Below are 44,984 nucleotides of genomic sequence, written 5' to 3' on the forward strand. Positions count from 1 at the left end.
CCCTGCCACGCGGCCGGGCGCCTCGGGTAAGGTGTCCAAAGACGTCCGGTAGCCACGACCTCCGCCCATGCGCCCCGCCCTCTTCCTGCTGCTGCTTGCCGTCGCCCGTCCGTCCTGGGCGGAGGACCCCGCGTCCACGAAGAAGGCAGCGGACGCCGCGCCTGCCGCGAAGAAGCCGGCCAAGGCCATCCACCTGGAAGCCATCAAGGTCGAAGGGCGCATCCAGAAGCCGGAAGCCTTCTATTTCCTCGACCGCTCCAAGCCGAGCTTCGACGACCTGAACCGCACGGAGAGCTTCGTGCCCAAGGTGGTCCAGAGCGTGCAGCAGGACCCGTTCTAGTCACATGGCCCTTCAAACCCGCCCCAAGCTGCTGCGCGTCGGCGTCATCCAGGACGGGCGCATCGTCGAAGAGCACCACCTGCTCCACGACTCCGTCACCATTGGCGACGACGCCCGCAACACCATCGTCCTGCCTCCGTCCGAGGCGCGCCCGCCGCGCTTCAAGGTGCTGGAGAACCGCGGCCAGCAGTTCCACCTCATCATCGACGAGCACATGCAGGGCCGCGTCAACCTGGGCTCGTCGGACGTGGACTTCGACGCGCTGCGCGCCCAGGGACTGGCGACGCGCCGCGCGGACGACACCTTCGACCTGCCGCTCCAGGAGAGCGCTCGCGGCAAGGTGGAGCTGCCGGACGCCACCCTCTTCTTCCACTTCGTCCCCGCGCCCGCGAAGGACGCCAAGGCCACGCTGCCCCCGGAGCTGAAGGCCAGCCCGTGGCGCACGGTGGACCGCCTCTTCTTCGGCATCCTCCTGTCGATGCTGGTGCTCTACGTGCTCAGCGTCGCGCTCATCGTCGCCCAGCCGGCGCCGGTGGAGGCGGAGGTGGAGCTGGACCAGCTGGAAGACCGCTTCGTGCGCGCCATCATCCCGCAGCAGCCTCCGAAGCAGGAGGAGCCGCAGGAGAAGGGCCCCACCGAGGAGAAGAAGCCGGACGAGGAGAAGGCCGCTCCGAAGAAGACGCCTGCCCAGGCCTCGACGTCCGCTCCCGTCAACAGCGCGGAGCACCGGCAGCAGCTGGAAGCGAAGGTCGCGAGCACCGGCATCCTCAAGCTGCTGGGCGGCAAGGGCCCCGGCGGCGGGGACGCCATCGCGGACGTGCTCGGGAGCGCCGGCAGCGGCACCAACGTGGCGGAGGCGCTCGCGGGCGCGCAGTCCGGCGGCGCGCTCGCGGTGGGCGCTGGCGGGGGCAACGGCATCGCCAACCCGCAGGGCGACACCGGCGGCAAGGTGGCGGGCATTGGCGCCACGCAGACGTCCGGCGCGGGCGCCGTGAACACCGGACAGAAGCAGGCCGTCAAGGTGCCCCAGGTCGCGGACGCGGTGCCGGAAGTGGACAGCTCCGAGGTCAGCCCCAAGGACCTGGCGCGCTTCATCCAGCGCATGAAGGCGTCCATCCAGCGCTGCTACGAGAAGGAACTCAAGCGCGACCCCACCCTCAAGGGCAGGGTGATGGTCCGCTTCAACCTCAAGCCGGACGGCCGCGCCGGCAACGTGGAGGTGGATGAATCCACCCTGCGCTCCGAGGGTGTCAGCAGTTGCATCATCACCACCATCCGCGGCTGGAAGTTCCCTTTCCAACCGAGTGACGACGTCCCCGTCAGCTACCCGTTCATCTTCTCGCCAGGGGAATAGGCTCGACCTCCCGGACCTTCCGGAGGCACCGGACTCGCGGGGAGCACATGGAGAAGCTGGCCGTCATCGCCACATCCCCCCTCTTCGAGATGCTGGCCCCCGCCGAGCTCGCGCGGCTGGCGGAGCTGGCACGGCTCTACCGGTATTCGCACGGGGAGGTGGTGTTCGAGGAGGGCGACCTGGGCGACAGCCTCTTCGTCATCGTGCGCGGCCAGGTGGAGGTGGTGCGCCGCGGCACGGACCACGGCGTGAAGCGCCTCACCGTGCTGGGCCCGCCGGAGTTCTTCGGGGAGATGGGCCTCATCGACAAGGACCACCGCTCCGCCACCGTGCGCGCCCTGGGCGAGGTGGAGCTGCTCCAGCTCACCGCGCAGGATTTGCGGACCTTCCGGTTGGCTCACGCGGACGGCTTCACCTTCATCGTCGTGAACATCGCGCGCAGCCTGTCCGCCCGCCTGCGGGAGGCCAACGCCCGCCTGGTCCCCCAGGACTGAAAACCGGAGTCCGAAAACCGGACGCGTGGACGATGGGGCATTGCGTTGACACCCCACCCCCTCGCTCCTACGCTCGAACCCAGAAGCTTGAAGGGGCCGGAAGGACTCGTGAAGCGCATGCGCATCCTGGGAATGCTCGCCGTGGTCGGAGGACTCGTCACCTCCGGGATGGCGCACGCGCAGGCGCCCGCGCCGCTGCCGCGCCCCGCCGCCCCGCCCGCGCTGGACAAGGCCAGTGACGTGCCGGACAGCCAGAAGCTGGAGCGCAGCACGCAGGCCCTGGGCGGCATGCGCGAGGCGCTCCGCCAGGTGCTGGAGAAGGTGGAGGAGGCGCGGCGCACCAAGGACGTGGTGAAGCTCAACTGCGCCAACGAGAAGCTGACGCAGATAAAAGGCCTCCTGCGCATCTCCGAGCAGGCCGACGTGGCCCTCCAGGAGGCCGTTAGCAAGAGCGAGGCGGCCCCCGGCGAGCACGAGTTCACCAAGGTGATGATCGCCCAGCAGAAGGTGGGCCAGCTGCGCTCGGAGGCCGAGGAGTGCATCGGCCAGCTCGCCTTCCGCACCGACGAGAACCTCTTCGTGGAGGTGGAGGAGCCCGACAACCTGCCCGGTGGAGACCCCACGCGTCCCCCGCCGCCGCCGGACCTCGTCGTGCGCCCTCCGCCCGCGAGCCCCGTGGACTGAGTGCCTGCTTCCTCCCACCTTCCCCGGTCCCGGCCCTGGACCGTTTGTTCCGATGGGGGAACCTGCGTGCTATGCCCGCCGTCCCACCGTCCGGAGCGCCGCTGACACCATGAAGCAGCCTGTTGGGACATTCCGTCTGGCCCTCGGGGCCCTGGCGCTCGCGGCGCTCCTGCCGCTGACGGCGTCGGCGCAGGCCTTCACGGGGGGACGGCCTCCGGGTGGCAACGGCCTCAAGGTGGGCAATGGGCGGCTGCACCCGACGCTGGACCTGGAGACGCGGCTGGACAGCGGCGTGGGCTACTTCCGCGAGGCGGGCACGGGTCCCCTGTCGCCGGACCTGTCCGGAGAGCTGGCGCTGCACATCCGCCCCGGGCTGCTGCTGGACGTGCCGTCCCCGAAGCTGGCCATCGCGCTGCGCGGCAACCTGGACTACGTGGCCTACACGGGCCTCATCACCGCGGGCTCCGGCGCGGCGTCGCACCTGGAGGGCGCGGCGGACCTGGCGCTGCTCTTCAACCAGGAGAGCACGCTGTCCGTGGAGGTCGGCGACGCGCTGACGCGCTCGGACCGCACGCGCACGGTGGCGCTGGGCGCGGGCGTGCTCAGCCTCTTCAACGAGGCGCACGTCAAGGCGCAGTGGAAGCCCGGTGGCGGCGCGCTGGAAGTGACGCCGGCCGTGGCGTACGCGATGGAGTTCTTCGAGCCCCTGGGCGGCATGGCCCCCGTGGGCTGCACCGAGACGGCGTGTGATCCGCTCGCCGCCAGCCAGTTCAACTACGGCAACCTGCGGCTGGGCGCGGAGGGCCGCTGGCGCTTCCTGCCCAAGACGGCGGTGGTGGTGGACACGGGCCTGGAGTACCGGGGCTACTTCAACGACACCACCACGCCCAGCGCGACGCTGCTGCACGCCATGGCGGGCGTCTCCGGCCTGGTGTCCCCGCGCATCACCCTGACGGCGAAGGCGGGCTGGAGCCAGAACCTGGGCGCGGGCGGTGGCGGCACCGTGGTGGCGCAGCTGGAGGGCACGTACCTGTGGGGCCCGTCGCTCACCGTGAAGGGCGGCTACCTGCGCGCCTTCGAACCGGTGGCCGCCTACGGCACCTTCCGCGACGACCGCGTCTACGCGGAAGGGCGCTCCGTGATGGGCAGCCGGCTCGCGCTGCACGCGACGGGCGCGCTGGACTTCCTCTCCTTCGCGGGCGGCCGCGGCGACACGCTGGTGACGCTGGACCTGGGTCCCGAGTATCAGATCCGCCCGTGGCTCGTGGGCGCGGTGGGCTACATGCTGAGCACCCGCTCCTCGTCGCTGGACGCCGCCGGCCTCAACTACACCCGCCACGAAGGCTACGCGCGGGTGTCCGTCTCCTACTGAGGCCCGCGCCCATGCGTTCCTCGCGGCTCACCGTCCTCCTCCCGGCCCTCCTCGCGCTCCTCTGCGCGTGCCACGCGGACACGCGTCCGCCGCCCCCTGCACCCACGCCCGCCGCGTCCACGGAGGCCGCGGCGACATCCGGCGGCAACCTGGGCCCCGGGGACGTGGTGGAGGTGCGCGTCTTCCAGGAGCCCGAGCACTCCGGCACCTGGCGCGTGTCGCCGGAAGGCACCATCGACTACCCGCTGTGCGGCAAGGTGGAGCTGTCCGGCCGCACCGCCAGCGCCGCGGCGGACACGCTGCGCGACTGCCTGGCGCGCTACCTGCGCCACCCGCAGGTGTCCGTGCTGGTGCGGGAGTACAACTCGCAGAAGATCTTCGTCTTCGGGGAGGTGCAGAAGCCCGGCACCTTCCCCGTCACCGGGGAGATGTCCATCATCCAGGCGATTACGCTGGCCGGTGGCTTCACCAAGCTCGCGGCGAAGAACAACACGCTCGTCACGCGGGTCATCGACGGACAGGAGCGCAAGATTCGCGTGCCCGTGGAGGACATCGGCGTGGGCCGGGAGCGCAACTTCCTGCTCCAGGCCGGCGACATCGTCTTCGTGCCGGAGAGCTTCTTCTAGAGCGTGTCCGCAAACTAGAGCCAGAGGCGAATTGAGGCGATGAGCACCATCGCCAGGTAGTTGGCGGCGCGCTTCTCGTAGCGCGTCGCCACGCGCCGGTTCTGCTTCAAGCGATTGAAGAGGCACTCGACTCGGCAACGCTTGCGGTAGGCCGCCTTGCGGAAGGTGCGAAGACGGGGCTGGTCTGAGCGAGTGGGGATGACAGCCTGCACGCGGTGCGCTCGGCACCAGTTGCGCAGGCTGTTGTAGCTGTAGCCCCTGTCTCCGACGAGTGCATCCGGCAGACGGCGTGGAGCGCCTGGGGAATGTGCCCGAGGGACTGCTCCGCCCGCCATGAGCGCGGGGAAGGCTTGCGTCTCGTGCCGCTGGCCAGCCGTCAGTGCAAAGACAAGGGGGCGGCCCGCGCCTTCCGCCCGGACATGGAGCTTGGTCGAGAAGCCTCCCTGGCTCCTCCCAAGCGCTTCGGCTTCCCCCCTTTTACCGGCGTGCCGCGCGCGCCGGCCGCATGCTGGTGGGCACGCACGACGCTGGCGTCCACATAGTGCAGCGTCCAATCCAGTTGCCCGTCCTCGTGCGCTTCGGCTTGGAGCTGGCGCAGGATTCGCGCCCAGATACCTGCCTCTTGCCACCGGTAGAATCTGCTGCTGAGCGTCTTCCAACTGCCGAAACGCTCCCGAGGCACCTCTCGCCACGGCACGCCCGTGCGCAGCACCCAGCAGATGCCATCCAACACCAAGCGGTGGTCCTTATTGGGACGTCCGATGGCAGGCCGCTGTGGTGGCAGCAGGCCGGCCAGTCTCTCCCATTGCGCGTCGGTCAACTCTCCCCGGCTCATGCATTCTCAACGCCGGGCGCCCTCGACCTATTTTGCGGACACGCTCTAGTCGCGCGGCGTCCAGCCGATTTCGTCCAGGAAGCGCTTCGCCTGGGTCATCAGCTGGGGCGCCAGGTTCGCGCCGCTCGCCAGCACGTCGCCCTTGAGCACGTCGAAGGGCCGCCCGTCGATGTGCACGATGACGCCCCCAGCCTCCGCCACCAGCAGGCCGCCCGCGGCGATGTCCCAGGGCTTGAGGCCGAACTCGAAGTAGCCGTCGAAGCGGCCGGCCGCGACGTACGCCAGGTCCAGCGCCGCGCTGCCGGTGCGGCGCATGCCCTGCGCCAGCAGGATGAGCTGGGAGAAGAGGCCCACGGGCAGGTCCGGGCGCTCGCGCACGTCGTAGGGGAAGCCCGTGCACAGGAGCGCCCGCTCCAGCGTGTCCGTGGGGCTGGCCTTCAGGGGCACGCCGTTGAGCGTGGCGCCCTGCCCCTTCGCGGCGGAGAAGAGCTCGTCGCGCATGGGGTCGTAGACGGCGCCCGCCACGGTGCCCTCCGGCCCCTCCACCGCCACGCTGACGCAGAAGTGCGGCACCTGGTGCGAGTAGTTGGTCGTGCCATCCAGCGGATCCACGATCCACCGGAACGTGTCGGTGCCCTGCGTGGCCCCGCTCTCCTCCGCGAGGATGGCGTGGCGCGGGTGGCGCTGGCGCAGGAAGTCCAGCAGCGCGGCCTCCGAGGCGCGGTCCGCGTCCGTCACCAGGTCGATGCCGCCCTTGAACTCGATGGTGCGGTGCTGAGGGAAGCGCTCACGGAGGATGCGGCCGGCCATGCGCGCGCCCTCCTCCGCGGTGCGGCGCAGCGCGGCGGGCGTGTCCGAGTCGTGGGCCATGGATGCGGGTTCCTCGTGTGAAGTCAGGAGGCGGGCTCGGCGAGCAGCTGCTCGATCTCCGTCTGGAACTGCTGGAGGAACTCCTCGGCGAAGCCCTCGTGCACGTGCCGGATGACGCCCTTGCGGTCAATCAGGAAGGTGGTGGGCATCAGCCGCACCTTCAGCAGGCGCTCGGACACCAGCGCGTTGGCATCCAGGAGGATGGGCACCTCCACCTTCGTCTCCTCCAGGAAGGTCGGAATGGCGCGCACGTCCTCGTCCACGTTGAGGGCGTAGGCCTTGAAGCCGCGCGTGCCGTATTCCTTCTGCAGCTGCGCGTACATGGGCAGCGCGTCCTTGCAGGGCTCGCACCACGTGGCCCAGACGTCCAGGAGGACGACCTGTCCCCGGTCGCTCTTCAGGTCATACGGCGTGTTGTCCGGGTAGTGCTTCACCTGGAAGGACAGCGGCTGGCCCTGGGCCCGGCCCGACTCCAGGGCGGAGCTGCTGGAGCGAGGACCGTCACCGGTCCGGTCCGTGAGCGGGGGCAGTGACGAAGGCGACGACGAGGCACAGCCCATGGCGAGCGCCAGGGCGCCCAGCGAGAGCAGGAACGGACGGCGCATGGCTCAGGTCCCCTTCCCCGCCCGGGCCTTCAGGGCGGCGAGCAGCTTCTCGATGAAGCCTCCGAAGGCGCCGTTGCTCATGACGAGCAGCACGTCGCCGGCCTTCGCCTCGGAAGCGACGCGGTCCACCAGCGTCTGCACGTCGGTGGCGCCGTCCGCGGCGATGCCCTGGCCCTTGAGCGCTTCGATGAGCTTGGGGACGTTGAGCTCCTCGCCCTCGGGCACCTTGTCGTGGCGCTCGGGCACCTTGAGGCTGGCGCGCGCGGCGCCGGGGAAAGCGTGCGCGTAGTCCTCCTGATGGATGTTGCGGCGGCTGGTGTTGGAGCGCGGCTCGAAGATGGCCCACAGGCGCCGGTCCGGGTAGCGGTGGCGGATGGCGGCGATGGTCTCGCGCACGGCCGTGGGGTGGTGCGCGAAGTCGTCCACCACGAGCACGCCTTCAATCTCCGCGCGCACCTCCTGCCGGCGCTTCACGCCCTGGAAGGTGGACAGGCCCTGCTGGATTTCAGCGAAGCTGAGGCCCAGGCCACGCGCGGCGGCGATGACCGCGAGCGCGTTCTCCACGTTGTGCGCGCCGGACATCGGCAGCGTCACGGTGCCCAGGTCCTGGCCCTTCTCCAGGACGTTGAAGCGGGCGCCCTCCGGGCCAAAGGAGAGGTTCTTCGGCGTGTAGTCCGCGTCCGCGCCCTCCTTCGCCACGTAGGTGATGACGGGCGCGGTGCCTCCGCGCGCGATGCGCACGGCGTTGGGGTACGCGGCGCAGACGACCAACTGGCCGTCCTTGGGCACCAGGCGCACGAACTTCTCGAACGTGGCCTCGTAGTGGGGCAGGTCGCGGAAGATGTCCGCGTGGTCGAACTCCACGCTCGTCACGATGGCGGTGCGCGGGCGGTAGTGGAGGAACTTGGAGCCCTTGTCCCAGTAGGCGGTGTCGTACTCGTCGCCTTCGACAACGAAGTGCGGGCCCTTCCCCACGCGGTAGTTGCCCGCGTAGTTCTGGGTGACGCCGCCCACGAGGAAGGACGGGTCCTTGCCCGCGGACACCAGCACGTGGGCCATGAGCGAGGACGTGGTCGTCTTGCCGTGCGTGCCGGCCACGACGACGGAGTGCGAGTGGTCCAGGAAGAGCGAGCCCAGCGCCGCGGGGAAGGACATCTGCTTGAGGCCCCGCTCGCGCACGGCGGTGGCCTCCGGGTTCACCCGGCGGATGACGTTGCCGATGATGACCAGGTCCGGCTTGGCCGCGTCCAGGTTGGCGGGCGAGTACGGGCTGCTGGCGGGGATGCCCCAGGTGCGGAGCATGTCGCTCATGGGCGGGTAGACGTTCTCGTCGCTGCCGGTGACGTCGTAGCCGGCGGCCTTGAGCATGCCGGCGAAGGAGCCCATGCCGGTGCCGGCCACGCCCACCAGGTGGATGCGGCGCACGGACTTCGGGTCGAGGGTGTCGAGGACGTTGCCGTTGTCGTCAGCCATGCTGCGGTTTCCTCAGGGGAGGACGTGGAGGTCGAGCGCCTCCACGACGAGCTCGTGGAAGGCGGGGCGGAAGTCGCGGATGCGCAGGTCCTGACGGCCCTGGGCCACGCGGTTGGTGATGAGCGCGACAACGAGCGACCGCCTCAGGTCCACCCAGAGGCTGGTGCCGGTGAAGCCCAGGTGGCCCACCGCGCCCGGGGGCGTGTCGCCAATGAAGCGGCCCGCGCTGGAGTGGCCCTTCGAAGGCGAGTCGAAGCCCATGGAGCGCGTGCTGCCCGCCACGAGCGGATCCGTGGCGAGCGCGCGGTGCCACAAAGGGCCCGGAGCAATCGCGGCATGCGTGCCCGCGGCGCCCTCCAGCACGGCCTGACCGAAGCGCGCCACGTCCACGGCGGTGCCGAAGAGGCCCGCGTGTCCCGCGACGCCATCCAGCACCCAGGCGTTGTCGTCGTCCACCTCACCGGGCCGGGAAGGCTGGGACGGCACGTCCTTCCACAGCGACTCCTGGCCGGGCGCGGGCTCGCGGGGGCGCATGGCGCCGGTGCGCGCGGTGGCACCGTCGGCGGGGAAGTCGGTGAGGCGGTGGAAGCGGGCCTTCAGGTCCAGGGGCTCCGCGATGTGGCGGAGGAAAAGCACGTCCAGCGGGGCGCCACCGGCGCGGGCCAGGATGTCGCCCAGGAGGATGAAGCCCACGTCGCTGTACGCGGTCTTCGTGCGCACGGGCGCATCCAGCGGCGTGGCGGCGGCGGCGTGCAGCACCTCCGCGTGCACCTGCGCGCGCAAGGTCGCGGGGCAGGCCGCGTCGAGCAGCTCCGGGTGGGCCTTGAGGGCGTCCGCGAAGAACGGGACGAAGGGAGGCAGGCCGGAGCGGTGGTAGAGCAGATCCGCGACGGTGACACCCGCGTCGCCCGCGGGCGAGCCGGGGAAGTAGCGGGACACGAGCGTGTCCGGGCCCACCTTGCCCTCGGTCCACAGGCGCAGGAAGAGCGCGGTGGTGGAGAGGACCTTGGTGAGGGACGCGAGGTCGAAGCGCGTGTCGCCCGTCACGTTGCCGGCGACGCCGCCGAAGACCTGCATGCCCTTGCGGAGCACCACGGCCTGGGCGGCGGGGAAGATGCCCAGCTCCACGCCGTCATCCAGCACGGCCTGGAGGTTGGCGATGGGGTGCTGGCTCATCCGGGGCTCACCGCGCCTTCGAGGAAGGTGAGGCGCGCGGAGTCCGCGTCCAGGCGCACGTGGGTGCCCAGGGCCACGGGGTAGTTGATGGCGCCATGGCCGATGGGGAAGCCCGCGGCGCAGGGCAGCTTCGCGTCCCGGGCCAGCTCACGGAGCACGTCCGCGCTGGAGTAGTTCGCGTCCTTCTCCTCGCAGGCGGTGAAGTCACCCAGCACGATGCCGCGCACACGGGAGAAGACGCCGGCCAGCCGCAGGTGGGTCCACATGCGGTCGAGGCGGTAGGGGCGCTCGGTGACGTCCTCCAGCAGGAGCACGGCGCCGTCGAGCGGCGGCATGTACGGCGTGCCCAGGAGCCGGGAGAACACGGACAGGTTGCCGCCCACGAGGGTGCCCTCGGCGGTGCCGGAGACGTAGGTGGCGTTGCCGGTGAGGGGCGGCGGGGCCTCGGAGGATTCGAGGAGGCGGAAGAGGTAGTCGTGGACCTGGGTGGACTGGCGGCCCAGCTGCGTGAGGACGGGCGCGTGGAAGGAGACGCGGCCCAGGGCCTGGAGCGCGCAGTGGATGGAGGTCAGGTCGGAGAAGCCGGTGAAGGCGACGGGACCGGCCTTGTCGAGCGGCAGCTCCGGCAGGAGGCGCGAGCTGCCATAGCCGCCCCGGGCGCAGAAGATGGCGCGGGTGGCGCGGTCGAGGAACGCCTGCGACAGCTCCTCCTGGCGGCGGGCGTCATCCCCCGCGAGGTAGCGGTGCGACGCGCCGATGTCGGGGCGGACCACCGGGCTGTAGCGCTCGGAAAGGATGCGCAGGCCCGCCTCGAAGGGGGCCTGTTCGAAGGGGCCCGCGGGGGCGGCGACCTGCACTGTGTCGCGGGGACGGAGCGGAAGGGGCTTGAGCCAACGCACGCAGCGCTTCATAGCACCCGGTACTGAGGCCACACGGTGTTTCAGGGAGGCCGTGGCCCGAAGCGTTGAGTACCGCAGGACGGAGGAACGAGGCCCCGTGGAGCGCTCGTCCGCCTGCCCGTCGCTGGATGGGAGCGGCCCAACTGGTCCGACAGTCGGACCAGCTCGGGACTGGCCACCGCCCTACCCCTCCGCGCTTCGTTCGAGGACCGCCGCGAAGAACCCATCCGTGCCGTGTCGGTGGGGCGTGACGAAGAGGAACCCGTCGCGGAGACACGCGTCTGGAAGCCAACCGGCGCCCGGGGTGACGACTCGGAAGTCCGGACGGGAGCGGAGGAAGTCCGCGACCACGTCCTGGTTCTCCGCGCGGTTGACGGTGCACGTCGCATAGACGACCCGGCCGCCCGGGCGCACCACGTCTCCGGCCCGGGCCAGGATGTCCCGCTGGACGGCGGTGTACCGGGAGAGCGAGTCCGGGGTGAGCCGGAAGCGGAGGTCCGGGCCCCGGCGCAAGGAACCCAGCTCGGAACAGGGCGCATCCGCGAGGACGCGGTCGGCGTTCAGCCCCGCCGAGGGAGGCGTCCGCAGCACCTGGACGCGGGTGAGCCCCGCGCGGGAGGCCCGCTGTTGGAGCCGGTCCAGCCGCTCCGCATCCGGGTCATAGGCGAGCAGCCGGCCTGAGTCATTCATGGCCGCCCCTAGCTGGAGCGTCTTGCCCCCTGCCCCAGCACAGAGGTCCAGCACGGTCTCCCCGGGCCGTGCCTCCACGAGGAGCCCCAGGAGCTGGCTGCCCTCGTCCTGAACCTCGAACAGGCCCTCACGAAGGGAGGCCAACCCATAGAGGTTCGGTCGGGGACCATCGACCTGAAGGGCCAGCGGGCTCCAGGAGCCGGGGCGGGTCGTGACGCCCTCGGAGGCAAGACGCGCGGCCAGGGCCTCACGGGAGATGCGGGCCGGATTCACCCGGAGCGTGATGGGGCCCGGCACGTTGAGGTGGGCGCAGAAGGCCTCCGCCTCCGGCCCCAGCTCCCGGAAGAAGTGGTCCGCCAGCCAGTCCGGCAGCGAAGCCCGGAGCGCCAGGGAGGGGGGCGCCTCCGTGCGCAGCGGGACCGGAGCCGGGAGCCCCGCCCACGACGCGGCATCCAGGGCGGGAACGCCCGCCAGGCCATGCAGGAGCGCGAACAGGAGCTGGGAAGGCGGCGCGTCCGGCGAGTCCAGCAGGAACCCCAGGCGGCGGCGCCAGAGGCCCACGTTGAAGACGGCTTCCTTCAGGGCCTGACGCCCATCGCGGGACAGGTCGCGGTGGGCCCGCAGGGTCCGGTCGAGGACGCGCTCGGCGGGGTCCCCTGAGAGGACACGGGCAAGCGCGTCGGACACGACAGGGCCCAGGCCCTCCAGTGCGGACCAGGGCTGCGAAGTAAGCCGGGAGATCGGATCGAACAGGACAGTTGACAGGGCAAGCTCGGTTCTCTAGAAGTCGCTTCCGTCACGGCAACGCACCGCCGCGACGGGACATATTCCCCGATAGCTCAGCTGGTAGAGCGGGTGACTGTTAATCACCATGTCCGTGGTTCGAGTCCACGTCGGGGAGCAAAAAAGAAGGCCCTGCCCTAACCCGGCAGGGCCTTTTTGCTTTTCCACGGACCTCGCGATGCATATCGCGGGGTCTTCGTGCTCAAGCCGCTGAATCCCAAGGGATTCTGGCTCGCGGTGCTGAAGAGGGCCCTCTCGGCTCTCCACCCCGCAGACCGAGATGCCTCTCTGGGCCTACCCAAAATTCGGTCGCAGCGTCATGGGTGCATCAAAGTTGCGTCAAAACGCGCGTCATGACGTGAGCGATACTCATGACGTGCGGCAAGATCCTCTCTACCATTCGATAGAGGTCGGAATTACGCCCGACGCAGACGCCTCAACACCTCTCTGCCTGCGTGTGGACATTCCCCTCCCGTCCTGCGACCGCAGGTAGGCTGGTGCAGCACGCGCGGGTCTACGAAAGTGTCGTTGGGAGGGCCGAGAGTCGACGCAGCGCGGCGCTCGTACCGGTGGTGGAGCCCGAAGCCTTCCCGTAGCTCTATCACCTTGGCTCCGTGCTCCGCCCCCTGCACCTCATGCGTCTCGGGCGCATCTTTCCCAAGCGCTAGGTGCGTCCAGTTCGCGTTGTAGTAGCGCTGGTACTTGAGCAGCAGGTGTCGGGCGTGGGCTTCATTCAGGACGACGACATGGTCCCGCAACACCCTGCGTATCGAACCGATGACTCTCTCCGCATAGGGATTCTGCCACAGACACCGTGCTGCACTCAGCACATCGCGAATTCCCCAAAGGAGGTGCTGCGTGCGAAGCTTCACGAACTGTACGCACAGTTCGATACGTCTAATAAGCATCACCAACCGAGGACGCCACGGTCCAAAGAAGGGCGCGCACGACGAGGACAATCGCCTTCGGCCTGAATGACTTCGAGATGATGCCTGCGTTCGTGAAGACCAGGACGATGACGCTGAAGGAAATCTCCCTTGAGTTCAAGGATCTGCAACATGGGCACGGATACACGCCGGACAAGCAAGAGCGCGCTGGGCTCGTGGAGATCGAGCAGGCCGAGTGGGTGTGCAAGGACTGGGTGTGATGAGTAAAGCAATTCAACTCAATCGAATTGAGACGATTCAGTCCGTCGAGCGCCACCTCCTAGACCTGCAGGAGAGCACAGGGGACGCGGAGCTGCGGCTTCCATCCGACATCCCAGAGCGCATCGGTGTGGATGCGTCATTACTTCAGTTGCTAATGACGTGGAGCCAAAAGCAAAAGGTGCCGAAGCTCCGCACCCTGGGGCTACTAAACAAGGACGCGGAGACTGCTCTTGACAAGATGTGCGAGAACGTCGTCGGACTTTCTGCGGTGACTTTGAGCCGAGCTATTTCGTCCTGGGACAACGTAGATATTCGATCGTTGGGCCACGCAGCGGCGGGTCGAAATGTCGACGCGATGGTCCAAGAATCTGCGAAATTCCAAAGAGGAACCTCGTTCGCTGTGCTCTGTTTCGACGGGACCTCCAAAGCGCATCCTCGAAATCTCTACTACGCGAATGGAGACGTGCTCTCGGCGAGAGACTTCAAGGCCTTGTTCACAAAACGTCTCGAGCTTGCCGAAGGGAACAGTGCTCGACGCGTGCGTATAGAGGACGTCGCTACGCGACTTGGGACGATCCTGTTTGAGACTTTCAAAAACACCCATCAGTGGGCGCGGACCACGATCGACGGCGTACCGCTCCGAAAGAGTGTGCGTGGGCTACTCATCCGGCGATACCGCCAGCATCCCGCTCAAGCAAACTCAAGCCTGGAAGAGCGTCACGAGAAGGACGCTCCGCTTGCGGGATTCTTAGCCAAATACCTCGACCCAGCAGGAAGTGGGGGGGTGCTTGAGATGTCCGTATTCGACGGTGGGCCAGGACTCGTTCGCCGCTTCCGAGGTACCAGCGACCTTACATCGCTATCGCTGGAGGACGAGCGAGCCGCCTGTCTGGAGTGCTTCGACAAGCACAAGACTTCATCGGGTATGCGGCATCGCGGAATGGGACTATGCGCAGCAATGCGTGAACTCCATCAACTTGGCGGGTTCTTGCGCCTTCGGACCGGTCGGCTGTCCCTTTTCCGGAATTTTTATGAGGAGCCTTTTGTGGAGGGTGCCCCCGCATCGTTTACCGACTGGCCAGGCTCGGAAAACGTAGCCAACGTCGCCGGGACCGTCCTGACTTTCATTCTTCCGATTCCAGAGGTGTCCCAATGAACGACATCTCGTCCATGAGCGGGATCTTTGTAACCAAGGAGTCAATACGTTCTCCGTCACGAGACGACCTCGTGGTGTACCTCGGTGTAACACCCATGCATCCCAGGGAGGTCGTAGCGCAGATAAAGTCGTTCCTGGAACGAAACCCAGGGACAGTTGGGGCAATCTGCATCGTCGCTCCAAAGTTCCGGCATGGTCGCGTCGAAGAAGTGATCGCTTGCGATGACTTCGTCCAGTTGAAAGCCAGGCTGGGCGTAGAGGGGCACCCTTGCCTTTTCGACCGTGACGGCCGGATCAATGGCATCGATGATACCCGTCTAACAAGGATGCTGAGACGAATCCTTACGAAGGTCGTGAGAGCCCGGCATGGCGTTTTGGGTGGCTCGGGAGCTGTGCACTATGCCAAGCCATCCCAAAAGCACACGGACCAATTCATCCGCACTGGGAACGTGCTCATCAACAGCGTCGAAGTGGAAATGATTGCATGGGGATGTCTACACCGCTTTTCGGAAAATACTTGCTTCGTCTACACCGACACTAGTGCGATTAATTTCGTCGCAGCATCGGTGCGCGATCTTCTCTCGGGATTCAGTCACACGCCGGCAACATTTTCCATTGACAGTTTCGGCTCATACAAGGGTCTTGAAAACTTCGCAGGCGCAAAGCATGACAGCATCTGGCTGCTCTCGGCGACAACCAGTGGAAGTCTGGCACAGAAGATCGTCGAGAAGCAGGGGGTCACATCCGAGCAAATCGTTTGCATCTTCTCGCTCGGGGCGCCGGCCGTATCGGCCGTATGTCATCTCGATTATGACGATGCGCACAACCCGGAGGGGTTTCCGCGTATCCAGTCTTACGCGCCCGACAACTGTGCCTTTTGTCGCGCTGGTTCGACAGCACTTTGGTTGACGGATGAGCAATTTCTGGTGTCCGACATCGCAGTCACCCCATATCTGCCCACACGAAAAGACCTTCCGAAGGACACTCTGGATGTACTTAATCAACTCGTTAGCCAGGACGTGTTCCGGGTTTTTTATCAACCGAATCAACACACGGAGAGATCGGACATCTTCTTGGACCTGGAGCCTCATTCCAGCCTGCTATTAAAGACTCCAAGCGCCGTACCCAGATTGGCGGCTCGGTTCAGTCGCCGCATACAGCAGTCCCTACCCGCCGCCACTGACGTGATTGTTCATCTTGATGATCCCGCATCCAAGACCCTGGCCTCGACGCTCCTGAACTACATCCAATCGCGTGGACCCACCCCTACGATGATTGCAGCCGGCACGTTGGCCAGCCCAAAGTTCAACGCGTCACCGGAGACGGTGGTCGTTGTCGCGGCGACTGTGGCATCTGGGACATCGGTAATCGATTTATCACGCACTTTGCGGCCAATTTCTTCAGTGAAATCGGTTTCATATTTTGTGCTGGTAGACAGGGGTTCCACCGAGGAGCACGCCCGCCAGACCCAGCAAAGCGTCACAACCACCGAAGACGGACATCGTTACGACTACCACGTCATTGCCCGACTCCCACTCCCGGACCCATCCGCAGCGACCGGGAACGCGTGGGACGATGAACTGGATCTGATCCAGCGGCTCTTAGACAGTTGTTCGGATGACGCCCTCATGACCACACTCGAAGCACGCCGCGACAAACTTGATGCGGCCAAGGCCCATACCCAGCGTGGACTCCGTGACCATCTGTTCTGGACATCTGAAAACGGCTCTATTCTCGCGTTGTCGCCAGGCTTCGTGTTCCTATCAGCAGACATTGATGTTTCAACCGTTTCTCAGGCGGACGTCTACAGCATTATCAGGTGCCTCCTCCACAGCCTTCGAACCAAGGGCAAGGAGGGCAAGGAGGGCAAGGAGCCACCTCTCAAGCAATATCCCCTGCATCGCAAGGTGCTCGACGTAGGTGTCTTCTACCGATTTAATGATCCAGCCCTCCAGGCAGCCATCCTCAGGGCTGCGGCTCCGGCAGAGTTGGATTACTCATACTCCGAAATGGGGAACCAAAGCACCAACGCACGCTTGCTGCTTGTCCGCATCTTCAAGGACCCAGTTGCTCCTGCTGCGGAGTTCGCATTGGCGCTAGCGGTTGGACGTCTGCGAATCAACGAGGACGACAAGAAGCAGGTCTTGGAAGAGGTCCGCGCGTTACCGACACCATTGGGCGCTGTAACGATGGCCTTCCTAGATGCATGGAAGTCACGTTGACACGCTCTTGCCGTCGCACCGAGAGAACGCGAGGACTATGATGAGGCAAGCGACGAATGGCCCCCGCATTCGTCGCAGACTACGACGGTGCTCATGGCCGTTGATCGAGGGAAGCGCAGAGCGTAGCCCTCGGTAGGCCCAGCCCATGCGTGACGGGCAGGGGCGAGCGCGCCAGAGCCCATAGATTGAGGCCATGGGCGCACCACTTTCGATGGACTTGAGGCAGCGGATACTCGACGCGTACCTGACGCGGGAGGAGTCCTGGGACGAGATCGCCAGGCGGTTCCGAGTAGGGGTCGCGACGGTTGATCGCCTCATTGGCCACTGGAAGCGAACCGGCTCTCTCTCGCCGAAACGCCCGGGCCCACGCCCCTTCTTCCGCATCCCTGATTCGCAACTGGGCAAGGTGAAGCGGTTGCTGGATGCCGCGCCCGACAGCACGACCCAAGAAATCGCGGATGCTTACGTAAAGCAAACGGGCGTGTGGGTGAGCCGCGCCACCATGGGACGTGCATTCCGCCGATTGGGTTACACGCGCAAAAAAAGTCGCTCCTCGCCTCCGAGCGGCGGCTGGCGAAGAATCGCCGGGCCCGCAGACGGTATTTGGCTACGGCCGCCCAACTGACGCCCGCGAGTCTCCACTTCATCGACGAGACTGCCGCAACCCTCTCTATGACGCGCCGGTATGGGCGTGCTCGGCGAGGGCAGCGCGCTCGAGGCTACGTGCCCCTGGGCCGTCGTCAGCAAGTCACGACGATAGGGGACCTGACGCTCCGAGGAGTGGGGCCGGTACTGACTTTCGAAGGCGCTACGAACAGCGAACGCTTCGAAACCTACGTTCGCGAGGGACTTCTGCCCATCCTCAAGCCTCATGACGTGGTGGTCATGGACAACCTCAGCGTCCATCACCGGCCAGTAGTCGAGCAACTCATTCGCAGTCGCAAGGCCAGGCTTCTCTTCCTGCCTTCCTACAGCCCAGATAATCGTGCTGGTCGAAGATGAAGACGCTCATGCGGGCCCTCGGAGCCCGCACGCATGTGGCCCTCCGCGAAGCGATGCGAGAGGCTCTGGCAACCGTGCGACCGCAGGACGCAGCGGCGTGGTTCGCCTACTGCGGCTACCCCCTCAACCACCGTGAGCACCGTTGTAGGGCAGCAGGGTGATGCGATTGAGCGCGGGGGCGGGCAAGGGGCTCGACTGGCTGCTGTGTGCCTTCAGGTATGCCTCCAGCGCGTCGCTGTCCACGGCGCCACCCAGCCGGTTCGTCCCCTCGGCGAACACCTGGAAGCCATCACCCCCACTCACGAGGTAGTTGTTCGCGGTGACGCGGTAGTTCGCCGCCGGGTCCACCGTCACGCCGTTGATCCGGATGGACGCCGGGTCGACGCGGCTTCCGACGGGCGCCGACGCGCTGAACGCATAGGTGAAGCCCGCCGACGGAAGCAACATGAGGGTGGCTCCCGACGGCCGCCACTGCCACTCCAGCAGTTGCTCGATTTGCGCGCCCGTCAGCGTCAGGGTGACCAGGCTGTTGCCGAACGGCTGCGTGGTGAAGGCCTCGCCGTAGGTGACCTCGCCCTGGGCGATGTCCGCGCGCACTCCGCCCGGATTCATGAAGGCCACCTGCGCCCCCCCCAGGTTCGCGGGCTTCGTCGCCTCCAGCTGCGAGTCCGCGATGACGTAGCCCAGGGTGGACTGGCCCACGGAGTCCGACTGTGTCCTGAGCGTCTGCGACACCCAGCCGATGACCCGGTTGGCCCTCGGCGTGACGAGCCCCTGGTACTTCGTCACCAGCTCCTTCACCGCGCCGACCTCCTGCACGTCGCGAGTGACGATGACGTTGTTCGCTCGCGCCTCCACGACGTCGCCCGTCGCCTTGCTCAACGTCAGGTCGATGTCCGTGATGAGCTGCCCCATCGACGAGGCGCTCGTGACGACCTTGCCATCGATGACGCAGTTGTAGGCCTGATGCGTGTGGCCGCTGACGATGACATCCACCGCGTCGTTGAGGCCCTTGGCCACGCCCACGATGGCACCTGAGATGAGGCCGTCCGCACCCGCGCCCTTGCATTCGTTCACAAGCGAGCCCGAGGTCGGAATTCCGCCCTGGTGCACCACCACGATGATGGCTTCGATGCCCTGCCGTCGCAGCTCCGGCACCAGCGCGTTCACCGTCTGCACTTCGTCCTTGAAGGTGAGCCCCGCCACGCCCGTGGGCGTGACGATTTCCGGCGTGTCCTCCAACGTCATGCCGATGAAGGCCACCTTCACGCCCCCGAACTCGCGCACGTCGTAGCGGGGGAACAGCGTGCGGTCCACGCCCGTGGCCACGTTGGCCGCCAGGAACTTGAACTTCGCGCCCGGGAAGCCATCCCCGTCCAGGCAGCCATCCACCGGGTGGCAGCCGCCCGACTGCATGCGCAACAGCTCCGTGCTGCCCTCGTCGAACTCGTGGTTGCCCACCGCGACCAGGTCCAGGCCAATCAGGTTCATCGCCTCGACGGTGGGCTCGTCGTGGAAGAGCCCCGACAGCAGCGGGGAGGCGCCGATGAGGTCTCCCGCCGCTACCACCACCGTGTTCGGATTGGCGGCCCGCAGGGCCGCGATGTGCCGGGCGAAGTACGTCACGCCGCCCGCGTTCACCCGCACCGGTCCACCGTCGGGGGCCACGCCCGTCAGAATCTGGGCCGCGGGCTCCTCGAGCTGCCCGTGGAAGTCATTGAACGCGAGCACCTGCACGCTCACCGTGGTGGGACCCGAGTCGGGAGTCCCCGCGTCGGGAGTCCCCGCGTCGGGTCTCCCCGCGTCGGGCGTCCCCGCGTCCGTGCCGGAATCCGGGGGCGGCACCTGGACGGAATGCTGCTCACAGCGCTTGTCCTCGCAGACCCATTCCGTGTTCGAAGCCGGCGGTCCCTTGTCTTCACGGCAGTCGGCGGCGTCCTGGCACTCGTCACCTCCGCAGCCGCCCTGGGCGAAGAGGAACATGCCGGTGACGAACGCTCCGGCGAGCAGGAAGACGCTGGGACGCGCTCCCAGAAGTGACGAGCGCGGTGTGGCTTGTGGCATCGACGGAACTCCAACGAACAGGGCGGGAGAACCTACTCGGGTTCGTGGACGATGGCGCGACTTCATGGCCGCACGGTGAAGCTCGCGCCCCGACTTCGTCTCGACACGGGTCTGCGGCTGTCTGAGCCTTCCCGGGTTTTGTGGACAGGTGGGTTACGCGGCCAACACGTCACCCAGGCCCGGTCGGGCTTTGATGGATTGAAGTCGCGAGCGAGCACGTTGGGGGCCACCGGCAAGCCGTGCTTGGAGTCCGTGGTGTGCACGAAGCGCCGGCGCCGACGGGCCCGCAGCCCGGCCTCGCGCATCAGCCGAGCCACGCGATGCCGGCCTACGTGCTGCCCCTGCGCCTTGAGCTCAGCGCCAGTCCACTCATGCTCCTCCAACCCCAGCAGGCGCGCCGTCCCATCTCAGCGGAGGGCCTTCTCCAGCTCCTCGCGACTGAAATCCCTTGAGAGGTTGTTCGGGTCCCAGAGGGCGGCCAGCTCGACGATGGCCGGCAGCAGGGCCTGGATGCGGTCCTTGAGCCTGGCGCGCACGTGCTCCTTGAACCGCTGGTTCTTCATGCGGGCCAGCTCGCGCACCTCTTCCGGGACGCGGTTGACCAGGTCGTCGAGGGGGCGCAGGCCCCGCTCGAGCGCGCTGTCGGCCTCGCTCTGGAGGTTGTCCGGCAGGGCCTTGAGCTTGCCGGCGGCGTCCTTGCGAGTGATTTCCTCGAGGTGCTGACGGAAGAGGTAGGACTCCGCGAGCTGCTCGAGGGTCTCGCTGCCCAGGGACTGGACGAAGATGCCCTTGAACTTGTCGCGGAACTTGTTGTCGAGCTCCTCGGTAAGCCTCCAGTCGGTGTCGATGGCCGAGCACACCTTGTCCTTGAAGCTGGAGGCCTCGCTTCGCTGGGCCGAGCTGGGCACGCGTGAGGCCCAGTCGGAGAGGTAGCCCTTGGCCTGGTCGAGCATGACCTTGGCCTTCCCCAGGTCGTTCTTCTCACGGTACGTGTCGACCTCCGCCCGCGTCGCGTTGAAGAGCAGCAGGACGCTGCCCTTCTCCGCCTGCACCAGGCTTTGGTAGGCCGACACCAGGTTGCGGTAGTGGCCCTGCTGCACCTGGTAGACTTCGGAGCCACCCTGCACGGCGTCCAGCAGGTTGCGGTCGATTTCGTCGGGGATGTCGACATCGAACAGCGAGGCGACGAGCTTGGCCAGGTCCACGCCCTTGCCGCCCAGGAGCTTGTCATCGAGCTTGAGGGCCACGTCGAGCGACTTCGCGGTGGCGCGCGAGACGCCCTCGCTGGTGCGCTTGAGCACGCCCGGGGCGAGCTCGTCGACGATGGACTGCGCCATCCGTGAGACCTGCTGCACCACCTGACGCTGGTCGTTCTCGAAGATGACGTCCTTGGACAGCAGGAAGGTCCACTTGTCCCACAGCTCGCCCAGCATCTTGTTGAGCAGGTCCTGGTGGACGAGCAGGTCATCATGGAGCTGGGGCGTCTGCACCGCGGCCAGGGAGCCGAAGAAGGCCATCTCGTGCTCCAGCGCCTGGTACCAGAAGAGCTGGAGGGCGGGCGAGAGCATGTTGTCCTTGGCGGCATCGCCAAAGGCGCGGCTGATGTCGGCCGTGGCCGTGGCGCAGCGCTCCTGCCACTTGCGCTGCGTCCCCAGATTGCCGGCGCTGGTGCGCTCGCTGGCGTCGAGCATGGCCGAGAGGGCTTGATCGGCCGCGTTTCCAACCTTCACGATGGCGTCGCTCAAGGCGCGCTTCACCGTGTCGGGGGCGCCCTCCGAGGCGCGGTTCAACCGTTCATTGAGTTCAGAGACGCGGCTTGAGTACCAGCCCATGGAGTGCTCCTTACAGGCTCTGCTCGCTGGTGATGCGCCAGGGGCCGCCGCTGCGGCGTTGGACCGTCCAGCGCCGATGCACGTCGACTGAGTTGAAGGTGCGGGTCTGGCCCTCGAAGAGGCCGACGTGGTCCAGTTCCAACTCGACCTCCTCGACGCGCGGCAGGCCCGGGGCCTCGTCGCCCCGGATGACGACCCGCACCTCGCCAATCCAGCGCACCCGCGCGTCGAGCACCTTGTCGAGGATGAGGCGCCGCGCGCGCACCCACTCGCTGTCGCGGCCGTTCCAGGTCCAGACCGGGTAGTAGATGGGCCGGTCGGCGTCTGGCACGGCGCGCCAGTCCGCGAAGAGGCCGTTCCAGGTCTCCTGGTCACCGCGCTTCACGGCCGAAATCATCGCGGTGAGGACCTCGCGCGGGCTCGCGTCGTCGGCCGGAGCGCCGAAGCTCTCCTGGCTGAGCGTCTCCTCTCCGGCGAAGCGCGGTCCGCCCTCGCTCGGGTCGCTGACATCGACGCAGACCACGCCGCCAACCAGCGCTGCGACGGGCTCCACCTCCAGGCCGGCGGCGGTGCGGCCCGAGCCCGCGAGCAGGCGGGGATCCGGAAGGATGCGGCCGAGCACGGCGATGTCGAGCCTCACCGACGGGGCAACGCGCTTCTGGTAGCGCTGCATGGCGGAGAAGACCTTGTTCATGGCCGGGGTGTTGGCGGGGCAGAAGACCCAGGCGCCGGACTGGTTCCAGGCCAGGTAGTTCTTGCCCATGTCGACCAGCCACTCGCGCTGCGTCAGCGTCGGCAGTGAGACCAGCTTGCCGGTCACCGCCGAGCGGTCACCCCGGAAGGGGTCGACGACGGGGAAGGCGCCGAGTGTCTCCCCTGCACGCGCCTCCAGCAGGACCTTCCACGCCGCCGCGGCCTGGAGACCGATGGCCTTCACCTGCTCCTCGCCCCGGGTGCGGAACTCAAGGGCATCCGCCGGGAGCGTGACGAGGTCTCCATCGAGACAGGCACGCACCGTCTCCCAGTCCTCGCGCATCGCCGTCGCGAAGGGGCCGGGATGATGCTCGACGAGGAAGTCGACGCGGGCCTTGTGTCCGAGGTGATTCGCGAGCTCCGCGCGCGTCCCTCGCGTGGTGCGCCAGGCGCCGAAGGTGCTGTCGAGCAGGCGCTCCCAGTCGAAGACGCGCTTCTCGAGCCATGACATCCAAGCCTCGTCGAAGCCGTCGCGACCCATGCGCTCGGGTCCTCCCGGTCCGATGATCTGCCGCGTCGTATCGGCGATGCTCCAGGTGCGTTCATGGAGCAGGGCGCCGCTGAACTCGTGCTCCTCCCAGCCCTCGCCGGGCTCGCGCCGGCGAACGATTCGCACCTGGACCTTGTCACCCTCCTTTCGCCCCTGTTTGTCCCAGGTCTGGTTCTCGGCGTACTGGCCGAGCATGAAGGGCACGGTGCGCTGCGTGGTGGCCAGGTCGGGTGGCTTGACGACGGGCTGACCGTCGATGGCGATGACCCGGTCGCCCACGCGCAGTCCCGAACCGCGGAAGCCGCTGTCCCAGGAGATCCACGACACGTGGAGATGGGGCGTCAGGGCGTCGAAGCGCGCGTCGAGCTTGAGGCCGCTGCGCAGGCCCTCTTGGAGGTATTCCTTCTCGGCGCCGCGTGGGTTCATGAAGGCGTCCCTGCCCTGAATCCCCGCCCCCTGCGGAGATGAGGCGTCATTCTCTAGCTCGCGGGCCTCGGCGCTTCAAGGAAGGGGGACGCCGGAGCACCTTCGCCCGCGTTTCGACAGACGAGCTGGTGCAGCGGCGTCTGGCCCGACTTGCGCACCGCATTCGCGTCGGCGCCCGCCTTCAACAGCGCCTCTGCGACGCCCAGGTGGTGCGTGGTCAGCGCGAGCTGGAGCGGCGTCACGACCGCGGCGTCACTCGCACCCTCCGGCCGGGCACCGCGCTCCAGGAGCAATCGCACCGTGCGCGCATGCGGCCCCATGCGGAGCGACTGTGGTAGTCAGCCCTTCACCATGTCGACTCTGGACGAACTGCGGTCCGCCTTGCGCCGCGATATCAACGTCATGCCGATGTTCCTCACGGACATGGCGCCGCACCTCCAAGACCTCCTCGCTGAATCAGAGGGGGCTTCATTGGAGGCGCTCTTCTCTCGCGCGAACCGGACCGAGGGCGCGTTGCTGGAGGCGCTGACCTGGCTGTGGGCGAGGACGCTCCGTGCTCCTGCCCCGGCGGCGCGGGTCGACATGCTCGACGTGGCGGAGGGCGAGGTGCGCCTGTTCCCGGGCGGGCTCCAGGTGGCGAATGGCGTTTTGAACCGCGGCATCCTCGTCGTGGCGGGGAACGTGGACGTGGGTGGCGAGTTTGGTGACGGAGACGTCGGCAGCGCGACGGTCGTCACCGGGTCGCTCCGTTGCCGGCTCGCCAATGTCCAGGGCGTGCTCCGGGTGGGCGGTGTGCTCGAAGCGGCCCAGCTCGTCTTCGCGAACAATGACCCGGAGCCCCTCATGGCAAGGGAAGGTCTGCGCGCGCCGTTGACGCTCCTTCAGCTCGGGCGCTCTCTCGACGTGAGGTCCGCGGACGGGCTCGTGGTGGAGGAGGAAGTCACGCCGTCACAAGTCTTGAAGTTGAGGGCATTGCTCCCGGCAGCGGTATTCCACGACATCGACCTGGAGGAAGAGGACGAGGATGTGCTCATTCCGCTGGACGAGGTGCTCGATGTGGAGGCGCTGTATGCCTCCGCGGAGGAGGGGACGCTCGTTTCTCCGCTCCGTTAGCCTCGCGGGCTCATGCGCGGACCGGCACGTCGTTCAAGGGGAGCGCGTGCCGATCCGCCTGTCATGCCGCGGGCATGGCCCGCGATTACGGGCCGTACCACCGGAAGGACACGTCGAAGATGGCCTCGGGGCTGTATCCCAGCCGTGAGCGAGGCGCGCACGGGGCCGGCTCGATACCGCCCGCGGAGGCTGTTGGCCTTCTCTGAACGGGCATGAGCATCCTGCGGGAAGATCGCGCGCTCGGGTCTTCCACGCTCATCCCACTTTGCGACGGAAGTGGAGCGCCTGCACGCCGGACTTGAACCGCTGCGTCGAGAGGAGCTCGAGATGCCGCGGACTCGACAGGCCATGAAACAACGTCGGCCCGCGGCCACTGATGACGGGATGAACGACGATGCGGTACTCGTCGATGAGCCCCAACTCCTCGAGCGAAGCCGCGAGCTTGGGCGCTCCGACGAGGACACCCCGCTCGGTCTTCGCTTTCAGCGCCGAGATCGCCTCGCGAAGGTCACCCTCCACCTTGATCGTGTTCTGCCACGGAAAGTCGCTCCGCGAGCCTGACACGACGTACTTCGCCTTCGCCTCGAGACTCTGTGCCCACTCGCGCATCGCGCGCGGTGCCTTTTCGTCGCGTGCCACCGCGGGCCAGGCTCCCTCCATCAGCTCGTAGGTGTTGCGCCCGAAGAGCATCGCCCCGCTCTGCTCCATGAGCAGTCTCCAATAGTCGTGCAGCTCGTCGTCCACGATTCCCTGGGTGTGATCGATGCACCCGTCCAAAGTCACATTGAGACCGAAGGTGAGGAGGCCCATGGCGTGGGATTCTACGAAAAGCGCGCCCAGCGCGCAGCAGCCCGATCCATCGACGCAATGCCCCATCCATCACCCTTTTGAGCTTCGCCGTCACCTTCGCGGACTTCCTGGTTGCCATGCGTTTTGCTGCAACCCAACGTTCTCATGAACCGTTGAGGCGCATGACACGGCCTCCTGACCGTGCTCCCTCGGAGACGGATGCTGGCGATGAGGGCACCGCGAGGCCCACGTTCCCGTCGCGGTTCGTGGGGCGCTGGCGCTCACAACCCGAGCACGGACATGGGGAGCCGATAGATGTCGCCTGTTCCCCGGCCGATTCCCTCGAGTGACGCGTCGCCGAAGCGCGCGCCCACGGGGCCCGTGAAGGGCCGGTTGCTGCTGAAGTAGAGCCACTGCCCGTCCGGCGAGACGCTCTGGTTGAAGTCTCGCGCCGGAGAGTTGATGCCCTCGCAGAGCGGCCGGGCCGGCTCCCAGCCCTCCGGCCCCCTGCGGCTGACGTACAGGTCGTAGCTGCCGCGGCTGTCCGCGCGATTCAGGGCGCTGAAGAGGAGGAAGCGCCCGTCGGGGGCGATCCAGGGCTCGACCTCGTGGCCTTCCGTGTTGATGGCGGCCCCGAGGTTCTCGGGCCGCTGGTGGACGCCCCCCACGACCCGGGACACCCAGAGGTCGCTTCCGCCGAGGCTCCCTGGCCTGTCCGCACCGAAGTACAGGTCTCCGTTCGCGGCCACCGAGGGGGACCACTCGTCCCGGGTCGCGTCGCTCACCGGCTCGGGGACCCGGCGGGCCTCGCTCCATTCGCCGTCCGCCTGGAGCGAGGCGGTCCAGACGTCGAACGTCGCGCGGGCCGCGGTCCCCTCCTCTCCCGGGTTGGGGCGGTTGGAGATGAAGAAGACCGCGCGGCCGTCGGGGGTGAAGTGTGGATCCGCGTCGCTCCATGCGGAAGCGAAGCGCGGCTTCACGGGAGGGGACCAGCTCCCGTCCGCGCCGAGCCGGGTCTCGTAGAGCGTGTAGCGCTCGAAGGCGTCATCCGCGCGGCCGAAGAGCACGCGCCGCGGGTCGGGCGTGAACGCGAGGAAGAAGTCCCACGCGCCCGTGGTGAAGAGGCCCGCGCCGTAGAGTTCGGGGACGCAGTGCGTGGCGGGTGCTCCGGCCCCGGAGGCGGGAGTCCGGCAGCCCGCCAGTCCAACGCAGAGCACCAGCGGGAGGCTCCACGCACGGGTGTGCACCGGGGGCTGCCGGGACGGAGCGGAACGGGAGGGCTCATGCATGGGACGGTGGCTCCTGGTGAGGTCGCGATGCATCCCGTGCACGCGACTCCAGCTCGATGAGGCGTCGTGGCAGTAGCATCCGTGCATGGCGCGAAACTTGGGGAATGTTGCGGCGGCTCCGTTCCCGGTCCGGCCGTGCGGCTTCCACGAGCTGATCCGTGATGAAGCGTGGGGCGCCCGGGATTGCGTCTGTGGGCTGGGCATCCGGGCTCGCCGCTCCCAGGGGGTCCACCCTCGCGCACGGATCGCGGTCATCCTCTCCGGGACCTTCCAGGCGCGGTCGAGCCAGGGCGAGATGCTGGTGGGGCCGGGCACGTTCCTGCTCGGGAACGCGGCGGCGGAATACGAGTACCGCCATGTCGATGACGGCGGGGACCGCTCGCTCGTCTTTGATTACGGAGAGGCGCTGCTCGAGGAAGTGGGCCGCTCGCTCGGCGTTCACGTCCGCGGCGGCAGGTCCTTTGGCCGGGTCGCGGTGCCTGCCTCGCCCGGGTCGGTGCGGGCCGTGGCGCTCGCGCACGAGGCCCTTCGAGACGGTGGCCGAGAGGCATTGCGCGAGGCGGCCCTGCTCGGCGCGCAGGTCGTCCTGTCCGAGCAGAACGGAGGGGTGCATGCCGTGGCGGAGCCCTCCGCGACGCAGGTCCGGCAGGTCGCCCGGCTGATCCGCTACATCGAGGCCCACAGCGCGGGGGATTGCTCGCTCGATGCGCTGGCCGCGCTCGCGGGGCTGAGCCGCTTCCACTTCCTGCGCATCTTCCAGAGGCAGACCGGCCAGACGCCCCGCCAGTTCGTCATCGCCACCCGGCTGCGGGTCGCCGCCACCACGCTGCGGACGACCCGCCTGCCCGTCACCCAGGTCTCGCTCGATGCGGGCTTCGGGGACCTGTCCCACTTCACGACGAGCTTCACGCAAGCGTTCGGTGCATCGCCTCGCGCGTACCGGCTCCGGCACGCGCCCCGGCCCTCCTCCCGGCGAGGGTGAACCGCACGTCACCGGCCCTCGCTGCCCGCGAGGATCAGCGCCAGGCATGACGAAAGCCATTGCCGGAAACACCCGCCGACACGCGCGTTTGTTTTCACAATCCCTGAGAGAAAATCGGGCTCGGACCGCCCCCGAAAATGTCAGACCGACCCGGTATGAATCTCCCTACGCGGCGCCATTCCGGGCGTCGTCGAAAGGGCTCCACCTACAATGCATAAGTCACTGGTTTCCCTCGGGCTTTTGGTCGGCATGACAGCGGTCGGCTGCGCGGGGCCCGACGAGGTCGAGGCGGTGGACTCCTCCATGACGGAGGACGCGACCTCCCAGGTTGCCCAAGGGGTGATCACCCAGGTCACCGGCACCAGCCCGGTGACCTTCGTCGCAACGTCGGGCAACGAGACGAAGCCCTACGACCAGTCCGCCACGTCGGTGGTGGCCTACACGCGGGATTCAACGACCGGGGCGTTCACGGCCTATCCGGGCACGGGCGCCGCGGACGGCACCATCTCCGTGCCGAACGTCCCTTCCGGCCGCATCTACCTGAAGCTGGGTTCGCGCTACCTGGTGAGCACCAGCCGCGAATTCGACCTGGGCTCCACGGAGTGGGGCCGCGATGGCACCTTCGTCTCACTGCCCACCCCCGTGACGGTGTCCGCCACCGGCCTGTCTCCCTGGCAGCCGGGGGACTACCTGGAGGTGTATTCGTTGAACCCGGGCGCGTTCGGCTACGTCAACACCGGCGTCACGGGGTTCCCCCTGGCGGGCGCCACGTCGCTCTCCGGGCTGACCTTCAATTACGCCGACATGTCCAACCCGGTGCTGCTCGACAGCAGCCTCGGGGACGTGTTCTCGCTGGCGCAGATGCGGTTGCAGACGAGCGCGAATGGAGTGCCCTACCGCGCGATGCACAAGGTGCTCGACACGAGCATGACGCAGGTGGAGGGCCAGCCCGTCACCGTCAGCGGGACCTTCATCCAGCCCGTCGCGACAGGCACCTTCGCGGTGGATTGGAGACGCTCGGCCTTCGAAGCCCTTCGCACCCAGGTGAACCCGGGCGCGGTCAGCACGTACAACGAGATCTGGATGTCCGCCCGGCCGGCCGCGCTGAGCTCGGCGATCGCGTCCATCAGCGGGCAGCCACTGCTCGTGAAGCTCAATCCTGACTCGCTGCGGACCGACATCGTCACGGGGAGCATGACCTACAACAACCCGCTCCCGGCGACGTGGCAGAAGGTGGCGCTCGTCGCCGCCGGCTTCACGAAGAGCTACGCGCTGGGAACCGCGACGCCCTACACCATGGGCGTGGACATCCGCGTGGATCAGGAGGCGAGCGCGTTCACCGCCGCGCCCGTGCAGCCCCTCGTCGGGCCGGTGCAGGCGCCCCAGGTGAACACGCGTGGCGCGTTCCAGAACCTCACGGGCGTGGGGACTGACGCCTCGCTGCGCTGGTCGAAGCCGCTGGTCGGCACGGCCACGAACTACGTGGTGAACATCTACCGGCTGGGCACGAGCAACGGTGCCACCACGGCGACGCGCGTGGCGGCGCTGCACACGGATCTCCAGAGCGTGTACCTGCCCCCGGGCGTGCTCCTGGCGGGCCAGACGTACTTCGCGGAAATCCAGAGCTGGTACCAGCCCGGCTCGGACCTCGCGACGAGCCCGTTCAAACGCTCGCTGCCTCGCGGCCGCGCCAGCGTGCTCACCGGCACGTTCAGCCCGTAGCCGCTGAAGGCCCGGGAAGGAAGGGAGCCCGCTGCTCCCTTCCTTCCCTCACGGGCCGCGCTCCCCTTCCCGATGTCCGGCACGGCCACCCGCTGCAACGCGTCCTTTCCGGCAGACCCGAAAACCCGGATATTCACTCCCGTCCTCTTCCCCGTGGAGTGACTCGCATGCGCAGCCTGACAATGCCCCTCATCGTCGCCGCCCTCCTGGTCGGTTGCCGAGACGATCCAGAACCCACGCCACCGGACTCCGGCACCCAGCAGCAGCAGGACTCGGGCGTCGCTGGAGACGACGCGGGCGTCCCTGGAGACGACGCGGGCGTCGCGGAAGATCCGCTCCCCAGCGGTCCCCCGGTTCCGCAGGGCCCGCCCAACGTGCCCGAGTTCAAGCCCGCCTTCCCCGGGCAGACGCGCGTCCCCGCCATCCAGACGAAGACGCCCCTCCAGGTCACGGAGATTGCCTCGGGCCTCCGGAACCCCTGGGCCATCGCCTTCCTGCCGGACCAGCGCATGCTGGTGACGGAGAAGCCCACCGGCTCGCTCTACATCGTCACGCAGCAGGGCGCGAAGTCTCCCGCCGTCAAAGGCCTGCCCGCCGTGGACGCGCGCGACCAGGGCGGCCTGCTCGATGTGGAGGTGGGCCCGGACTACGCCACGAGCCAACTCATCTACTGGACCTATTCCGAGCCCCGTCAGGGCGGCAATGGGCTGGCGGTGGCGCGCGCGCGGCTCGTGGACGGAGCGTCGCCTCGCGTGGAGAACGTCCAGGTCATCTTCCGGATGATGCCCACGCTCGATTCGACGCTGCACTCCGGGGGACGGATGGTGTTCACCCCGGACGGCAAGCTGTTCGTGACGCTCGGGGAGCGCTCCATCCTCGCGGGCCGTGTCCAGGCCCAGGACGTGAAGAGCCACCTCGGCAAGGTGGTCCGCATCCATCCCGACGGCACCGTGCCCCAGGACAACCCGTACCTGAACACCCCGGGGGCGAAGCCGGAGATCTGGTCCATCGGGCATCGCAACGTCCTGTCCGCGGCGCTCGACAGCCAGAACCGGCTGTGGACGGTGGAGATGGGTCCGCAGGGAGGTGACGAAGTGAACCGCCCCGAGGCAGGCAAGGACTACGGCTGGCCCACCATCGGGTACGGCGAGGAGTACTCCGGCGCGCCCATCCATCAGAGCACCCAGGCTCCGGGCATGGAGCAACCCGTGTACTACTGGGACCCGGTGATTGCCCCTTCGGGGATGACCATCTACTCCGGGGCTCTGTTCCCCGAGTGGCGCGGCAACCTGTTCATCGGCGGCCTGGCCGCCAAGGCGCTGGTGCGGCTCATGGTGCGCAATGACCGCGTGGTGGGCGAGGAGCACCTCCTCAAGGACCTGGACTCGCGCATCCGCGACGTGGTGCAGGGCCCCGAGGGCGCCCTCTACCTGGTCACCGACGCCACCAACGGCAAGGTGCTCAAGGTCACGCCGCGCTGAAGCATCCGCGGGCCCTGGCGCGCTCCTCACTCCCCGAGGGAATCAACCCTCGGGGAGCGGAGCGCGCGCTGGGGGCTCAGGCTAGAAAGGAGCCTCCGCCGAAAAAGGAGGAGTGAATGTCGAGTCAAGCCGTCTCCCGGAGGACGTTGCTCCAAGGTGCGTTGGTGGCAGTGGCATTCAATCCCATGAGCCGGAGCTGGGCCTCCACGCTGGAGGCTGGCGCGGTCCCGCTGCCGTCACTGGATGGCGAGTTGCTGATGGACACGGCGTCGCGGACCGCGACCTCGGAGGACTTCGGTCACATCCTCCACCGCACGCCGTGGGCGGTGCTCGTTCCCGGCTCGGTGGAGGACATCATGGCCATGGTCCGCTTCGCGCGGCGCCAGGGTCTGAAGATCGCCGCCGCTCGGGGCCTCGGCGAGAGCCACAGCACCTTTGGCCAGTCCCAGGTGGCGGCGGGCATCGTCATCGACATGTCCACGCTGTCGACCGTTCACGAGATTGGCGAGGACAGCGCCTGGGTGGATGCGGGCGTCCGGTGGCACGAGCTGCTCCAGGCCTCGCTTCCCCACGGCAAGAGCCCGCCGGTGCTGACCGACTACATCGAGCTGAGCATCGGTGGGACGCTGTCCGCGGGGGGCATCGGCGGGCAGGCGTTTCGCTGGGGCCTCCAGGTGGACAACGTCCTGGAAATGGACGTCGTCACGGGTCGGGGTGAGCTCGTGCGGTGCTCGCGCTGGCGTGAGCGGCCCCTGTTCGACGCCGTGCGCTCGGGCCTGGGCCAGTTCGGCATCATCGTGCGAGCGCGGGTGCGGCTCGTCGAAGTGCCGCCCCGCGCTCGGACGTACATCGCGCTGTACAACGACCTCCACCGCTTCATGGAGGACCAGCGGCGGCTCATCGAGGAAGGTCGCTTCGACTACGTCGAGGGCTCCGCCGTCGCCTCCAACGGGGGATGGGCGTATCAGCTGGAGGTGGTGAAGTACTTCACGCCGGGCTCCGAGCCGAACGACGCCGGACTGCTCGCGGGACTGGGCTTCCAGCCGGGAACGCTCCAGGTGAGCGACGGCAGCTACTTCGACTTCGCCAACCGGCTCGCGCCGCTGGTCGAACTGCTCAAGCAGCTCGGCGTCTGGGGTTTGCCCCATCCGTGGCTGGACATGTTCGTCCCCGCCCGGTCCGCAGAGTCCTTCGTCCAGGAGGTCCTCTCACAGACCACCGAGGCCGACATGGGGCAGGGGCCCATCCTCCTCTACCCCTTCCGCTCCTCGGAGCTGACCACGCCCTTCCTGCGCACCCCCAACGACAGACACGTCTTCCTCTTCTCACTGCTGCGCACCGCCATTCCCCCGACGCCGGAGAACGTCGCATCCCTCCTGGCGAAGAACCGCGCCATCTTCGACCGGCTCACGGCCATCGGCGGGAAGATCTACCCCGTGGATGCGGTGCCCTTGAGCCCCGCCGACTGGCGCCACCACTTCCACCCCAGCTGGGAGCGGTTCGAGCACGCGAAGCGGCGCTACGACCCGGACCACATCCTCACGCCGGGACAAGGAATCTTCTGATCAACGCATCGGAGTGCGGCTCCTCGTGCTCGGAGCCGCATTCCAAGGCAACAACCTTCCTGGCGCAGTCGCGAGAGGGCCTCGGCCCCTCCCGCCCACGCGTACAACGAGGGCACGGAGCTGGACTCCCCGCTCACGGGCGGACCCAGGCACTGTCGACGCGGTAGTGCTTCATCTCCTGGATGTCGGGCACGAAGGGCTTGATGCGCTCGAAGAACTTCCGGAACTCGGGGCTGCGGCGGAACCCCTGGAGGTGGCCCTCCTCGGAGTCCCACTCGATGCGGACGACGAAGTGGTGCGGCTCCTCCACGCCCCGGCTCACTTCATAGCGGAGGCAATGAGGTGAGGCGCTCAGGTGCTCTCCCGCGCGCTGGTAGGCTTCGAGAAACGCCCCCGCCCGCTCGGCGGGAACGTCATAACGGATGTACTCCACGACCATGGTCGGGTCCTTCCTCGAAAGGGCGGGGTTGAGGCGGCGCGGCGGTTCCGCGCAGGCCCTGACAGTGACAAGAAGAAACGTAGAAGCAATCGAGGCGGCCTGCTTTGCCGTCCGTTCCAATTGCGGTGCCCGGCGTCCCGGAAGGATGAAACGCGGATGGAACCCCTCTCGGCGGTACTTCGCGGGATGCGCCTGAAAGGCAGCATCTATGCCGCCTGGGAGCTGCGCGCGCCCTGGGGCATGGACCTGCCGCAAGGCCCCTTCGCATCGTTTCACCTGGTGGAGCGGGGACGGTGCGCGCTGCGCACCTCACGCGAGGTCCTCCCCCTGGAGGCCGGTGAGCTGGTCGTCCTCTTCGACGGTCAGGCGCACACGCTGCTGTCCTCACGGGAAGCCCCGGCCGTTCCCCTGGCGCAGCTCGTCGCGCGGCATCCGCTGGTGGGAGGCGTTCATCAGGCGGGCGGAGCGGGCGAGCCCACCCGTCTGGTCTGCGGCAAGTTCGCCGCCGAGGGAGCGCAGGGAGTCCGCATGCTGCGCGGGCTCCCCAGCGTCGTCCACCTGGGCCGCACGAAGCTGGCCTCCCTTCCCGCGCTCCGCGGGCTGCTGGAGTCCCTCGCGCACGAAGCCGCCTCCTCCGCGCCCGGCGCGGCCACGGCCGCCGCTCGAATCACGGAGGCGCTCTTCGTCCAGGTGCTGCGCGCCCTGCTGCTCGACACGGAGAAGACTCCGCCAGGGTGGCTGGCGGGCCTGCGCGAGCCACGTCTGGCGGAGGCCCTCCACCAGCTCCACATGGACCCCGCTCGCCCCTGGTCCGTCGGAGAACTGGCCGCGCGCGTGGGGATGTCCCGCACCCGGTTCGCCCTGCTCTTCCAGGAACGCATCGGACAGCCGCCCATGACCTACCTCCTGGGCCTCCGGCTGGACCTGGTCGCGCAGCGGCTGAGGGATGGCGAGGACTCCATTGGTGAAATCGCGCATGCAGCGGGGTTCGCCAGTCAGTCCGGACTCAACCGCGCGTTCCACCGGCACTTCGGCCAGACGCCCTCGGCCTTCCGCAAGGCCACGAGCGCTTCCGTGAAGGCTCCGCGTCCGTGAGCGTCATCATCGCGTTGGGTATCGCGGAAGCGCTTCGATGCGGGGCCGAGGGTCGGCGCGCCGTCATTCCGCCGTCCACGCGGTAGTTCACGCCGGTCAGCCACTTGCCGCGTTCCGAGACGAGCAGCGCGACGACCTCCGCGATGTCGTCGGTGGTGCCCCAGCGGCCGAGCTCGAATGATGCGCCAGCACATGGCGGACACGCTGCCTGCATTCCACCGTGCATCACGACGGAGGCGTGACGCATGCCTCGACGCTGCCTCTCGGCGAAGGACCTCCTACGCGAGCGCTCAGAAGGAGGAATCGGTCCGCGCGTTCCTCGCGCGGATGGCCTCTTCGGTCCTGGGCACGAGGGACTCGAGCCCGGTCCTCACGGCCTCCGCCTGGACCTGCTCGATGAACGGGCGGAAGCGCTCGTTGTAGGCTCGAAACGCGAGCGCGAAGTCACGGCCGTGCTCCCGCATCGCATCCGCCAGCGCGGCCGCGCCATCGATGGCCAACGAGCCCCCCATGCCGGCAGCGGGTGAAGGGCAGTACCCCGCATCGCCCACCAGGGCGACCCGGCCCTTCGTCCAGGAAGGCATCCGCACCTGGCACAGCTTGTCGAAGTAGAAGCTCTTCGAGCTCCGCACTTCCTGGAGCAGCTCCGCCGTCCTCCAGCCCACCCCGGCGAACTGGTCCGCGATGATCCGTCGCGGGGCCTCCTCATCGCGACGGTCGTACGGGAACTCCTTGTCGGAAGCGAACGCGAAGATGATGTCCGTGTTGTTCTTGTAGGCGTTGAGCATCACGGCCTTGCCCGGCACGTTGAACATCTGCGCGGTGTTCCGCTCGATGAGCAGCTTGTCCACGATGGTGATCGAGAAGTACTGCTCGAGGAAGTGGATGTAGCGGGCTTCTTCGCCGAAGCAGAGCCTCCGCACCGCGGAGTGGACGCCGTCGCAGCCGAACACCAGGTCGAACGTGCGTCGTGCGCCCCTCGCGAACGTGGCCTCGATGCGGTCCTCCGTCTCGCTCAGCGAGGTGATGCTGTCGTCGAAGACGACTTCGACGTGGTCCTTGACGGCGTCGAACAGCATGTTCAGCAGAACGGTTCTTTCGACCTCGAACTCGTCGTCCGGAGGTGCTTCGCCCTCACCTCTCAGCACCATCGAGCGCTCCGTGACATCGCGCTCGTTCTTCAACTCCCACCGCTGCAGGCTCAATCGGTTCGACCGGATCTGATCGAGGAGGCCCATGCGCCGGACGATGTCGACGGTATTGCCTTTGATGTCGACGGCCGTACCGCCCTCCCGGAGCCCGCGCGCGACCTCCACGACGGTGACCTGGTAGCCGAGCCGGCTCATCCAGAAAGCGGTCGAGAGCCCGGCGAAGCTCGCGCCGGAGATGAGGACCTTCCCTGCCTTCGCGCCCATGACGCCTCCTCCTGATGGCCGCGTTCCGGCAGCCCTCACGCCCAAGATGTTATACCCGGTCAACATTTCCGCAATGGATTCGTTTACCGCGTATAAAAATCCATGCCCCATGCCGGCGGCGCTTCGCTAGAATCCGGCGCATGGGCGAGCGCCGCGAGAGCAAGAAGCGCGAGACGAGGCAGCGGATCTCCGATGTGGCGACGGAGCTCTTCTTCGCGCGAGGCTTCGACGCGGTGACGCTCGACGAGATCGCGGCCGCCGCGGACGTCTCCAAGATGACGGTCTTCAACTACTTCGCTCGGAAGGAGGACCTCATGCTCGACCGCCAGGATGACTTGAAGCTGCTCTTCTTTCGCGAGGCGATTCGCGCGAGGCCGCCAGGGCAATCTCCCATCGCCGAGCTCCGTGCGCTCATGGGCCGGCTGCGGGAGCAGAAGCATCCGTTCGTCCGCTTCGACCGCCATGCGGCTGACTTCTGGCGCTTCGTCGCGGCGAGCCCGTCGCTCGAGGCGCGGCTCCGTGAGCTCAACGACGAAGCCGCGGAAGGGCTCGCGACCGAGCTCGCGGGGCCGACGCCGGACGGCCTGGCGCGGCTCGCGGCCGGCATGATCGTGCTGACGGTGCGCACGGCTCGCCAGGAAGCCATTCGCGTGCTCGAACGCGGAGGCTCCGTGAAGAAGGCGAGCGCCGAGTTCTTCGCCTTGATCGATCAGGGCTTCGCGGCCGTGCAGGGAATGGCGTCGAGCGACACGCGCGGCTAGAGCTTCGAGACGCTGCCCGCCACGGCGGCGGCCACTGCCAGATCGGTGGTCTTGCCGAGCGGACCTGCCCCCGGCGCGTCATCCCGTCTTGCGTGACAGGAAATAGAGGTTCCCGCCCGGGTCCGTGTGCGTCTCTTCCAGCGTGAGTCCGTGGGCGCGCAGCAGGTCGCGATACCCGTCGACGCTGTACGAGTGATAGCGGAACGGCACGCCATTCATTGGCGCGCCATCCATGGAGCCGTGAACGTCGCCCGAAGTGAAGAGGAACGCGGCGTCCGGGTTCAAGGCCCTGGCGATGTTGGCGATCGCCTGTTCCTGTTCTTCGTGGCGCAGGTGGAACAGGACGCCCCACGCAATCGCGGCGTCGAACGCCCGCGCCTGAAGCTCACACGACTGGATGGACGCACAGACCACCGGCACGTGGGGGAAGTTCGCTTGAAAGCGCGCCAGCAGCTCGCGGGAGCTGTCCACGCCCATCACCTGACAGCCGTGCTCCAGCAGCACCCGCGTCAGCGGCAGTCCCGTGCCGCAACCGGCGTCCAGCACCCGGGCGCCGGCCGGAAGCGACGCCGCGAGCGCTGTCACTTCCGGGACGCCCATGTGGCCTGCGCGTTGGGACGCATACCAGTCCGCGATCAAATCGTACTCGTGCACGGGTCAGCTTCCTCTCAAGGGCGAGAGTCCCCTACTCAGGTCTCACGAGGCGGGCTCCCTCAGCTGGAGCGATGGGTGCCCGCACCGTCCGTCGGTCCGCGCTTGAACCCCTCAAGGCGGCGATAGAGGAAGTACGAGTAGACCACGGGAGTCATCGCCGCGACGGTGACAGCCGCGAGCACGGGGACCGAGCCGCCGCCGAGAAGACCCGAGACGAGGACGATGACTCCCGCGAGGACGAAGAGCCGTCCTCCCAGCCGATGCGTGCGGAGCCAGACCTCGTCGCTCGCGAGCGTCCAGGGCGTCCGGATTCCACAGAAGAAGTTCTTGGTGAACTTCCCCATGTAGTTGCCCAGGACCACGAGAACCAGTCCCGTGGCAGCGGGAACCACGCGCGCCACCGGCACGGGCACTCCCAGGCCCGCGAGCAGGACCAGGGCGTTGAGCAGGAAGAGGAACGCGACCAGCGTCGCCTGGATGCCCTCGAAGACGCCCTGGAACCGCGCCACGCTGAAGCCCTTGGGCGAGATCCGCGGCACTGCCACCAGGACCAGGTACACAGCAGCCATCACCAGCGGCAGGACGAAGGGCCCCCAGGGCTTGGGCGTATGCCCATCCACCACGCCCTCGGCGTTCCAGTGCGTGGGAATCGACTCGGGCAATCGGCCGTAGAACACGATGGCCATCGCGAACGCCGCGATGACGAATCCCAGGCTCAACACATGGGCTCGGCTGATTCTCATGACCGCCCTCCATTCCCCTTATCGACCTTGAAGAGGTCGAGCAGGACCGCCGCTACGTCCTCGAACACGGTCGTGTTGAGGGAGTAGACGATTTGTTGTCCGCGGCGCTCACAGCGCACCAGGTCCGCCGCTTTGAGCACGTTGAAGTGATGCGACAGCGACCCCTTCGTGATGTCGAACGCCTCCGCGAGCTCTCCCGCTGACCTCGAGCCGCCCTGGAGGAGCTTGAGCACCTTGCGCCGGGTCGGGTCTGAAATCGCCTTGAAGACCTCCTGCGTTCGCATCACGACCTTTCGATATTTCGATAAACATCAAAATAACGACCCGAGAAATCCTGTCAAGTGGACATCCCGCTATTCCGGCCCCCAGCGCCGGGGGTGGTCCTCTCGAGGGCCAGCTGCCTCAGGGTGTAGCAGGCGGGGATCGCGGCCGCCGGGTGATTGTACGCGCTCGACCATCATGTGCAGTGCCTGGCGGATGACCCCGCGAACGCCCGGCGGTTTGCCGACGGCCTCGTGCGGATTCCAGGCATCAGGCTGACGACACCCCACCCCGAGACAAACAAGGACAGCTTCGAGCCGTGACACATCTCGGCGTCAGTCGCCGCGATATCGAATCGACTCTCGCGGCTGTGGCCACCATCGCGGCGCATCCCTCCACGGGCAGTGAGTGGTGACTCGGTGTGACGGCGCGCATAGTGAAGAGCCATGGCACGCATCTTCATCACCGGGTCAGCGGACGGCTTGGGCAAGGCCGCCGCGCAGACGCTTCTTACCGACGGTCACGAGGTGGTCGTTCATGTACGCAACGAGCAGCGGCTCACTGCCGTACAGGACCTGGTGACGCAAGGCGCGGTCGCACTGGTCGCGGACCTCGCTGTCCTGGAACAGACCCGGGACCTCGCCCGGCAGGTCAACGCGCTGGGGCCCATGGACGCGGTCATCCACAACGCAGGCGTGTACTCCGAGCCGTCGGTCCTGCCCGTGAACGTCGTGGCGCCCTACGTGCTCACCGCGCTCATCCCGCGGCCCAAGCGTCTGGTCTACCTGAGCAGCGGGATGCACCAGGGCGGGCGGCCGAACCTCGATGACATGGATTGGAGCGGACAGCGCGTCACGGGGACGTACTCGGACAGCAAGCTCTTCGTCACCACCCTGGCCGCGGCCATCGCCCGGCGCTGGCCGGACGTCTTCAGCAACTCGGTCGACCCGGGCTGGGTCCCCACGAAGATGGGCGGCCCCAACGCGCCAGACGACCTGCGGCTCGGCCACCTCACGCAGGAGTGGCTGGCGACCAGCGACGCCGCCGAGGCACGCACCACGGATGGCTACTGGCACCACCAGCGGCGGGTCGCAAGGCATCCCGCGGCGGACGACCTGAAGTTCCAGGCCCAGCTGCTCGACGCGCTGGCTCGGGCCACCGGCGTTCCGCTTCCCTAATGCGGCTTGGGCGGGATCGTGTCGAACCGGGGCACCCCGTCCGCGACGTCGTAATAGTCGCCCTTGTCGGCCATGTAGACGTGGACCGCGATGCGCGTGTGGGTCGGCGTGTCGAAGGCGCCCATCGCGATTCCAATCCAATCGCGCTGGAGCGGATCCCAGAACAGCGACGAACCGCAGACCGAGCAGAAGCCGCGACGCGCCTTCTCGGATGACTGGAACCAGCGGACCTGGTCCTCGCCCTCGATTCGGACCGCCGAGCGCGGCACGTCGGCCGAGACGAAGTAGTGCCCCGAGTACTTGCGACACTTGCTGCAATGGCAGGCGTCAGGGTTGGGCAACCCACCTTCCACGGTGAAGCGGACCGCGCCGCACAAACAAGACCCCCGGTGCATGAACAACCTCCCCTGAACGACAGAAAGACCGCGGCCTGGGCGTCAGCCGGTGGAATGCTCGAGCTCGCGGAGCAGCTGTTCGACCCCACGCGCGGAAGCGTCGTCCGCGGGTGAGAGGACCACCATGCCGAGGCCGTCGCTGTCGTCGACGGAGAACATCGACGCCTCGAACACAAGCTCGCCGACACCCGGCCGGACGAGCCGCCTGGACCTCACGCCGTGCGTGTGCAGCTCGTTCTCGGCCCACAGCCGGCGGAACTCCTCGCTCGTCGCCATCAGCTCGTCGACGAGCGAGGCGGCCTCCTCGGAAGCGCCCGCACGCGCGATGTCGACGCGGAACGCGGCGAGGCACGTGCGCCGCATGTCATCACCGTGCGGCAGGAACGCGGCGGCTTCGGGATGGAAGACCCGGCGCAGCATGTTGCGGTCGCGCTCGGGGACCGCGGCGTAGTCGCCCATCACCGCCACGGCGGCGCGGTTCCACGCGACGATCTGGAAGGTCGGCGTCTTCACGAACGCGGGCGCGCGCAGGTTGTCGAGCACGCGTTGCAGCGCGGGCGTGACCTCGGCGGGCGGCGTGTAGCGGCGCGGCGGCGGACGCGCGTGGGCGAGCAGGAACAGCATCTCGCGGTTCGTCTCGTCCAGCTCCAGTGCGCGAGCGAGGCGCTCGAGCACCTCGTCGGACGGCACCCCACCGCGCCCCTGTTCGAGCCACGTGTACCAGGTGACGCTCACACCCGCGCGGGCCGCGACCTCCTCGCGACGAAGCCCGGGAGTGCGGCGCCGCCCGGTCGGCTCGGGCTGGAGCCGCTCGCGGCGAGCGCGGAGGAATTCGGGGAGGGTGGTAGTCGCCATACCGGTATGCGGGCACGCCTTTTCCAGCGGATTCGCGCAGCCTACGGTTCGCGCATGCCCCGGACAATGCGCCGGGTGAAGGAGTCCACATGCTGACGCTGCACCATCTCGGCCGTTCGCAATCCGAGCGGATCGTCTGGCTCTGCGAGGAGCTCGGGCTGGAGTATGAGCTGAAGCGCTATCAACGCCGGGCCGACAACCGGCTGGCCCCGCCGGAGTACAAGGCGCTCCACCCGATGGGCACGGCGCCCATCCTCACCGACGAGGACCTCGTCCTCGGAGAGTCCGGGGCCATCTGCGAGTACCTGCTCCAGACCCATGGCGATGGCCGGCTCGTGGTGAAGCGCGGCGAAGCCGGGTTCGCCGACTACCTCTACTGGTTCCACTTCGCCAACGCGACGCTGCAACCGGTCGTCTTGCAGGTGAGGTACCTGGAGCGCGTCGATCCCTCGGACAAGAACGTGGTGCTCCAGGGGGCCCGGGAGCGCTTCAACCGGGTCTTCTCCACCCTGGAGAAGCGGCTGGGGGAGGCGCCCTATCTGGCCGGCGCGGAGCTGACAGCTGCGGACATCATGACCGTGTTCTCGTTGACCACGATGCGGCTGTTCAAGCCGTATGACCTCTCGCCCTGGCCGAACATCCTGGCCTATCTGCAACGCATCGGCGCGCGTCCGGCGTATCGTCGGGCGATGCGGAAGGCCGATCCGGATTTGACGCCGGTGCTGGGGGCCCTTCCGGAATAACGGAACCCGCGGGGTGAAGCATGAACAAGAACCGGCTGGAAGCGTTCAGCGACGGCGTCATCGCCATCATCATCACGATCATGGTGCTGGAGCTCAAGGCACCGCACGGCAGCGAGCTGGCTGACCTGCGGCCGCTGATCCCCGTCTTCCTCAGCTATGTGCTCAGCTTCGTCTACGTCGGCATCTACTGGAACAACCACCATCATCTCCTGCACACCATCAACCACGTCAGCGGCGGGGTGCTGTGGGCGAACCTGCACCTGTTGTTCTGGCTGTCGCTGGTCCCCTTCACCACCGGATGGATGGGCGAAAACCATTTCGCGTCCGTGCCGCTGGCGCTCTACGGCTTCGTGCTGTTGATGTGCGCTTTCGCCTGGTGGGTACTGCAAACCCTCATGGTGGCGACGCAGGGCCCAAGGTCGCCACTGGCGCTGGCGGTCGGGCGAGATCTCAAGGGCAAGATTTCGGCGGTCCTCTACCTGGTCGGCATCATCAGCGCCTTCTTCAATGGGCATTTCTCCGAGGCGGTCTATGTGCTGGCCGCGCTGATGTGGCTGGTGCCGGATCGGCGCTTCGAGAAGGCGACGCCTGAAGCATAGGGCGCCATCCATTCCGCCCATCAAAGTACATCCATATCCAAACACCACGGCGCCGTCTTGGATTGAAGGCACACCGGGAGTACCCTCCCGAATGCCTCTCAACCCAAGGAGCCACAGATGCTGCGGAATCTCGTTTCCGGAGTCGCCCTGAGTTTTGCCTTCGTGGTGGGAATGGCTGTCCCCTCTTCCTCGCAGGTCGCCCCGGGTGAGGCCGCGGCGACTGAAGACGCGGTGCTCGTCTCGACCGCGCCTGCCAGCGCGGTTCCGGACGAGACCTCGGGCGAGCCCTCGCGATTGCTCGGGTGCTGCACGGGGGATGGCCAGTTCTGCATCAACACGGCGGCATGTCAGGCCCGCGGGGCTGGCACCTGCGGTGCGCCCTGTAACTAGTCCTCGTCCCGGCTGAAGTCCGCCCGTCCTGCATGTCGGCCCAAGAGGACCGACATGCAGGAGCACGGATGGGATTGGCGGCGCCTCAGGACCGGTGGAAGGCCTTGGCGAAGAACTTCTCGACGTGCGACTTCTCCGGCTCGATGGCGAGCGTGGGGGCGGGCACGCCCATGGCGCCGGCGAGGGCGGGGCGCAGGCCCGATGCGATGCCCGGCTTGACGTGGTGGCGCAGGTCGACGGCCACGTCGGTCTTCACGTGGGTGCCCACGCCCAGCGCGGTGTTCACGTCCGCGGAGTGCTTGAGGAAGCCGTTCTCCAGGCCGAACTTCCCGCCCGCCTGGGCCGACGCGCCCGCCACCGCGCCCGCGGTGACCGAGCCATGCACCCGGCCCACGTGCCCGCCCGCGGTGGCGTACGCCCCCGCCGTCGCGCCCGCGCCCACCTGCCCGGAGACCATCGCCGTGGCCGTCTTCGGATCCACCGTGGCCACGCCCTCGGCGAAGGCGGTGGCGGAGGCCTTGGCCTCGCCCTTCACGTAGCCGCCCACGTGCCGGTTGAAGTCGTGGCTCGCGCTCGCCGTGACGCCCACGCCCGTCTCCGCCTTGGCCGTCAGCGCGGCGGTGTAGGCGTGCGAGCCCGTGTCGGCCGACACACCCGCCTGGGCCTGCGCCTTGAAGCTGTTGGCCTCGCCGGTGAGCTGCGCGCTGGACACGCCGAAGCGGCCCGCGTGCGTCTTCTGCATCTGGAAGGCGGCGCTGGGGCCCTGCAGCTCGGCCTGGGCCGAGTAGTGGTGCACGCCACCGCCGCTGTGGCTCGTGGTGGAGGCCTGCATCGAGCCCACGTTGCCGCTCAGCCGGCCCCCGCCGAAGGTGTCCTTCTGGAAGGGACGGCCCGGCTTGTCGATGAGCACGTTCTGCTTCGCACCCGCGGGCGCGGTGAGCTTGTTGTCACCGCCGCTCACCGCCACGTCCGAGCCCTGGCCCGTGGTCCGCTCCCAGGGGCTGTAGGAGGGCGCTCCCTCGGGTGCGCCCGCGTGCTTCACCGGGCGGGGCTCCGTGGCGGCCGGCGTGTTCGTGGTGGGCTTGGAGGCCGTCGCGGCGGGCGGCGTCGCCACGGGCTTCGTGACCGTCGTGGGCTTCGTGGCCGTCGCGGGGAGCGTCGACGCGCGCGCCGGAGGCCGGGGCTGGGACACCGTGGAGGTCGGGAGCGTGGCGGAGCGGGAGAGGGACGAACCGATGCGGCGGGCCATGGGAACCTCAGGAGGTGCTGCGAAGGGGGAGCGAACCGCGATGCCCTGCCCTACTGCATCCGACATGCCGCGCCTCCATCGCACCGCGTGGCCAGGGGCTGCCTGTGGTTTCAAGCAGTTGGCGGGAGGGGCGGGCCCATCACGGTGAGCCGCCTGGTGACTGGGCTCATCAGCGCCGCGACAGCGGTCATCACCCGCCCGCGGCACCGGCTGAAACGCGAACGGCCCGCCCCTCCGCATAGGAGGGGCGGGCCGTCCTTGAACCGTCAGCCGTGCTCAGAACAGGCTGGCGATGTCCTTCACCGGCTGCGGCGCGGCTTCCGTGTTGGCCAGCGCGCCCATGTAGCTGCCGAAGAGCATCGAGGCCGGGTTGGCGCGGCCCTTGGTGATGGAGCCGACGAGGCCCTCCGCGGCGCCCTTGATGGTGTTGAGGTAGCCGGTCGCGGCGCCCTCGAGGACGCCCTTGAAGCCGCCCTCCGAGTTCCCGATGCCCGTCAGCACGTTGCTGACTCCCGGAATGAACCACAGGGCCTTGCCCGCCTCGCCCGCGGCCCACTGGAAGTTGTCCTTGTTGCTCCCGTCCGCCTTGACGTGCGTGTCCTTCGTGGTCGGCAGCTGGTGCTCGCCCAGGAAGGAGTAGCCCTTCTCGGCGAAGTCCTTGAGCATGCCGGCCTCCGTGCCGTGGCGCGCATCGCCGTCCTTGGTGATGCCCTCGATGTTGCCGTCGCCCTTGCCGTTCTGGACCTTGTTCCCCCGGTCCCCGCCCGTGGAGGCCTTGGCGCTGTCAATGAACTCCAGCACCTTGGTCAGGCGATAGACGCCGTCGGCGTTCTGCTTCGGGTCCTTCAGGTCGAGCTTGGGGTCGACGCCGGTCTGCTTGCACAGCTGCTCGAACTTGATGTCCTTCTGGCGGCCCAGCTTCTTCAGCACGGGCGAGTCGTCGACGATCTGCGCCGCCGAGCGCGTGTCCCCCGCCGGCCGCTTGTCGTTGGCGCTCGGGATGCCAGAGCCGGAGGACTGGGGCGCCTCGGCCGCCGGCGGGAGCGCCGGGGCGCGGAGCTGAAGCCGGTTGATGACCGCCGGCTCGAAGGCGTCCACGGGGCTGAAGCCCCGCGCGTTCATGCTCCGCGTCCCCGTGTCCTGAACAGGCCCCGCCGACAGCTGCTGCCTGGGGTTGACGGTCGTGGACGGAGCCGCGCTCGGGCGCAGCATGGGAGACGAGAAGCTCGAGGGCTTGGCGAGGATCATGGGGTCACCTGGGTCGGGACGTCGTTGCGCTGTCTCATTGCAGCGCGGATGCCAGCCAGGCACGGCCCGCAACCCATTGACTTCCCAGGGCCGGACGACTCGCGTCGGGTGCCCGGCCGGTGACCCCAGTCACCAGGAGGATGGCGCCAGTCACCATGGCGCCCCCCCCTCAAGCGGCCTGTGACTCCGAGCGGTGCGCCTTCATGGCCCGGTGGCGTCCCAGGTAGTTCCCGAAGGCCGCCAGCGCCGCGTCCGGATCCTTCAGCTTGCTCAGGCAGAGGGAGCGCCCGTTCTTGAAGCGGCTCTCCCCGGTGACCTTCAGGTCCAGGTACTTCTTGAACATGCGGTCGGCGGTGGCGGCGGTGGCGACCCGGTCGAACGGGACGGGCTGCTCCCAATCCGTGCAGCTCACCTCCGCGTAGTTCATCCGCACCTCGAAGCCGGACTCCTTGCCCTCGAACACGAGCGGCGGGAAGTGCTTCTCCACGTGCTGCCGCTCCGCGTCCGTGGACGGCTCGTAGCGGTAGGCGAGCGCCAGGTCATGGGCCTGGGCGAAGCGCGCCTCGTAGGCGCCCCACATCCGCGCCTCGATGGCCTCCGCCTCCAGGATGGCGTCCGCCCACGAGGACGTCACGGGCTCCAGGAGCACCTGCGCCATGTCCGCGGGCTTGAGCCGGACGCCCACGTTCTCCATGCGCGCGGACAGGGGCGGGTGGGAGTCGAA

Annotated in this window: 44 protein-coding genes, 1 tRNA gene and 3 pseudogenes; 22 read left to right on the forward strand and 26 right to left on the reverse strand. The window is 67.8% G+C overall.

The genetic code is table 11. From position 1 onward, the window contains the following. The first annotated feature begins 67 nt into the window (after positions 1-67). The 6 genes from D7W79_RS04530 to D7W79_RS04555 all read left to right on the forward strand — a co-directional run bounded on the left by D7W79_RS04530 (position 68) and on the right by D7W79_RS04555 (position 4,870). Positions 68-340, forward strand: a complete 273-nt coding sequence (locus D7W79_RS04530) for a hypothetical protein (protein ID WP_120524094.1) — start codon at positions 68-70, stop codon at positions 338-340. A gap of 4 nt (positions 341-344) precedes the next feature. Continuing rightward, the gene (locus tag D7W79_RS04535) at positions 345-1,694 is read left to right on the forward strand and encodes an AgmX/PglI C-terminal domain-containing protein (protein WP_120524095.1); all 1,350 of its coding nucleotides are present in this window, start codon (positions 345-347) and stop codon (positions 1,692-1,694) included. A gap of 47 nt (positions 1,695-1,741) precedes the next feature. Beyond that, entirely contained in the window at positions 1,742-2,188 is a 447-nt protein-coding gene (locus D7W79_RS04540; protein ID WP_120524096.1) for a cyclic nucleotide-binding domain-containing protein, read from the forward strand. A 117-nt stretch (positions 2,189-2,305) separates the two neighbouring features. Beyond that, positions 2,306-2,872 carry a hypothetical protein gene (locus tag D7W79_RS04545; protein ID WP_120524134.1) on the forward strand — a complete coding sequence of 189 codons (567 nt, stop codon included), beginning with the start codon at positions 2,306-2,308 and terminating at the stop codon, positions 2,870-2,872. Positions 2,873-2,981: 109 nt separating this feature from the next. Next, positions 2,982-4,244 carry a hypothetical protein gene (locus D7W79_RS04550; RefSeq protein ID WP_120524097.1) on the forward strand — a complete coding sequence of 421 codons (1,263 nt, stop codon included), beginning with the start codon at positions 2,982-2,984 and terminating at the stop codon, positions 4,242-4,244. 11 nt (positions 4,245-4,255) lie between these two features. Beyond that, the gene (locus D7W79_RS04555; RefSeq protein ID WP_120524098.1) at positions 4,256-4,870 is read left to right on the forward strand and encodes a polysaccharide biosynthesis/export family protein; all 615 of its coding nucleotides are present in this window, start codon (positions 4,256-4,258) and stop codon (positions 4,868-4,870) included. 14 nt (positions 4,871-4,884) lie between these two features. Here the strand turns inward: D7W79_RS04555 and D7W79_RS04560 are convergent. The 7 genes and pseudogenes from D7W79_RS04560 to D7W79_RS04590 form a co-directional block, all read right to left on the reverse strand. Then, positions 4,885-5,705 (reverse strand): annotated as a pseudogene (locus tag D7W79_RS04560) (IS5 family transposase). Between the two features lie 45 nt (positions 5,706-5,750). Next, the gene (locus D7W79_RS04565) at positions 5,751-6,575 is read right to left on the reverse strand and encodes an inositol monophosphatase family protein (protein ID WP_120524099.1); all 825 of its coding nucleotides are present in this window, start codon (positions 6,573-6,575) and stop codon (positions 5,751-5,753) included. Between the two features lie 23 nt (positions 6,576-6,598). Continuing rightward, positions 6,599-7,180, reverse strand: a complete 582-nt coding sequence (locus tag D7W79_RS04570; protein ID WP_120524100.1) for a TlpA family protein disulfide reductase — start codon at positions 7,178-7,180, stop codon at positions 6,599-6,601. Between the two features lie 3 nt (positions 7,181-7,183). Continuing rightward, a complete protein-coding gene (gene mpl / locus D7W79_RS04575) occupies positions 7,184-8,653 on the reverse strand; it encodes a UDP-N-acetylmuramate:L-alanyl-gamma-D-glutamyl-meso-diaminopimelate ligase (protein WP_120524101.1) in 1,470 nt (489 codons plus the stop codon). A gap of 12 nt (positions 8,654-8,665) precedes the next feature. Beyond that, entirely contained in the window at positions 8,666-9,829 is a 1,164-nt protein-coding gene (locus tag D7W79_RS04580) for a serine hydrolase domain-containing protein (RefSeq protein ID WP_120524102.1), read from the reverse strand. Beyond that, on the reverse strand, positions 9,826-10,740 hold the full coding sequence (locus D7W79_RS04585) for a S66 peptidase family protein (RefSeq protein WP_120524103.1): 915 nt from the start codon (positions 10,738-10,740) through the stop codon (positions 9,826-9,828). The genes D7W79_RS04580 and D7W79_RS04585 overlap by 4 nt, the downstream gene beginning before the upstream one ends. 171 nt (positions 10,741-10,911) lie before the next feature. Then, on the reverse strand, positions 10,912-12,105 hold the full coding sequence (locus tag D7W79_RS04590) for an RsmB/NOP family class I SAM-dependent RNA methyltransferase (protein ID WP_244221594.1): 1,194 nt from the start codon (positions 12,103-12,105) through the stop codon (positions 10,912-10,914). 141 nt (positions 12,106-12,246) lie between these two features. Here D7W79_RS04590 and D7W79_RS04595 point away from each other — a divergent pair. Then, a tRNA-Asn gene (locus D7W79_RS04595) sits at positions 12,247-12,319 on the forward strand. 298 nt (positions 12,320-12,617) lie between these two features. Here D7W79_RS04595 and D7W79_RS44790 read toward each other — a convergent pair. After that, a complete protein-coding gene (locus D7W79_RS44790) occupies positions 12,618-13,109 on the reverse strand; it encodes an integrase core domain-containing protein (RefSeq protein WP_244221596.1) in 492 nt (163 codons plus the stop codon). A gap of 107 nt (positions 13,110-13,216) precedes the next feature. On the opposite strand from D7W79_RS44790, the gene D7W79_RS45640 reads away from it, so the two are divergent. The 5 genes from D7W79_RS45640 to D7W79_RS46065 all read left to right on the forward strand — a co-directional run bounded on the left by D7W79_RS45640 (position 13,217) and on the right by D7W79_RS46065 (position 17,729). Next, entirely contained in the window at positions 13,217-13,348 is a 132-nt protein-coding gene (locus tag D7W79_RS45640; protein WP_272491320.1) for a hypothetical protein, read from the forward strand. Next, on the forward strand, positions 13,348-14,505 hold the full coding sequence (locus D7W79_RS43135; protein ID WP_147441797.1) for a hypothetical protein: 1,158 nt from the start codon (positions 13,348-13,350) through the stop codon (positions 14,503-14,505). Before D7W79_RS45640 ends, D7W79_RS43135 begins: the two co-directional genes overlap by 1 nt. Beyond that, a complete protein-coding gene (locus tag D7W79_RS43140; RefSeq protein WP_147441798.1) occupies positions 14,502-16,727 on the forward strand; it encodes a hypothetical protein in 2,226 nt (741 codons plus the stop codon). The genes D7W79_RS43135 and D7W79_RS43140 overlap by 4 nt, the downstream gene beginning before the upstream one ends. Positions 16,728-16,920: 193 nt before the next feature. After that, positions 16,921-17,352 (forward strand): helix-turn-helix domain-containing protein, encoded by a 432-nt coding sequence (locus tag D7W79_RS04610; RefSeq protein WP_120524106.1) that lies wholly within the window; start codon positions 16,921-16,923, stop codon positions 17,350-17,352. After that, entirely contained in the window at positions 17,331-17,729 is a 399-nt protein-coding gene (locus D7W79_RS46065; protein ID WP_120524107.1) for a transposase, read from the forward strand. Before D7W79_RS04610 ends, D7W79_RS46065 begins: the two co-directional genes overlap by 22 nt. Before the next feature lie 123 nt (positions 17,730-17,852). On the opposite strand, the gene D7W79_RS04620 is transcribed toward D7W79_RS46065, so the two are convergent. From D7W79_RS04620 to D7W79_RS04640, 5 genes and pseudogenes are all read right to left on the reverse strand, one after another. Beyond that, positions 17,853-19,793, reverse strand: coding sequence for a bifunctional metallophosphatase/5'-nucleotidase (locus tag D7W79_RS04620; RefSeq protein ID WP_120524108.1), 1,941 nt, complete (start codon positions 19,791-19,793; stop codon positions 17,853-17,855). Positions 19,794-19,960: 167 nt separating this feature from the next. After that, positions 19,961-20,152, reverse strand: a pseudogene (locus tag D7W79_RS44795) (IS3 family transposase); the annotation flags it as partial. A 48-nt stretch (positions 20,153-20,200) separates the two neighbouring features. Further along, entirely contained in the window at positions 20,201-21,625 is a 1,425-nt protein-coding gene (locus D7W79_RS04630) for a hypothetical protein (RefSeq protein WP_147441799.1), read from the reverse strand. Between the two features lie 10 nt (positions 21,626-21,635). Then, positions 21,636-23,294 carry a hypothetical protein gene (locus D7W79_RS04635; protein ID WP_120524111.1) on the reverse strand — a complete coding sequence of 553 codons (1,659 nt, stop codon included), beginning with the start codon at positions 23,292-23,294 and terminating at the stop codon, positions 21,636-21,638. A 53-nt stretch (positions 23,295-23,347) separates the two neighbouring features. Continuing rightward, positions 23,348-23,614 carry an ankyrin repeat domain-containing protein gene (locus D7W79_RS04640; RefSeq protein WP_120524112.1) on the reverse strand — a complete coding sequence of 89 codons (267 nt, stop codon included), beginning with the start codon at positions 23,612-23,614 and terminating at the stop codon, positions 23,348-23,350. On the opposite strand from D7W79_RS04640, the gene D7W79_RS04645 reads away from it, so the two are divergent. Continuing rightward, on the forward strand, positions 23,613-24,407 hold the full coding sequence (locus D7W79_RS04645; protein WP_120524113.1) for a hypothetical protein: 795 nt from the start codon (positions 23,613-23,615) through the stop codon (positions 24,405-24,407). The genes D7W79_RS04640 and D7W79_RS04645 overlap by 2 nt on opposite strands. Before the next feature lie 255 nt (positions 24,408-24,662). Here D7W79_RS04645 and D7W79_RS04650 read toward each other — a convergent pair whose 3' ends face one another. Further along, positions 24,663-25,217: a dihydrofolate reductase family protein gene (locus D7W79_RS04650; RefSeq protein WP_120524114.1), complete on the reverse strand. Its 555-nt coding sequence runs from the start codon at positions 25,215-25,217 to the stop codon at positions 24,663-24,665. Between the two features lie 260 nt (positions 25,218-25,477). Then, complete coding sequence (locus tag D7W79_RS04655) at positions 25,478-26,485, reverse strand: TolB family protein (protein WP_120524115.1); 1,008 nt, start codon at positions 26,483-26,485, stop codon at positions 25,478-25,480. Between the two features lie 85 nt (positions 26,486-26,570). Between D7W79_RS04655 and D7W79_RS04660 the strand changes: the two genes are divergently transcribed. The 4 genes from D7W79_RS04660 to D7W79_RS04675 all read left to right on the forward strand — a co-directional run bounded on the left by D7W79_RS04660 (position 26,571) and on the right by D7W79_RS04675 (position 32,235). Beyond that, positions 26,571-27,467, forward strand: a complete 897-nt coding sequence (locus tag D7W79_RS04660) for an AraC family transcriptional regulator (RefSeq protein ID WP_120524116.1) — start codon at positions 26,571-26,573, stop codon at positions 27,465-27,467. 210 nt (positions 27,468-27,677) lie between these two features. Beyond that, the gene (locus tag D7W79_RS04665) at positions 27,678-29,189 is read left to right on the forward strand and encodes an ABC transporter substrate-binding protein (RefSeq protein ID WP_120524117.1); all 1,512 of its coding nucleotides are present in this window, start codon (positions 27,678-27,680) and stop codon (positions 29,187-29,189) included. A gap of 167 nt (positions 29,190-29,356) precedes the next feature. After that, positions 29,357-30,670 carry a PQQ-dependent sugar dehydrogenase gene (locus tag D7W79_RS04670; protein ID WP_120524118.1) on the forward strand — a complete coding sequence of 438 codons (1,314 nt, stop codon included), beginning with the start codon at positions 29,357-29,359 and terminating at the stop codon, positions 30,668-30,670. Between the two features lie 185 nt (positions 30,671-30,855). Further along, a complete protein-coding gene (locus D7W79_RS04675; protein ID WP_244221595.1) occupies positions 30,856-32,235 on the forward strand; it encodes an FAD-binding protein in 1,380 nt (459 codons plus the stop codon). Between the two features lie 133 nt (positions 32,236-32,368). Here the strand turns inward: D7W79_RS04675 and D7W79_RS04680 are convergent, their stop codons facing one another. Further along, positions 32,369-32,674 (reverse strand): antibiotic biosynthesis monooxygenase family protein, encoded by a 306-nt coding sequence (locus tag D7W79_RS04680; RefSeq protein ID WP_120524120.1) that lies wholly within the window; start codon positions 32,672-32,674, stop codon positions 32,369-32,371. A 156-nt stretch (positions 32,675-32,830) separates the two neighbouring features. On the opposite strand from D7W79_RS04680, the gene D7W79_RS04685 reads away from it, so the two are divergent. Beyond that, positions 32,831-33,769 carry an AraC family transcriptional regulator gene (locus D7W79_RS04685; protein ID WP_120524121.1) on the forward strand — a complete coding sequence of 313 codons (939 nt, stop codon included), beginning with the start codon at positions 32,831-32,833 and terminating at the stop codon, positions 33,767-33,769. Here the strand turns inward: D7W79_RS04685 and D7W79_RS46070 are convergent. Then, entirely contained in the window at positions 33,681-34,016 is a 336-nt protein-coding gene (locus tag D7W79_RS46070; protein ID WP_369127224.1) for an SDR family oxidoreductase, read from the reverse strand. The genes D7W79_RS04685 and D7W79_RS46070 overlap by 89 nt on opposite strands. Before the next feature lie 43 nt (positions 34,017-34,059). Next, complete coding sequence (locus D7W79_RS04695) at positions 34,060-35,184, reverse strand: FAD-dependent monooxygenase (RefSeq protein ID WP_120524122.1); 1,125 nt, start codon at positions 35,182-35,184, stop codon at positions 34,060-34,062. 140 nt (positions 35,185-35,324) lie between these two features. Between D7W79_RS04695 and D7W79_RS04700 the strand changes: the two genes are divergently transcribed. Further along, a complete protein-coding gene (locus D7W79_RS04700; RefSeq protein WP_120524123.1) occupies positions 35,325-35,945 on the forward strand; it encodes a TetR/AcrR family transcriptional regulator in 621 nt (206 codons plus the stop codon). A 78-nt stretch (positions 35,946-36,023) separates the two neighbouring features. Here D7W79_RS04700 and D7W79_RS04705 read toward each other — a convergent pair whose 3' ends face one another. From D7W79_RS04705 to D7W79_RS04715, 3 genes are read right to left on the reverse strand one after another with little or no spacing between them, the layout of a single operon-like run. Next, positions 36,024-36,599 carry a class I SAM-dependent DNA methyltransferase gene (locus D7W79_RS04705; RefSeq protein WP_120524124.1) on the reverse strand — a complete coding sequence of 192 codons (576 nt, stop codon included), beginning with the start codon at positions 36,597-36,599 and terminating at the stop codon, positions 36,024-36,026. A gap of 59 nt (positions 36,600-36,658) precedes the next feature. After that, a complete protein-coding gene (locus D7W79_RS04710; RefSeq protein ID WP_120524125.1) occupies positions 36,659-37,342 on the reverse strand; it encodes an SdpI family protein in 684 nt (227 codons plus the stop codon). Beyond that, positions 37,339-37,626 (reverse strand): autorepressor SdpR family transcription factor, encoded by a 288-nt coding sequence (locus D7W79_RS04715; protein ID WP_120524126.1) that lies wholly within the window; start codon positions 37,624-37,626, stop codon positions 37,339-37,341. Before D7W79_RS04715 ends, D7W79_RS04710 begins: the two co-directional genes overlap by 4 nt. Before the next feature lie 423 nt (positions 37,627-38,049). On the opposite strand from D7W79_RS04715, the gene D7W79_RS04720 reads away from it, so the two are divergent. After that, positions 38,050-38,781, forward strand: a complete 732-nt coding sequence (locus D7W79_RS04720) for an SDR family NAD(P)-dependent oxidoreductase (RefSeq protein WP_120524127.1) — start codon at positions 38,050-38,052, stop codon at positions 38,779-38,781. Here D7W79_RS04720 and D7W79_RS04725 read toward each other — a convergent pair. Beyond that, entirely contained in the window at positions 38,778-39,176 is a 399-nt protein-coding gene (locus D7W79_RS04725; protein WP_120524128.1) for a GFA family protein, read from the reverse strand. The two genes, D7W79_RS04720 and D7W79_RS04725, sit on opposite strands and share 4 nt — an antisense overlap. Positions 39,177-39,218: 42 nt before the next feature. Then, complete coding sequence (locus tag D7W79_RS04730; protein ID WP_120524129.1) at positions 39,219-40,031, reverse strand: helix-turn-helix transcriptional regulator; 813 nt, start codon at positions 40,029-40,031, stop codon at positions 39,219-39,221. A gap of 89 nt (positions 40,032-40,120) precedes the next feature. Here D7W79_RS04730 and D7W79_RS04735 point away from each other — a divergent pair, with 89 nt between their 5' ends. Together D7W79_RS04735 and D7W79_RS04740 are read left to right on the forward strand one after the other, a co-directional pair. After that, entirely contained in the window at positions 40,121-40,774 is a 654-nt protein-coding gene (locus D7W79_RS04735) for a glutathione S-transferase family protein (protein WP_120524130.1), read from the forward strand. 20 nt (positions 40,775-40,794) lie between these two features. Further along, the gene (locus tag D7W79_RS04740; protein ID WP_120524131.1) at positions 40,795-41,373 is read left to right on the forward strand and encodes a TMEM175 family protein; all 579 of its coding nucleotides are present in this window, start codon (positions 40,795-40,797) and stop codon (positions 41,371-41,373) included. Between the two features lie 475 nt (positions 41,374-41,848). Here the strand turns inward: D7W79_RS04740 and D7W79_RS04745 are convergent, their stop codons facing one another. From D7W79_RS04745 to D7W79_RS04755, 3 genes and pseudogenes are all read right to left on the reverse strand, one after another. Then, the gene (locus D7W79_RS04745) at positions 41,849-43,012 is read right to left on the reverse strand and encodes a hypothetical protein (protein ID WP_120524132.1); all 1,164 of its coding nucleotides are present in this window, start codon (positions 43,010-43,012) and stop codon (positions 41,849-41,851) included. 276 nt (positions 43,013-43,288) lie between these two features. Next, positions 43,289-44,260, reverse strand: a complete 972-nt coding sequence (locus D7W79_RS04750) for a hypothetical protein (RefSeq protein ID WP_120524133.1) — start codon at positions 44,258-44,260, stop codon at positions 43,289-43,291. 169 nt (positions 44,261-44,429) lie between these two features. Beyond that, a pseudogene (locus D7W79_RS04755) lies at positions 44,430-44,984 on the reverse strand (M48 family metallopeptidase); the annotation flags it as partial.

Source organism: Corallococcus exercitus, from assembly GCF_003611585.1.
In the GTDB taxonomy this organism is placed as follows: Bacteria; Myxococcota; Myxococcia; order Myxococcales; family Myxococcaceae; genus Corallococcus; species Corallococcus exercitus.

Excerpts from the sequence above, each read along its gene's own strand:
- D7W79_RS04635 (WP_120524111.1), bottom strand. The coding sequence starts at position 23,294 with ATGAACCCACGCGGCGCCGAGAAGGAATACCTCCAAGAGGGCCTGCGC.
- D7W79_RS04735 (WP_120524130.1), top strand. The coding sequence starts at position 40,121 with ATGCTGACGCTGCACCATCTCGGCCGTTCGCAATCCGAGCGGATCGTC.
- D7W79_RS04720 (WP_120524127.1), top strand. The coding sequence starts at position 38,050 with ATGGCACGCATCTTCATCACCGGGTCAGCGGACGGCTTGGGCAAGGCC.
- D7W79_RS45640 (WP_272491320.1), top strand. The coding sequence starts at position 13,217 with ATGACGCTGAAGGAAATCTCCCTTGAGTTCAAGGATCTGCAACATGGG.
- D7W79_RS04540 (WP_120524096.1), top strand. The coding sequence starts at position 1,742 with ATGGAGAAGCTGGCCGTCATCGCCACATCCCCCCTCTTCGAGATGCTG.
- D7W79_RS04730 (WP_120524129.1), bottom strand. The coding sequence starts at position 40,031 with ATGGCGACTACCACCCTCCCCGAATTCCTCCGCGCTCGCCGCGAGCGG.
- D7W79_RS04630 (WP_147441799.1), bottom strand. The coding sequence starts at position 21,625 with ATGGGCTGGTACTCAAGCCGCGTCTCTGAACTCAATGAACGGTTGAAC.
- D7W79_RS04675 (WP_244221595.1), top strand. The coding sequence starts at position 30,856 with ATGAGCCGGAGCTGGGCCTCCACGCTGGAGGCTGGCGCGGTCCCGCTG.
- D7W79_RS04655 (WP_120524115.1), bottom strand. The coding sequence starts at position 26,485 with ATGCATGAGCCCTCCCGTTCCGCTCCGTCCCGGCAGCCCCCGGTGCAC.
- D7W79_RS43135 (WP_147441797.1), top strand. The coding sequence starts at position 13,348 with ATGAGTAAAGCAATTCAACTCAATCGAATTGAGACGATTCAGTCCGTC.
- D7W79_RS04580 (WP_120524102.1), bottom strand. The coding sequence starts at position 9,829 with ATGAGCCAGCACCCCATCGCCAACCTCCAGGCCGTGCTGGATGACGGC.
- D7W79_RS04710 (WP_120524125.1), bottom strand. The coding sequence starts at position 37,342 with ATGAGAATCAGCCGAGCCCATGTGTTGAGCCTGGGATTCGTCATCGCG.
- D7W79_RS04670 (WP_120524118.1), top strand. The coding sequence starts at position 29,357 with ATGCGCAGCCTGACAATGCCCCTCATCGTCGCCGCCCTCCTGGTCGGT.
- D7W79_RS04725 (WP_120524128.1), bottom strand. The coding sequence starts at position 39,176 with ATGCACCGGGGGTCTTGTTTGTGCGGCGCGGTCCGCTTCACCGTGGAA.
- D7W79_RS04555 (WP_120524098.1), top strand. The coding sequence starts at position 4,256 with ATGCGTTCCTCGCGGCTCACCGTCCTCCTCCCGGCCCTCCTCGCGCTC.
- D7W79_RS04645 (WP_120524113.1), top strand. The coding sequence starts at position 23,613 with ATGCGGAGCGACTGTGGTAGTCAGCCCTTCACCATGTCGACTCTGGAC.
- D7W79_RS04745 (WP_120524132.1), bottom strand. The coding sequence starts at position 43,012 with ATGGCCCGCCGCATCGGTTCGTCCCTCTCCCGCTCCGCCACGCTCCCG.
- D7W79_RS04570 (WP_120524100.1), bottom strand. The coding sequence starts at position 7,180 with ATGCGCCGTCCGTTCCTGCTCTCGCTGGGCGCCCTGGCGCTCGCCATG.
- D7W79_RS04545 (WP_120524134.1), top strand. The coding sequence starts at position 2,306 with ATGCGCATCCTGGGAATGCTCGCCGTGGTCGGAGGACTCGTCACCTCC.
- D7W79_RS04550 (WP_120524097.1), top strand. The coding sequence starts at position 2,982 with ATGAAGCAGCCTGTTGGGACATTCCGTCTGGCCCTCGGGGCCCTGGCG.
- D7W79_RS04565 (WP_120524099.1), bottom strand. The coding sequence starts at position 6,575 with ATGGCCCACGACTCGGACACGCCCGCCGCGCTGCGCCGCACCGCGGAG.
- D7W79_RS04640 (WP_120524112.1), bottom strand. The coding sequence starts at position 23,614 with ATGGGGCCGCATGCGCGCACGGTGCGATTGCTCCTGGAGCGCGGTGCC.
- D7W79_RS04535 (WP_120524095.1), top strand. The coding sequence starts at position 345 with ATGGCCCTTCAAACCCGCCCCAAGCTGCTGCGCGTCGGCGTCATCCAG.
- D7W79_RS04740 (WP_120524131.1), top strand. The coding sequence starts at position 40,795 with ATGAACAAGAACCGGCTGGAAGCGTTCAGCGACGGCGTCATCGCCATC.
- D7W79_RS04650 (WP_120524114.1), bottom strand. The coding sequence starts at position 25,217 with ATGGGCCTCCTCACCTTCGGTCTCAATGTGACTTTGGACGGGTGCATC.
- D7W79_RS04585 (WP_120524103.1), bottom strand. The coding sequence starts at position 10,740 with ATGAAGCGCTGCGTGCGTTGGCTCAAGCCCCTTCCGCTCCGTCCCCGC.
- D7W79_RS43140 (WP_147441798.1), top strand. The coding sequence starts at position 14,502 with ATGAACGACATCTCGTCCATGAGCGGGATCTTTGTAACCAAGGAGTCA.
- D7W79_RS04680 (WP_120524120.1), bottom strand. The coding sequence starts at position 32,674 with ATGGTCGTGGAGTACATCCGTTATGACGTTCCCGCCGAGCGGGCGGGG.
- mpl (WP_120524101.1), bottom strand. The coding sequence starts at position 8,653 with ATGGCTGACGACAACGGCAACGTCCTCGACACCCTCGACCCGAAGTCC.
- D7W79_RS04620 (WP_120524108.1), bottom strand. The coding sequence starts at position 19,793 with ATGCCACAAGCCACACCGCGCTCGTCACTTCTGGGAGCGCGTCCCAGC.
- D7W79_RS04715 (WP_120524126.1), bottom strand. The coding sequence starts at position 37,626 with ATGCGAACGCAGGAGGTCTTCAAGGCGATTTCAGACCCGACCCGGCGC.
- D7W79_RS04530 (WP_120524094.1), top strand. The coding sequence starts at position 68 with ATGCGCCCCGCCCTCTTCCTGCTGCTGCTTGCCGTCGCCCGTCCGTCC.
- D7W79_RS04685 (WP_120524121.1), top strand. The coding sequence starts at position 32,831 with ATGGAACCCCTCTCGGCGGTACTTCGCGGGATGCGCCTGAAAGGCAGC.
- D7W79_RS44790 (WP_244221596.1), bottom strand. The coding sequence starts at position 13,109 with ATGCTTATTAGACGTATCGAACTGTGCGTACAGTTCGTGAAGCTTCGC.
- D7W79_RS04660 (WP_120524116.1), top strand. The coding sequence starts at position 26,571 with ATGGCGCGAAACTTGGGGAATGTTGCGGCGGCTCCGTTCCCGGTCCGG.
- D7W79_RS04610 (WP_120524106.1), top strand. The coding sequence starts at position 16,921 with ATGGGCGCACCACTTTCGATGGACTTGAGGCAGCGGATACTCGACGCG.
- D7W79_RS04665 (WP_120524117.1), top strand. The coding sequence starts at position 27,678 with ATGCATAAGTCACTGGTTTCCCTCGGGCTTTTGGTCGGCATGACAGCG.
- D7W79_RS04700 (WP_120524123.1), top strand. The coding sequence starts at position 35,325 with ATGGGCGAGCGCCGCGAGAGCAAGAAGCGCGAGACGAGGCAGCGGATC.
- D7W79_RS04695 (WP_120524122.1), bottom strand. The coding sequence starts at position 35,184 with ATGGGCGCGAAGGCAGGGAAGGTCCTCATCTCCGGCGCGAGCTTCGCC.
- D7W79_RS46070 (WP_369127224.1), bottom strand. The coding sequence starts at position 34,016 with ATGCGTCACGCCTCCGTCGTGATGCACGGTGGAATGCAGGCAGCGTGT.
- D7W79_RS04750 (WP_120524133.1), bottom strand. The coding sequence starts at position 44,260 with ATGATCCTCGCCAAGCCCTCGAGCTTCTCGTCTCCCATGCTGCGCCCG.